The following is a 57,671-nucleotide window of genomic DNA, read 5'->3' on the forward strand; positions in this document are numbered from 1 at the left end:
CGCGCTTGGCGCCTTCGTCGCAGCTTCGGCGCGGCGGGGACGGGCGCGGCGCAACCGGAGCTACGCCATCGCGGCGGCGCTCGTCCTCGTCTTCGCCGGGCTCTCGGTCGCCGCAGGACTCCAGCGCAACGAGGCCGTGGTGCAGCGCGCCGTCGCCGAGGAGCAGCGGGCGACGGCCCAGGCGGAGACGCGGCGGGCGGAGAGCGAGACGCTCCGCGCCAACGACGGCGAACGCGACGCCAGGCAGGAGAAGGTCGAGGCGGATCGCCAGCGCGGCATCGCGACCGAGCAGTCGCGTCTGGCCCGGTTGCGTGAAGAGGAAGCCCGAAGCGGCAAGGCCGAGGCCGAGCGCCGGACGGTCGAAGCCGTTCAGGCCCGCGAGGCCGGCCTGACAGCCGAGTCGCTCACCCTCGCCAACCTGTCCCGGCGCCTGACCGACGAGGGCCGGGTCGACCTCGCCCAGGCGACGGCCCTGGAAGCCATGCCGCGCAGCCTCGATCCGCCCGACCGGCCCGTGGTCGGCCTCGCCTTCGAGGCGTTCAAGCGAGCGAGCCAGTTCGATCCGGTCCTGGCGCAATGGACGGCTCGCGACGGCCGCAATCCGATTTCGGTGCTGTTCACGCCCGGCGGACGCGAACTCGTGGTCGGCACCAGCAGCGGATACCTGCTGATCTACGATCTGGAGGAGCGCCGGATCCGGCACCGGGTCTTCATCGCCGCCGACCTCGTCACCGAGCTCGCCCTCAGCACCGACGGAACCCGCGTCGTCGCCTCCGGCAGCAAGCAACCGAAAGTCGTCGAGATCGCCACCGGCAGGGTCGTCTACACGCTGCCCGAAAGCGAGACGCGCTACTACAAGACGGCCGTCTTCACGGCCGACGGCCGCTTTCTCGTGGCCGGGGCCGCCAACAACACCATCACCGTGCTCGATGCGCAGACCGGCCAGCGCATCCGGACCATCAAGGGTCCGGATTTCGAGGCCGGCTACGAGCGATACCGCGCCCTCACCGGCAACACCGACGGCGCCGACCCCATCGTCACGGCCGTCCAGAGCGGGATCCATTCGCTCTCCGGCGGAGCGACGCTCGTGGCCGTCAGCCCGGATTCGACGCTGATCGCGAGCGCCGGGCCGGCGGATTCCATGTCCGCCGTCAGGCTCTACGACCTCGCCACCGGCCAGCCAGTCGCGGAGCTGCTCGGCCATCGCAAGCCGATGGGATTTCTCGCGGGCGTGACCGGGCTGACCTTCAGCCGGGACGGCAGCCTGCTCGTGTCCGGAAGCGACGACGGGACCGCCCGGATCTGGGACGTGCGGACGAAGACCGTCCGGCACGTCCTCAACGGCTGGTCGCCGGTCACCGCCGTCGACCTGAACGGAACCCGCCTGCTGACGGCGCACCAGGACGGGTCGGCCCGGCTGTGGAACATGGAGGACGGCTCGCAGATCGCCCTGCTCCACGGCCATGCGCACGCCATCACCTTCGCGCGGTTCAGCCCCGACGGCGACATCGTCGCGACCACATCGTGGGACAATTCCGCGAGGCTCTGGTCCGGGCACACGGGCGCACCGCTGGCGACCGTGCCGGGAAACGGTGTGTTCCACGAGGTCGCCTTCGCCGACGACGGCAAGCGGCTCGCGACCGTCTCGCGCGACGGGCAGGTGCGGCTTCTGCGATCGGAATCGCCGGGGAACGCGATCCTGCGACGGCCTGCCACCGATGGGCGAGCGATTGCGGGAACCTTACCCGAGCTGAGCGCCATCGATCCGGCCGTCCATCTCGGCTTCAGCCTGGACGGAACCCGAGTGGTCACGACGAGCCCCGAATACGACAAGCTCGCCCTGTGGGATCTCGAACGCCGCGCCTGGTTGGGCGACGTCGAGGGCAAGCGCTTCGCCCATCGCCGACCCGACACCACAGAGATCGCAACCTACAGGACACCGCTGAAGCCGGGATTTCCAGCCGTCGAAATGCAGCCGGACGGGTCCGGACGTTGGGTCCTGCCGCGCGATCCCGAGAACGAGGGTCCGTTCCGCCGGCGGAACGAGCGATCGATCTACGATTTCGACTGGGTCGTCCGCGGCGACGGAAAGCGCGCCATCGGCGTACCGGACTGGGTCGATCCGGACGTGAAGTCCGAGATGCTCGGCTCGCGTGACAAGCATCCGCTCAAGCTGATCGATACCGAATCGCGAAAGGGGCTCGCCGATCTCGTCGTCGACGGCTGGACGGGGAGCGCACGGTTCACCCGCGACGGTGCGAAAGTGATCGCGCGGCTGAACACGCCGAAAGAGTGGAGAAGCGACGACGGCCGCCGTTTCGCCGTCTGGGATGCGGGTACCGGAGCCTTCCTGGGCGCCTCACCGGACATCGACCGAGACACCGACCTGTTCGATCCGTCACTCGACGGGCGCTTCGTGGCCATTGCAAGACAAGGTCAGTTCTGGGTCACGGTGTTCGACACGACCCAAGGGTGGCGTCGCTGGGACACTTATCTCGACGACGAGATCACGGCCATCGGCCTGTCGAACGGCGGTGCCTTTCTCGCGGTCGGCACCCTGCACGGTCGCGTCGAGGTCATCGATACCCGCCGCGCCTTCACGACGGTCGCCTCGGCACAGCCCTCGCAGAAGGCCATCCGCAGGGTCGTCATCTCGGAAGACGACAGGCTGGTCGCCGCCGCCGACGAGATCGGTACCGTCACGGTGTCGAGCCGCGAGAACGGCACGCTGCTTTCGGAGGCCAGGCTGGCGAAGCCGCCGCGCGTCATGCGCTTCTCGCCGCAATCGGACAGGCTCGTGTCGCTTCTGGCCGACGGGTCGCTGCACGTCCTGACGGACGGCTTCGGCAAGTGGGACATCGGGACCGACGCGGACATCGTGGATTGGGGGCACGGCAATGGTGCGTCCTCCCTCTCGCCCCTCGATCGCATACGCCTGAACATCGCCTCGGACGGCCGCCGCCGGCCGGACGGTGCGATCCGGACACCCGTGCCTCCCGCTCCGCTTGCCCTGCCGCGGTCCGCCGCGCGCGTCGCCCGGTCTCCCGCGCTCGCGCGATGCGATCTCGCGGCCGGAGATCCGCTCGACCGCGACCGCCAGGCGGATGTCGCCTCGCGTCCGATCGCTGACCCCGCGGCGGCGCTGGGCGCCTGCGATGCGGCCCTCAACGAGGCGCCGACGGATCGGCTACTGCGATACCAGCGCGGCAGGGCGCTGCTGGCGCTCGGGCGGCGTGCGGAGGCCCTGCTCGCGTTCCGCGAAGCCGCGCAGGCCGGACACGCGGCGGCGATGTGGACCTTGAGCCGAAACCTCTCGGATACGGCGGAGGCGTTGCCGGAGATGGGTACGGCGGCGGACTGGCTTGCCCGCGCCGTCGCCGCAGGCGATACGAGCGCGCTCAGTTTGCGGGCTCGGGAACTCGCGGAGACCGCCGACAGCGATGCGGCCCTGACCGAGGCATTCCGCTACGGCTTCGCCGCCGTGAACGTGCGTCCCGCCACGATGGTCTTCCTCCTCGGCACCGACATCGAGACCGCGCGGGCCGTCACAGGGTGGCGCCGGCGTGCCCTGCGGCTCTACGAGATCGGTCTCGCCCTGGCGGAGACCGAGACGGAGGCTCCGCCCAGTCGCGAAGAGCCCTGGCGCGCGACCGCGATCGAGAACCTGCGCAACCACGTCCGCGTCATGCCGAAGACGGAGGTGATCGCGATGCGCAGGGACGCCGTGCGGTTCGTCCAGGCGGCGTTCCTGCAGGGCCGGACCGATCCGCCGAAGCCGTGATGCCGCCGCGCAGCAGGGACACGCGGCGGGACTCCCAAAGCAGCGATCCGGCTAAGGGAACAGGTGTTCCGCCTTGATCTGCAAGGCGGCGGCGCGCCGTCCGAGGGCGTAGTCGTCCGGGATGTTCGCGGGATCGTCCATCAGCTGGAGGCGGGCGACCTGCACCGGGTCGATGTCGACGCCGAGTTCGCGCTTGAGCCAGTCCTGCTCCAGCCGCACGTCGTAGCGCAGGAATCGGAACTGGTTGCCGAATTGCGGCACCTGCGGACCGAGGTCCCCGACCTCGGAATTGATCGGCCACGGTGTCGGGGACTGGCCGAGCCAGGTCATCATGGTGAGCGTCAGCAGTTCGGAATCCGCGATCTGAGCCGCCAGTGCCTTGACCGCGAGGCCGATCGCACCGGAGCGCCGGGCCTGGGCGGCGGACAATCGCGACCGGAACGAGCCGGTGCCGACCGACACGATCGTGAGGTTGTCCGGCCCCAGCCTCCAGTCGAGGCCGAAGCCCGGCAGGACGGCCATCATCAGGGCGGCGAGCGATGGGTTGTTGTGCGGGGTCAGGCTGCCGTCGAGGAAGAGGCCGCCCGGCGTTCCGTCGACGATGTCGATCAGCTCCGGGTCGAAATAATGCGGGGCCGCCGTGCTGGCGCGAACCACCTTGGCCAGCTTGAGGTGCCTGTTTCCGATGAACGATCCGTCTGCCGGCGTCTCCCAGAAGGCGGAACGGGGATTGTTGGCTAGGATCCAGGTGCTGCCGGTATCCATCCGCTTGATGATGATGCACAGGCCGGTCCGCAGATCGTCCGTCCCCAGGGTGCGATCCGCCATCACGGCGTCGAGTTCGGCCGCGAGGACCTTGGCGTCGAACTTCGCCTGGAGCCCCAGAATGCGGAATCGTGGCCGGCGGAAGATGCGCGGACCGATCCGTTCGTAGAGGGCACGCACGTCGGCCGCGCGATACCCCAGGGCAAGCGCTGACGCGATGATCGCGCCGGTGGACGTCCCTGCGATCAGGTCGAACCAGTCGCAGAGCCGGACCGGACGGCCTTCGGCACGCTCGATCACGGCTTCGATCTCTTCGAGAAACGCGATGGTGATGGCGCCCCGGACGCCACCGCCGTTCAGGGCGAGGATGCGCTTGGGACCCGACCCGAACAGGTGTGGGTCCCGCCCCGCATCCGGCGCCGGCCGGCCGACTACGCCCACATCGTCACGGCTCACCGGCGTCTCCTGCGCGAGTCTCGGCTGCGGGGTCGACGCAGCCGTCGGTCCGCTCGCGCAGGCGGGCGACATCCTCCGCTGCGAGCCCGGCCGGACCGGCGCTTCGCGTCGGCGGCGGTCCGAGGAATTGCAGCGTGACGTTCGGGATCGACACGGCGCGCAAGGCCAGCGGCCACGCGGCGGCCTCGGTCAGATCGAGGGCGAGGACGAGATGCTCGCCGCCCTCCGGAGCGAAGCGGTCGAGGATCGCGGCGGCGGCCTCGGGGGCTCGCGGGTCGACCCGGACCACGCGCTCCCGCCGGATCTCGCGGCCGACACGCGCCAGGATCGCGGGGATACGCGCGACCACGGTGCGGACCTGGTCCTGCACCGCCGATGGCAGATCCGCCCATTCCACCAGCGCCGGATGCCGGAAGCATAGGTCGTCGCGCTTCTTGCCGTACTGCCAACCGGCCAATCGCCGCTCGGCGAGCCAGCGCCCATGCTCGGCCGTGGCGATCGTCTCCAGATCCTGCTGGGAGAGGTCGTAACACCGCGGCTCCACGGCCGGGCACGAGCGCAGGCCTGCCGCCCGGAGCTTGAATTCGAGGTGGTCGGCGAACAGGCGGTTCGAGCGCCGGAACAGTTCGGGCAGCGCGATCCAGGGCTGCCGGCTCGGCCCGTCTCCGGGCTGGCCGTCCAGCGTATCGAGATAGGCCTCGTGGCTGGCGCGCGCCAGCACGTCGACATCGCCATCGGCGATGACGCCCGCGGCCAGGAGCTCGGACCGGTCGCCGAACGGCACCAGCCGATCGGGCAGCAGGTCGTTGCCCTGTGCGCGGGCGAGGATGTCGCCGAGCTTGCGCCGCTCGGCGGTACGGACGAAGACCGGGATGGCGAGACGGCCCTGGCGATCCAGCATCTCGCGCGCCTGCGTCGCGACGAACAAGGCCTCCTCATCGTCCGGGATGCAGACGAACACCGCTTCGATCCGGCGGGCCGAAAGCAGGTCCGACAGCTGCTTGCAGTTCTCGGGCTGATCCGGGGTCAGGTGTGCCTTGACCGGCTCGATCTCGGCGATCGCGTCGGCGCCCGGATGCAGCAGGCGGAACTTGGCCTCCGCCGCCTCCGCCGCCTTGTCGAGCACGGCGATCCGCAGGCGGCATCCGGGCAGGGCGAAGGCCGTGCGGAGCCCGTGCGCCACGACCGCGTGACCGACATCGCCGAAGCCGATCACGGCGATGTCGGACCGGGCCGGGCGGCCCGCTGCGAACGCCGCGAAGACGGGCCGCTGAAACAGCAGCCGCGCCGCGACCTCCGACCGGTTCAAAATCCGGAACTCGACCGCCGCCGAGCCGAGTCCGACGGCGTTCTGGCTGAGAAAGCGCTCGAACAGCCAATCCGCGCGCATTTCCGGCACGATCGCGAGCCTGCCGGCGCCGCGAAAGGTCGAGGCGGAGCGCTCCGCGGCAGCGAGCGCGATCTCGAGGTTGGCGGCATCGTTCCCCGTCGCGACCACGAGCGCTCTGGCCCGCGGCAGGCCGGCGATGCCCAGCACGGCCGCGGATCTGGCATCGCCCTGGATCGTCGGCGCGCCGGCATCCTCCACCGCAAGCGCGTTGACGGAGGAGGCGTCGAGATCGACGGTCACCACCCGCTCGCCGGCCTCGCGCAGGCCCTCGGCGATCGCGCGCCCCGTGCTCCCGAGGCCGCAGACGATGACATGGCCGCGGCTGCGCCGGGCGAAGGCGACCTTGATGTCGCGGCGCAGGCTCTGCAGGAAGAGTTTGGCAGCGGCGAGTACGGCCGCCAGGGGCATCAGCCACTGCGCGAAGACGAGCTGCCAGGGGTCCTTGCCGAAGCCGAAACTGCCGCGGCCGCGCACGAGATCGAACGATTTGCCGACCTGCTCCAGCGTGGACGGCCGCACGCACGGCTCGCCGACGCAATGCTGATCGAAGCCCCAAAAGGCGAGACCGAATGCGAGCGCGGCGAAGGGCGCGAGCGCGAGCCAGGAGCTGTTCCTGAACTGACTGCCGCCCCGGGTGCTCGACGCCTGAGCCATGCCACCTTCCGCAACCCGAAGAGAGGATGGACACCGTCCGCCCCGACGACGATCTCCGACCACGCCGTCACCCGGTTGGAGCAACCCACACGGTGAGGGCCGTCAGACCCGTGGTACGCCCGTGCCATTTACCGTAAACCGCACGGACCTGTACTCCGGTGCGACGGCTGTCCCAGGTTTATCGCGGTTCTTTCCTCCCACCACGGGCCGGGATAGCCGATGAGGAGGTAGAACCTGCCGCTTCACGACCACACCTCGTCAGCCGACGCGGCATCGGCGGTTCCGCCGCGCCCCGTCCTCGCCCTGCGCATCGGCGTCACCGGCGCCCGCGACCTCGACGAACGGCCGGCGGAGACGCAGGCCGAGATCCGGCGCCAGGTCCGATCGGTCCTGGAGGCCGTGCGGGATCAGGCCCGGTCCATCGACGGCGAGACCGGGGCGCGCGCCGTCTACGGGGCCGAGCGGGAGCGGCCGAGGCTACGGCTGCTGTCGCCCCTGGCCGAAGGTTCAGACCGCCTCGTGGCGGAGATCGCCCTGGAGCTCGGTTACGAGCTCGACGTCGCGCTGCCGTTTGCGCGCGCGGACTACGCGAAGGATTTCACGGACGGCGCGAGCCGCGCGGCCTTCGAGCGTTTTCTCGGCCCGGACACCGCACCGGCCGCCTACCTCGCCTTGGACGGCGGACGGGGCGACGACGAGGCCCGCAGCTACGAGGCGGTGGGCCGTCTCGTGGTGCGCAACTGCGACCTCCTGATCGCGGTCTGGGACGGGAGACCGGCGAAGGGCCGGGGCGGAACCGCCGACATCGTCCGGTTTTCCGCGCGGTTCGGGCCTCCGATCTGGTGGATCGACGCGACGGCGGCGGCACCGGTGCGGTTCATCCAAACTCCCGCGGACCTGCGCTCCCCGGACCGGGCGCCGCAGGCTGAGGCTGCCGCGAGCCTCCTGGCCGGGATGATCCGCTCGGTGCTGCTCCCGCCGCATTCCCGTCGCCACCAGCACAGCCTGATCGGCCGCACCCTGCACGCGCTGCACGGCAGAGGGCGTCGCAAGCCGCTCCGGCACGATGGGCATTCGGAACCGCAATCCGATCCGAACGCAGCGGGCACGGCCGGAGCCGACGATCCGCTCCACGCTTATCTCAATGACCGCCAACAACCGGAGAATCCGTTCTGGCGCCTGTACGGCTGGGGCTATCGTGCGATCGGTGGAGCGCGGACCGTACCTCGGCCGCCTCCGACGCCGGTTCCGCCGGGCCCGAGCGCCTATTGGGAAGCCCTGTACCGGCCTGCCGACCGCGCCTCGACGGATTACGGCAACCGCTACCGGTCGTCCTACCTGTGGATCTTCGTCCTGGCGACCTTGGCGGTGGCCAGTGCCGTCCTGGCCCTCGCCCACGAGCCGATCAAGCTCGCGGCGACCACGGTCGAGATCCTGCTGCTGCTCGCGATCCTCGGGCTGGTCGCGACGAACGAGCGCCGCAACTGGCACGGACGCTGGATCGCCTGCCGGCTCCTGGCGGAACTCTGCCGCAAGCAGGGCGCCCTCGCCGCTTTGGGCTGGAGCCTGCCGCCGCCGAACCTGAGCCGCAGCCTGTACGCCGCCGTTCCCGAGCATGCGGAGCACGCGCCGCCGGAGGCCTGGGTCGGCTGGTATTTCGGCGCCGCCCTGCGCGCGGCGCCGCTGCCGGCCGGCGACTTGCTTGGCGAACGCCTGGCGGCCATCCGCGAGTACCTGCGCGTCTCGCTGGTGCAAGAGCAGCAGCTCTATCATCTCGACCGCCGCATGCGCAGCCGGCGGGTGGGCCGGTGGCTCGTTCAGGCCGGCGAATACGCCTTCCTCGCGACGCTGATCCTGGTCGTCGCCAAGCTCGTGCTGGTCGCGGCATCCGCCGGGCACGGAACCGGCGATCACGCGCATGAACTTCACGGCCTTATCGTCCTCCTCGGCTCGCTCGCGGCCGTATTGCCCGCCGTCTCCGCGGCGTTCGTCGGCATCCGCGCCTATGCCGAGCTGGAGCTTCTGGAACAGCAATCGGCCCGCATGATTCGTGTGATGGACGCCGCTGGCGCCCGGATCGACGCCCTGAACCTCGCCCGGCCCCTCGCCTCGCAGGATCTTGCCGCCGAGGTATTCGAGGTTTCGTCGGAGATGCTTCAGGATGTCGGTGGCTGGGCCGACCTGTTCCGCGTCAAGGCCGTCGAGGCCGGATGAGGCTCGAAGAGCCGTCGATGTGTCCGTCCCCGTCCCGTCAGCCGCCGACACCCAGGGCGAGGCCGGCGAGCATCGCCAGCCCGAGCACCAGCACGAAGGCGGCCGCCGCGAGCTCCAGTCCGCCGACGGCGAGCATTCCGGTGGTGCCCCGCCCGCCTGCGAGCCGCAGAGCCAAGCCCTTGGCGAACACCGCGAGGCTCGCCAGGGCGCCGGTGGTGAGCGCGGTCCCGAGCGCCATGGCGAACGTCGCGGCGATGCCCGCTGCCAGCAGCCCCTGCGAGGCGGAAAACACGAGGATCAGCACGGCGCCGGCGCAGGGCCGCGTGCCGGCCGCCAGGACGACGCCGGCCCGCTCGCGCCAGGTCTCCAGCCGCACCACCGTGTCGGCATCGGTAAGGTGGACATGCCCGCAACCCGGCCCGCAGGCGGCGGCCTGATCCGACGTTGCGAGTGCGGCGAGCCGTCCGGCCTTGCGCCATGTCACGGCCGCGCCGACCAAGGCGACGAGGGCGAAGCTGACGGTCTCGATCAGCGTTCCGGCCCGCGTCATCCCGGCAGCGGTCGCGTTCAGCAGCAGCACGCCGATCCCGACGATCGTGATCGCGACCAGCGCCTGAAGCATCGCCGCGGCGAAGCTCAGCGCAAAACCCCGGCGCAGGGTCCGCTCGCCGGCGACGATGTAGCCCGCGATCACGGCCTTGCCGTGGCCCGGGCCGGCCGCGTGGAAGATGCCGTAGGCGAAGCCGAGCAGCGCTAGCGGTCCCCAATCGCCACCCTGCTTCAGCGCGGAGACCGCCCCCTGCAGGCTGCGCGAAAAACTCGCCTGCACTGCGAGCAGCCAGCCGCCGAGGCCGGTCGCCGCGGGCGCCGCCTCGCGAAAGCCGATGCCGAAGGGCGAGCGCGGCGGCGGCGCGGTCAGGCCCGGCGCGATCGACCAGGCGAGCAGCGCGAGGATGGCCGCAGCCGACGTCACCGCTGCAGCGGCCAGCGCCAACCGAAGGGCGAGGCGGCTGCGTGCGGTCTGCGCGGAGCCGAGGGCGACGCCTACGGACACGCGACCAGCGCCCGGTTCGCGTATTGCACGCCCAGCGTCGAGGCTGCGGTGAGCGCCTCGAAGAAGGCCTCCGTCATCGGCTGGCCGGCCTCCGCCGTCTTCGGCTCGGTGGTCTTGGGGCGGTTGATGGTGACGGCGCAACCGGTCGGCGCGCCCTTGAGGAGAACGGCGTCGGCGCTTTCGGCGAGGCCGAAGGACACGAAGTAGGTCGGATCGTAAACCTCGAGCGCCGCGACGCCGCGCCCCTGGGCGGCCGGCGTCTTGAGCGGCAGCAGGAAACTCAGGGTCAGCCTGTCGCCCTCCATCACCATGCGCGGCTCGCGCGGCTCGGCGAAGGCCTGCTCCCGGCCCGCGACCTTCAGCTTGGTGAAGTAGGCGAACTCGGCGAGGTTCGCGGTGTTTTCGGCCGCCAGCCCCTGCAGCTCCTCGGAGGACAGCTTGCCGTCCTTGTCGGTGTCGAGCCCCTGCGTGACGAAAGCCGTGTAGGCGGCATCGAACATCCAGCTATGGCGGACCCCGGCGACCTTGCCGGCCTCGTAGGCGATCTCGGCCTTCGAGACGACCCAGACATGCGGATGCGCCAGCGCCGGCCCGGCGAGCGCGATGCCGGCGACAAGGAAGGCGCAACGCAGGAAACAAGCGATCGGCATGCGGGTCACGGACACTCGCGGCTCGTGAGAGACGCATCGAAACGGGGTGCGCGCGAAGGTGCCGGGTGGGTGGGGCGAAAGCGAGGCGTGGCAGGCCGACCACCGATCCTCGACAGCCTTCCGATGCCTCACTACACGGGCACGGCTTCGCCCGTGCAGCATGGGCGGCCTGCCGATTCCGAAAAGTTCGCCTCCCATGCCTGACCTCCTCCTCGAACTCCTCTCGGAAGAAATCCCGGCGCGCATGCAGCGGCGCGCGGCCGAGGATCTGAAGAAGCTCGTCACCGACGCGCTGGTGGAACGGGGCTTTTTGTATGAAGGCGCCAAGGCCTTCGCGACGCCGCGCCGGCTGGCGCTGCACGTCGCCGGGCTGCCTCCGCGGGGCGAGGCCGTGCGCGAGGAGCGGCGGGGACCGAAGGTCGGCGCGCCGGAGGCCGCCGTGCAGGGCTTTCTGCGCGGGGCCGGCCTCACGAGCCTCGACCAAGCCACCACGATCACCGATCCGAAGAAGGGCGAATTCTACCTCGCCGTGATCGAGCGGGCCGGCCGCGAGACCCTCGACGTGCTGGCCGAGATCCTGCCCGCGATCATCAAGAGCTTCCCCTGGCCGAAATCGATGCGCTGGGGCGCAGCCTCGGCGCAGCCCGGCGCCCTGCGCTGGGTGCGCCCGCTGCAATCCATCGTCGCCACCTTCGGCCCCGAGACCGAGACGCCCGAGGTGGTGCCGTTCTCGGTCGACGGCATCGTCGCCGGCACCACGACCCGCGGCCACCGCTTCCTGGCGCCCGGCCCGATCGAAGTGCGCCGCTTCGACGACTACGTGCAGGCGCTGGAGCGGGCCAAGGTCGTGCTCGACGCCGACCGGCGCAAGGACATCATCCTGCACGACGCCCGCGACCTCGCCTTCGCCCGCGGGCTCGACCTCGTCGAGGACGAGGGGCTCTTGGACGAGGTCGCCGGCCTCGTCGAATGGCCGGTGGTGCTGATGGGCTCGTTCGACGAGGCCTTTCTGGACATCCCGGCCGAGGCTATCCGCGCCACCATCCGCGCCAACCAGAAGTGCTTCGTGCTGCGCAAAAGCGGCTCGGAGGCACTGGCCCCCGCCTTCGTCCTGGTCTCGAACCTCGTCGCCTCGGACGGCGGCGCGGCGATCACCGCCGGCAACGAGCGCGTGGTCCGCGCCCGGCTCTCGGATGCCAAGTTCTTCTGGGAGACGGACAAGGCCGCAGGCCTCGAAAGCCGGCTACCGAAGCTCGACCAGATCGTTTTCCACGAGAAACTGGGCACGCAGGGCGAGCGCGTGGCCCGGATCGCGGCGCTGGCCCGCGAACTCGCGCCGCTCGTCGGCGCCGACCCGGATCTCGCCGAGCGCGCGGCCCGGCTCGCCAAGGCCGATCTCGTCACCGAGATGGTCGGCGAGTTTCCCGAGCTGCAGGGCCTGATGGGCCGGAAATACGCCGCGCTCCAGGGCGAGCCCGAGAGCGTCGCCGCCGCGATCGAGGAGCACTACAAGCCGGTCGGCCCCTCCGACCGCGTGCCGACCGACCCGGTCTCGATCGCCGTGGCGCTGGCCGACAAGCTCGACACGCTGGTGGGGTTTTGGGCCATCGATGAGAAGCCGACGGGGAGCAAGGATCCGTATGCGCTGCGGCGGGCGGCGCTTGGGGTGATCCGCCTCGTAACCGAAAATGATATCAGAGCCCAACTACTTCGTTTGTTTGCGCTGTCTTTTGCAAGAAGCTATGCGGGAATACAGTTAAATCAGATATCAGAGGCATCGGATCGCGTTCAAGAGCTTCAGAAATCGCAGATAGATCCTATCGAAATCCAACGGCTACTCGATGTGATTAGTAAGGAAGTCACGCCAGAGGGCGCCAAGCGCTTTGCTGATAGCACCGGCCAGTTGGCCTGGGAGGTAGCTAATGCATTGCTGGCCTTCTTCGCCGACCGCCTCAAGGTATATCTCCGCGACCAGGGCGCCCGCCACGACCTGATCGACGCCGTCTTTGCGCTGCCCGGCCAGGACGATCTCCTGATGGTCGTCCGTCGTGTCGAGGCGCTCGGCCAGTTCCTCGGCACGGATGACGGCAAGAACCTGCTCGTGGGCGTCAAGCGCGCCTCGAACATTCTGCGCATCGAGGAGAAGAAAGACGGCCGCGCCTACGAGGCCGAGCCGGATGCCGCCCTCATCGCCGCCTCCGGCCAGCCGGAGGAGCAGGCGCTGGCCGAGGCCCTGACGGGCGCGCGGGCCGACGCCTCGGCCGCGGTCGCGGCGGAGGACTTTTCGGGAGCGATGCGGGCGCTGTCGCGGCTGCGGGCGCCGGTAGATGCCTTCTTCGAAAAAGTCACCGTCAACGCCGACGATCCGGCGGTGCGGGGCAACCGGCTGGCGCTGCTGAATGCGCTGCGTGCGGCCACGCGCGAAGTGGCGGATTTTTCGCGGATCGAGGGGTGACGCCGGCGCCCGACTGGCCATGACGGCAGGGCGCGTGCCCCCTCTCCCCGCACGCGGGGAGAGGGCCGAATGCACCTCGTCGTGCATTCGGCTAGCGGAGGCGAAGCTGAAGCGACGGTGAGGGGGCTTCGACGGATGAGGCTCCTCCGCAGAGGCCCCCTCACCTTCGGCTGCCGCCTCGCTTCATGCCCCGACAAGGGGGCATGAAGCCCTCTCCCCGCGTGCGGGGAGAGGGGGCGCGCGGCGCCGAAAGGCCTGGACGGAAAACGTTAGGCCGGCATCCCGGCCGTCTCGAACAGAAAATCGTCGGCCGCGGGAATCGTGACCGCCAGGCTGCTGGCGCCGTAGGAGGCCTTCGACAGGCGCCAGGGGCGCTCGGCGCGGGCGCGGATGGCCTCGGAAGGGCGCAGGCGCCGCATGGCGCCGTCCTCGGCGACCTCTTCGATGATCAGGAAGCCGTAGACCTGCAGGCGGGAGGCGATGAGCTTGGTGTCGCGGTCGTCGGCAGCGAGCACCAGGGTGCCGGTGGCGTAGACGGCGTCCATCAGGCTGCGCTGGTGGGCGCGTTCCCGGCCGCGAGCCCCGAGCGCTACGCTCTCTGCCGAGCGAGCCGCACCCGCCGCCAGCAGGCCGGCGGGCCTGCGGAAGGGGATGACGTTGTCCGTCGCTGCCGCACTACGCATACGCAACACCCTCGTCTCGAACACGGACCGGCGGGCACGCTCAGGGGCGCCCTTCCGGTGTTCGCGACGATGGTCCGAGTCGGCTTAATGCCCGCTTAGCCATGCCGGCCGGCGGGTGTCCCGGATCGTTCCGGGTTGGGATTTCAGCGCAAGGCCACCGCGAAGGCGCCCTCGGTCTTTCCCCTGATCTCGTCCTCGCTCACGCCCTCGGCGAGTTCGACCAGCGTCATCCCGCCATCGCCGTTCTTGTCGATGGTGAAGACGCCGAGATCGGTGATCACCATGTCGACGACCTGGGTGCCGGTGAGGGGCAGGTCGCAGGCCTTGAGGAGCTTGGGGCTCTCGGAACCGTCCTTGTTCCGGGCGACGTGCTCCATCACCACCACGACCTTCTTGACGCCGGCGACGAGGTCCATGGCGCCGCCCATGCCCTTCACCATCTTGCCGGGGATCATCCAGTTGGCGAGGTCGCCGTTCTCGGCGACCTGCATCGCGCCGAGGATCGACAGGTTGATGTGGCCGCCGCGGATCATCCCGAAGGAATCGGACGACGAGAAGTAGCTCGTCGTCGGCAGCGCCGTGATGGTCTGCTTGCCGGCGTTGATCAGGTCGGGGTCCTCCTCGCCCTCGTAGGGGAAGGGACCCATGCCGAGCATGCCGTTCTCCGACTGGAGCTGCACCGTCATGCCGTCGGGAATGTAGTTCGACACCAGCGTCGGGATGCCGATGCCGAGATTTACATAGAAGCCGTCCTGCAGCTCCTTGGCGGCGCGCTCCGCCATCTGGTCACGGGTCCAGGCCATCGTTTTGCTCCTTCCCCTGGGATCAGACCGCGCCGCCGCCGGCTGCGGCCGGGGCTGCATCCTTGCGCTTGCGCGTGGTGCGCTGCTCGATCTGCTTCTCGCGGACCGGCACGTGGATGATGCGCTTGATGAAGATGCCCGGCGTATGGATGAAATCCGCGTCGAGCTCGCCCGGCTGAACGAGGTGCTCGACCTGGGCGACCGTGACCTTGGCGGCGGTGGCCATCATCGGATTGAAGTTCCGCGCCGTCTTCCGGTAGATCAGGTTGCCCTCGGTATCGCCCTGGTAGGCGTGGACGATGGCGAGGTCGGCGAAGAGCCCGCGCTCCATCACGTAGTGGTGGCCGTCGAATTCCTTGGTTTCCTTGCCCTCGGCGACCTGCGTGCCGTAGCCGGTCTTGGTGTAGAAGGCCGGGATGCCGGCGCCGCCGGCGCGGATGCGCTCGGCGAGCGTGCCCTGCGGGTTGAACTCGATCTCGAGTTCGCCACCCAGGAACTGGCGGGCGAACTCCTTGTTCTCGCCGACATACGACGAGATCATCTTCCGGATCTGGCGGGTCTCGAGCAGCTTGCCGAGGCCGACGCCGTCGATGCCGGCATTGTTCGAGATGACGGTGAGGTCCTTGACGCCCGAGGCCACGATCGCGTCGATCAGCTCGTCGGGGATGCCGCAGAGGCCGAAGCCGCCGGCCATGATCGTCATGCCGTCGCGCAGCAGCCCGTCCAGGGCCGCCTTCGGATCCGGGTGCACCTTCTTCATCGAGTCCGTCCTCAGAAAACCGCCCGCCCGCCTGTCCGATGAGGTGCGTGCGGGCCTGATGTGCACCGCAGCGTGGGTCGTCGTCAAACCTGCGACGCAATTGGGCGCAACGAGGCACAATGCCCCGGCCGCCGGCGGCGCGCGGAGAGATTTTCTCTCCGACGATCGGCGGAGAGACAAGTCGCTCGGGACCGGTTAGGGATTTCGCTCGACAGCCGCCGACACGGGCGGCCCGCGAGCGCCTGGCCGATCTCTTAAACGGAACCCGGTTTCGCAATCGCGCGCCCCTCACGGAGTGCCATGACGCCGCGCCGCACCCTGACAGTCCTCGGCCCGGCCGGGGCGCTCTGCGCCATGATCTCCGGGCTCGTCTGCGGGTGCGTGCCCTGGTCCGTCGACGTGCCGAGCGCGGCCGCCTTCGTCGGCCGGGGTCTCGCCGAGAGCTACGGCATCGCGCTGACGACACGGGGCCGCTCCGAGGTCTCGCTGCTGCCCCTGCCCCGGATCGGCTTCTCCGACGTGCGGCTCAGCGCGGGCACCGCGGAAGGGCCGGTGCTCACGGAGGGCGGCAGCCTCACGGTACAGCTCAGCCTCGCTTCCCTGCTGCTCGGCCGGGCCGAGGTGGTCGCGCTCGGCCTCGACGGCGCGCAGGTCGCGCTGCCCGCGAGCGACGACGACACACGCTGGTCCGGCCCGCTGCAGCGGATCGCAGCGACGCTGTCCGGCGGGGACGTCTCGCATCCGCGCCGGATCACCCTGACCCACGCCACCGTCACCGGCCGCGACCCGCGCGACGGCCGCGCCGAGACGGCGCGCGACGTCGACCTCGCACTGTCCTGGCCGCTCTGGAGCGACAAGGCGGCCTTCGCCGGCGGCTTCACCTGGAACGGGACCACGGCGCGCTTCACCCTCGCGTCCCTGCGCCCCGGCGATCTCCTCGCCGGCCGCGAGACGCCCTTCCGCGCCGCCCTGACCTGGCCGGCGGGATCCCTCGCTGCGGACGGAAGCGGGGGCTTCAAGGACGGCCTGACGCTGGCGGGACAGGGCAGCCTCACGACCCGCTCGCTGCCCGAGACGCTTGCCTGGATCGGCAGCGATATCGGGCTCGCTCCGCTGATGGAGGCGTTCGCGATCGAAGGGAGCTTCGAAGCCTCGCGCGACGGACTGCGGCTGCCTTCCATGCGCGTCAGCGCCGGTAACACGGTGCTCGAAGGCGCCGGCTCGGCCGAGATGACCGGGCGCCGGCCCTCGATCCGCGCGACGCTCGATGCCCCGGACATCAACCTCGCCCCGGTCCTGGCCGGGATCCTGCGCGTCGCGGGCCTCGACGGGGACGAGGGCTGGGGCCGGCGCCCGCTGGCGCTCGGGCCGCTCACCGGCGGGGACCTCGACCTGCGCCTGTCGGGCGGCAGCGCCCGGATCGGCCCCATGGTGCTCGAAGACCTTGCCTCCAGCGTGATCGTACGCGCCGACGGCATCGACGTGACCCTCGGGCGGGCGAGCCTGCGCGGCGGCACCCTCAAGGGCCGTTTCGCCCTTGCCTCGCCGGCCGGATCGGCCTCCGACGCGATCGAGGTCAGGACACAGGGCTACTTCGACGGGGTCGACCTCGGCACCGTGCTGACCGATCTCGGCGAGGCGGGCTGGATGCTCGGCACGACGCGGGGCAGCTTCAGCGTCGAGGGCCGCGGACGCGATGCCGCCGGCCTCGTCCAGACGATCAACGGCCGCGCCACGCTCGGCGTCGACGGGGGCGCCATCGCCGGACTCGACCTCGCCGACGTGATCCATCGCGGCGGCGCGGTGGCACAGGGCGCGCTTGCCCGCCGCAACGGCCGCACCGCCTTCGAGCGGGCCGGCATCACCCTCGCGTTCAATGACGGCATCGGCGAGATCGAGGAGGGCGGCCTGACCGCCCGGAGCCTGACGGCGCGCCTGCGCGGCCGGATTTCTCTGCCCGAACGCAGCTTCCTCGCCCGCGCCGCCCTGCTGCCGCGCAAGGGCACCACGGACTCCGCCTCGCTCGGGGTGCCGACCGCGTTCGAGATCGCCGGTCCCTGGAACGCCGTCGCCGTCCGCGCCGGCACCCGCAGCGACGTCGCCGACCCCGCCGACGCCCTGGTGCGCGCGCCCGCCGCGATCGTGCCCGGCCTGCCGACGCAGGTACGCGCCTACGTGCCGTGAGGCTTGGGGCCGGCGAGCCTCTGTAACTTTCCGGCCATTCCAGGCGTAGGACAGGCCGGAGCGGTGGCCCTTGTCCGACGTCGCCGGCTTCCTGCCGGTGGCGACATGCGCCGGACGGTCGTTATCAGGTAGGCTGACGCGATGATCCGGCTATTCACAGCGTTTGCCCTCCTGCTCGGCGCCCTCGCCGGTGCGCAGGCGCTCGTCCCCAAGCAACCGAAGGACCTCGTCCAGGCGAGCCTCGTCGCCGAACCCTCCGCCGTGGCGCCGGGCTCCACGGCGGCCGTCGGCATCCGCATGGCGATGAAGCCGGGCTGGCACGTCTATTGGCGCAATCCGGGCGATTCCGGCCTGCCGCCGGAGATGGCCTGGGATCTTCCCCGAGGGGTCGGGGTCGGCCCGGTGCAATGGCCGGCCCCGGAGCGCCTGCCGGTCCAGACCCTGATGAACTACGGTTACGAGGGCGAGGTGGTGCTGCTCGTGCCCGTCAGCGTGCCGAAAGACTATTCCGGCACCTCCGTCCGGCTCGCCGGCAAGCTGTCGTACCTCGTCTGCGAAGAGATCTGCATTCCCGGCTCGGCCGATCTCGAATTGTCGCTCCCGGTCGCCGCCGCGGACGCGCCGCCCACGCCCGATCCGGCTTCGACCGAACTCTTCGCCAAGGCTCGTGCGGCCCTGCCCGAGCCCTCGCCCTGGCCGTCGCGCCTGTCGCGCCAGGGCGACACGGTCGTGCTGAGCCTCGACCGTACGGGCCTTGCGCCTGACGCGATCGGCGAGGCCGCGTTCTTTCCCTACGGCGAGACGGTGCTCGACAACGCCGCGAGCCAGACTCTCACGGTCGACGCGGCCGGCCTGCATCTCGCCCTGAAGCCGGGCGATGCCGCCAAGCCGCCGACCGACCTGCCCGGCGTGCTGACCTTCACCGAGAACGGCAGGCGCCGCGCCTTCGCCATCGGCGAGCCGCCGCCCGCCGCCGCGGCCCCGTCCGAGGCGGCACCAGCGACGGCACCGACGCCTGTGCCCGCAGAAGACGAAAGCCTGACTTTGTGGAGCGCAGCCGGCCTCGCACTGCTCGGCGGCCTCGTCCTCAATCTGATGCCCTGCGTGTTTCCGGTGCTCTCGATCAAGGTGCTGAGCCTCGTGAAGCAGGCGGGCCAATCCACGACCCGCGTGCGCATCCACGGCCTCGCCTACACTGCGGGCGTGCTCGCGAGCTTCCTCGCGCTCGCCGGCCTGCTGATGGCGCTGAAGGCCGGGGGCGCCACGATCGGCTGGGGATTTCAGTTGCAATCGCCGATCGTCGTGGCCGTGCTCGCCTACGGACTTCTCGCGATGGGGCTGAGCCTGTCGGGCGTGGTGCATCTCGGCGGCGGGATCGCGGGACTCGGCGACGGACTGACACGGCGCGCGGGCTACCAGGGCTCGTTCTTCACCGGCGTGCTCGCGACCCTCGTCGCCACGCCCTGCACGGCGCCGTTCATGGGTGCGGCGGTCGGCTACGCGCTCACGCAGCCGCCGGCGGTGAGCCTCATCGTGTTCGCGAGCCTCGGCCTCGGGCTGGCGTTGCCCTTCCTGGCGTTGACGCTGTTCCCGGGGGCTCTGCGCATCATGCCGCGTCCCGGCGCCTGGATGGACACGCTCAAGGGCGTTCTCGCCTTCCCGGTCTACGCCGCGGTCGCGTGGCTGATCTGGGTGCTGGCGCAGCAGGTCGGGCCGAACGGCCTGCTCGCCGGGCTCAGTGGGCTCGTTCTCGTCGGCTTCGCCGCCTGGGCCTGGGAGCGCGCACGGCTCGGCAGCGGCTGGGGAGGCACCCTCGCGCGCGCCACGGCGCTGGCCGCACTGATCGCGACGGCGGGCCTCGTGGCCGTGCTCGACGGCGATCGGGCCGTGGCCGGCAGCACGGCGACGGCGGAGGGCATCGAGCCGTTCACGCAGGCACGTCTCGACGCCCTGCGCGGCGAGGGCCGCACCGTGTTCGTCGACATGACGGCGGCCTGGTGCATCACCTGCCAGATCAACGAGCGCACGGCGCTGTCGCGCGACGGCGTCAAGGCGGCGTTCCGCGCCAACGGCGTGGTCGTCCTGCGGGGCGACTGGACCAACCAGAACCCCGAGATCACCACGCTCCTGGAGCGCTACGGGCGCAGCGGCGTACCGCTCTACCTGCTCTACCGCGGCAAGGCGGAAGCGAGCGTGCTCCCTCAGATCCTGACCGAGGGCGTTGTGCTGGCGGCCATCGAAAAGCGCGCGGGGCTGGCGCAGCGATGAGGCGACGGCCGGCGTCGTTGACGCTCGTCTGTTGCGCCCTCAGATGGCATCGATACCCGAGGGTGTTTTTGATCTCGGATCCACCATCGTCATTGTGAGCGCAGCGAAGCAATGACGGAGATCGGTCGTCTCAGGCGGTCAGCGCCAGGGCCAGTTGCGGCCGTGACGTCACGCTCGGAGCGCCGACGTCCACCGTCTGGCGTTCGCGGGCGATGAAGGATGCCGGCATCATCGCCTGCATGTCGGCCTCGACCTGACGCAGTTGTGCGTCGGTATGGCCGGGGTGGAGATGGATGATGGCCAACGCCTTGGCGTTGGCGGCCTTGGCCAGTTCGACGCCCTTCTGCCAGGTCGAGTGGCCCCAGCCGGCGCAACGGCAATATTCGCCCTCGGTGAACATGCCGTCGTAGACGATCAGGTCGGCGTCCTGCACGAAGGCGAGGAGCGCCGGGTCCGGCCAGGGATCGGTGTGCTCGATGTCGCTGATCACGCAGAGGCGCTTGCCGGCATGCTCGAAACGGTAGCCGACAGAACCCTGCGGATGGTTGAGCAGGATCGTCCCGACGCGGGAGCCGTCGGCGAAGACCAGCGGCTCGCCGGCCTTGAAGCCGTGATGCTTCAGGCTGCAGGGCAGCACGTCGAGGCTGACAGGAAACAGCGGCGGCGAGAACAGGCGGTCCAGCGCCTCTGTGGCGCAGGCGCCGTCGAGGTTGCCGCAATAGGTGTGGATGGTGCGGGTCTCGTCGAACACGGCGGGCTTGAAGAACGGCAGGCCGGCGGTGTGGTCGAGATGCAGGTGGCTGAACAGCAGGTCGATCTCCTGCGGCAGCCCCTCGGTGTTGCTGCGCCCGAAGGGACCGATGCCCGAGCCGGCATCGAGCACGAAGAGGCGGTCGCCGCAGCGGATCTCCAGGCACGGCGTATTGCCGCCGAACTCGACGTATTCCGGTCCGCTGACCGGCGTGGAGCCGCGCACGCCCCAGAAGCGCAGGGTGAGCGCGTCGTCCGATACGGGACTCGTCGTGTTCATGCGCTTGTACCAGTCGCTCCGGCCGTTTCCGGCGAGCGCTTTCCGTCGCGTCGACATGGGTTCGATTGCGGCCACGGGAGCCGATGCCTCTGTAAAATGCTTACAGGGAAGAGATAGGCGGCGGCTATTCCGCTCCGTGTGCGGGCACGCACACGCCACCGTGAAGGCGGCAAAGGGAATCCAGCCCCTGTCACCTTTGCGCAACGACGTCGACGAGGGGCCGCGCCCCAGCTAGGTCCGGTGGCGTGATGCTGCCGTCACGCGCGCCGCGCAGGATTAGCGGAAGCCGCGTTGCTTCATTCGACGCGATCTCGAACACGAAGCGCGGGGCAGGCGCCTCGTAGGACGGGATGAAGTCCCGCGTCCGGACGCTCGCGAACGGCGTACCCGAGGCGATCGCGGCGGTCCAGACGGCGTCCGGCAGCGGCGCGATCGGCGGCGTCTTGCGCCGGGCCGGGATCAGCACGACTTCCTGCCCCGCATAGGCCAGGGCCTCCGGCCGGCTGACCTCGCCGACCGGCACGCCCCGGCTGATCAGCGCCGCCCAGAAGGGATGCTGGCCGCCATCCGAGTAGGTCGTGCGGATAGCGGCGGCCCCGTCCTCGACGAGGCCCGCGACATGCACGGCCTCTTCCTTCACGCGGGCCGTCGCCAGCGCCTCCTGGTCCCTGTCCTTCAGCGGCACGAAGGCGTAGCGGCCGGCCGTGACGGTCGCTACCGGCTCTTGGCCCGTGGCCTCGAAGCGGTCGGAGCCCTCCTTGAGCTGGCGCCAGAAGGCGATGTTCGGGTCGCTGCGGTAGCGCGCCATGTTCGCGGCGCTCATCCGGAACGGAAAGGACTGGAACTGGAACGCCGCCTGACCTCCGGCAAAGGCCTCGCGCGCCACGGCGAAGAGTTCGCCGGCCACCGTGTCGGTCATGGCGAAGCAGCCCATGGACGAGCAGATGCCGTGCACCATCACCGCCGAGCCGGTATAGCCGTGGGCCTTGTCGTAGGCGTTCGGGTAGCCGACGTCGAAGGACAGGTAGTAATGCGAGTTCGGGTTCATCTGGCTCTTGGCCACGGTGTAGAACCCCTCCGGCGTCTGGCGGTCGCCGGTCTTGGTCTTCGGCCCGAGCTGACCCGACCAGCGGCAGATCGGATACGTCTTGATGAAGACGAAACGGCCGTTGCCAGCCCGCTTCCAGACCTCGATCTCGGAGTCTTTCTTGTAGGCCCGCAGCAAGATCGGCGCCTCGGGGCTGCTGCCCCTGGCCTTGATCAGCGCGAGCGTCGCGGGCGGGATCGGAGCGGAGGCCTTGTCCGCCTGCGCCGTGGCCGGGCCGCCGCCGAGGCAGGCCGCGAGGGCGAGGAGGCGGAGGACCGGCCGAAGACGCAGGAGCATCCGGTTTGCGGGACGCATGCGCCGCCCCGGACCACGCCGCGGTGTCGCGGAATCCGCGGCTTGGTCCGGGTCAGCGATGCCGCATGGTGTTCTCGGGAAACCGGATTCCACTGGTCCGCATCATGCTCTGGAGGACGACGACGCGAATCGCGCGGGTCTCACGAGGATACGGCGACGCCCGTTACGAATGGTCTCGCTTTGCGGCCGATTTGAGGGACTTGCCCGGGGTCGAGGCAACGGTCCCCGGACGGCCCGCTACAGCCCGGCGAGCACCGCCTCGACCCGGTCGAAATACGCGCTCCAGCTCGGAGCCTCGTACCCGGCGAGCCGTGCGGCGAGGTCGGCCCGCAGGGCGGAGGCCGGAGCCGCCAGGGCTTCGATCGCCGTCATCCAGCCGAGCGCGTCGTTCGGGTCGACGAACCGCGCGAAGGCGCCCGCGATCTCGCGCAGCACCGGGATGTCGGAGGCGACGACCGGCAGGCCGCTCGCCGCGGCCTCCAGCACCGGCAGGCCGTACCCTTCCGCGAAGGAGGGCATCAGCAGGGCCGTGGCGCCGCGCATCAGGGCCGCGAGCCCCGGCGTCGTCAGGCCGGCCGCCTCCACGACATGGCCGCGGAGGCCGGGGCAGCGGTCGAGCATGGCGATCGCGCTCTCCGCCTCCCAGCCGCGCCGGCCGACGATCACCAGCCGCGGAGTCCCGGGACCGAGCCGATCCGACAGCCGGCGCCAGACGTTCAGCAGCATCAGGTGGTTCTTGCGCGGCTCGATGGTGCCGCAGGCGAGGAAGGTGGGCCGCCCGCTCGGCGCCAGACCGCCCGCGCCCTTCGAAAACAAGGGCTCGATGCCGAGCGGCGCCGCCGTGATCGGCCGTTCCGGCAGGCCCCGCGAAGCGAAGTGGCGGCCGAGGCGGTCGCCGACATCCGCCGTGTCGACGAGGATGTGGGCGGCGTGGCCCGCCACGGTCTCGAGGCGGACGGCGTGGCGGTGTGCCTCCCCGGGCCGGCAATACTCGGGATAGGCGATGGGGATCAGGTCGTGGATCGTGAAGACGGCTCGGATATCGGGACGCGCGGACAGCCAGCGGAAGCGCTCGGGCCGTTCGAGGCGGAGCTGCGACACGTGCAGGTAGACGGTCCCGGCGGGAAGCGCGTCGAGGCGGCTGCCGCGCGGCGCGCGCAGCCAAGTCTCGCGCTCCAGGCGGCGCAGGACGGCCTCGGCGCGTCCGCGCGTACGGGAGGCGTCCGCCGAGGGTGGGACGGCGTCGGTCAGCCTGCGATAGACGGGGTCGGCTTCGGCCGTGGCATCCTCGACCCAGCCCTGCGCGACGCGCTCGGCAAGGCGAAGCGCCGATTCGCGATCCAGCACGCGAGGGCCGAGGCTCGTCGAGACCAGGCCGAAGGCCCGGCCGCCGGCGCGGAGAAAATGACGCGCATAGGCGAGTTCGACCCGGTCTATCCCCGTCGGGCTCATATGCCCGAGCCGCGTCGCGAGGCGCGTGAGGTCGACGGCAACGGGACGAGACAACATGGCGAACCGGTCGGGGAAAGGGCGCTGTGCCCGACTTCCCCGTTCGTTTCAACGCTTGCAGGCCCCAAGGCCCTCCTCCGACGCTCATCCCAGAAAGTCACGGAGCGCGGCGAGAACCGCCTCCGGCCTCTCCTCCTGCAGGGTATGGCCGCAATCGAGGGCGTGACCGCGCACGTCCGTGGCCTTCTCCCGCCAGGTCTCCAGCACGTCGTAGGTCTGGCCGACGGTGCCCCGGGCGCCCCAGAGCGCCAGCAGCGGTGCCGCGACCCGGCGGTCGCCGTCGGCCGCGTCGTGCTCCAGGTCGATCCCCGCGGCGGCGCGGTAGTCCTCGCAGATGGCATGGACGGCGCCCTCGCTCGTGTAGCAGCGCAGGTATTCGGCGAAGAGCTCCGGCGGGGTGGAACCGGGGGTCCGCGATTGGCCTTCGAGATGGGTGCGCAGGAAGAATTCCGGATCGGCCGCGATCAGCCGCTCGGGCAGCGGCGCCGGCTGGATCAGGAAGAACCACCAGAAATAGCGCGTGGCGAAGGCCCTGTCGGTGCGCGCATACATCGTCGCGGTCGGCGCGATGTCGAAGACCGCCAGGCGCTCGACGGCGTCCGGCCAGTCGAGCGCCATGCGGTGCGCGACACGTCCGCCGCGATCGTGCCCGACGACGGCGAATCGCGTGTGGCCGAGCGCGCGCATCACCGCCACGGCGTCGGCCGCCATGGCGCGCTTGGCATAATTTGCATGATGCTCGCCGCCGGCCGGTTTGCTGGAATCGCCGTAGCCGCGCAGGTCCAGCGCGACGACGCTGCGATGCTCGGCGAGCTGCGGGGCGATCCGGCCCCAGGTCGCATGGGTCTGGGGATGGCCGTGCAGCAGCAGGAGCGGCGGACCCGAGCCGCTGGTCGCCGCGCGGATGCGGATGCCGGCCGCGTCGACGTCGTGCAGCTGGAAGCCGCGCAGGAACGGGTCGGATCCGGCCATGGGCAAGCGCCTCGTCAGCGGGTCACGCGGGTCGTTCCGGCGATCGCCGCGATCTCCTGCCGGATCGCCTTGAGCAGCTCGCCCTCGAAGAGCAGCGCCGAGCCGTAATGGAACTCGATGTCGAAGGGCCGGCGCGAATTCATCGAGAGCGAAGCGCTCTGCATCGCCAGCATTCGGCCGGTGGCGTCGAACAGGCCCGATCCGGAGCCGCCGAAACCATCGTTGCAATCGTGGCGGACGCGGCGGATCTCGTCTTCGCTCGGTGGATCGATCTGCCGAACGAAGCAGGTCTCCAGGCTGCTCGGGCCGCGATAGTTCTCGTGGCCGCCCGGCGAGACCATCACGACCGGTCGGTCCCCGGTGCCGGTGGGCAGGTCGGATGCGTCCGGCACAGGCTGAGGCGGCACGCCGGCCACCGGATCGGCGAGCCGCAGGATCGCCCAGTCGTCGGTGATGTGGAGCGAGCGGGCGTCCGGCGGCGTGCCGAGATGCAGGCTGCCCGATTCGAAGACGTGGTTGCGGCCGCCGATCTGGAAGAAGCAATCGGAGACGTCGCGGGTCGTCTCCATGCGCCGGTTGCGAAAGTTGTGGGCATTGAGGACGACGAGCGACGGATCGCCGATGAGCCAGGCGGCCGCGGCCTTTTGCGGCACCCCGTCCGGCCGCCGGCAATACAGCACGCCGGCCCCGAGATAACGCTGGTTGTCGGCCCCGGTCATGTCGCGCCGGCCGTCATGCGGATAGAGCGCGGCCAGCGCGATCCCGCATCCCAGGACAGCCGGCGCGCCGAGCCCGGCGAAGACGTGCAGCGCCACCGACCCGCGCAGCCGACGGTGCTTCATGGTGCGGCGCGAGACGGCGGATCCGAGATGAATCCAAGTCTTGCTCACCACATCCGCGCGAACCGACGCAACGCAACGTAAAATCTCGCGGATGCGAAGACGTCGCGATCCGCTCAGACCTTGCCCGCGCCCCGGCCGTGGCAGCATCAGCCCACTCCACCAAGACGGCCCGAACGCCCCGCGGGGCCATCACACCAAGTCGTGCGACGGGTCGGTCCGAGCGTCAAGCGCACAGGGTCTGCACAAGGGGCATTACGCATTGCTCTACTGGCACATGCCAGTTGTTCCCGGCCACAAATGTCGAAGTGTCTAAAGACTTTTGTCCACGCTGCTGCCTAGAAATGACAGGACGAGAGGCAGTAATAAATCTCTCATAAGACGAGGCTATTCTTAGTTAAGTCTTATAGATCAAGCCGTAACGGCGAAGGTCGATTGAGGTGTGCTTCCGCTCCGTGAGGGAAATAGCCACGCATGGCCGCGAGGTCGAAAGACGCGGCGGACAGGCTAGGAGACGCAGGATGAGCAGACTCTTAAGTTCGGTTTCTCTGTTGGCGGTGGTGGCGTTCGCGCCCATCGCCGCGTCGAGCATCGCGGCTGCGGCCGACGACAAGCTCGTCACGCTGTCGAAGAGTGACGAAAACTGGGTGATGCCCGGCAAGAACTACGACTCGAACAACTATAGCGAGTTGAAGCAGGTCAACAAAAGCAACGTGAAGCAGCTCCGCCCGGCATGGACCTTCTCCACCGGCCTGCTGAACGGCCACGAGGGTGCACCGCTCGTCGTCGACGGGAAGATGTACATCCACACCTCGTTCCCGAACTACACGTTCGCCCTCGGTCTCGACGATCCGGGCAAGATCCTCTGGCAGGACAAGCCGAAGCAGAACCCGGCCGCCCGCGCCGTGGCCTGCTGCGACCTCGTCAATCGCGGCCTCGCCTACTGGCCGGGCGACGGCAAGGTGCCGGGCCTGATCCTCAAGACCCAGCTCGACGGCCACGTCGCCGCACTCAACGCCGAAACTGGCGAGACGGTCTGGAAGATCGAGAACTCGGACATCAAGGTCGGCTCGACCCTGACGATCGCCCCCTACGTCGTGAAGGACAAGGTGATCATCGGCTCCTCGGGCGCCGAGCTCGGCGTGCGCGGCTACCTCACCGCCTACGACGTGAAGACCGGCGCTCAGGTCTGGCGCGCCTACGCGACGGGTCCGGACAAGGACCTGCTGCTGGCCTCCGACTTCAACATCAAGAACCCCCATTACGGCCAGAAGGACCTCGGCACGGCGACGTGGGAGGGCGATGCCTGGAAGATCGGCGGCGGCACCAACTGGGGCTGGTACGCCTACGATCCCGGCACCAACCTGATCTACTTCGGCACCGGCAACCCGGCGCCGTGGAACGAGACCATGCGTCCCGGCGACAACAAGTGGACGATGACCATCTTCGGTCGCGACGCCGATACGGGTGAAGCCAAGTTCGGCTACCAGAAGACCCCGCACGACGAGTGGGACTACGCCGGCGTCAACGTGATGATGCTGTCCGAGCAGAAGGACAAGGACGGGAAGATGAGGAAGCTCCTCACCCACCCGGACCGCAACGGCATCGTCTACACCCTCGACCGGACCGACGGCTCGCTGGTCTCGGCGAACAAGATCGACGACACCGTCAACGTGTTCAAGTCCGTCGACCTGAAGACGGGCACCCCGGTCCGCGATCCCGAATACGGCACCCGCATGGACCACTTGGCCAAGGACATCTGTCCCTCGGCGATGGGCTATCACAACCAGGGTCACGACTCCTACGACCCGAAGCGTGAAGCCTTCTTCATGGGCATCAACCACATCTGCATGGACTGGGAGCCCTTCATGCTTCCGTACCGCGCAGGTCAGTTCTTCGTCGGTGCGACGCTGAACATGTATCCCGGCCCGAAAGGTGACCGCCAGAACTACGAAGGACTCGGCCAGATCAAAAGCTACAACGCGATCACGGGCAAGTTCAACTGGGAGAAGATGGAGCGGTTCGCCGTGTGGGGCGGAACGACAGCGACCGCCGGCGATCTCGTCCTGTACGGAACGCTGGACGGCTACATCAAGGCCCGCGACTCCGACAACGGCGACCTTCTCTGGAAGTTCAAGCTGCCGTCGGGCGCCATCGGCTACCCGATGACCTACACCCACAAGGGCACGCAGTACGTCGCCATCAACTACGGCGTCGGCGGCTGGCCGGGTGTCGGCCTGGTGTTCGACCTTCAGGATCCGACCGCCGGTCTCGGCGCAGTCGGCGCCTTCAAGAAGCTCGCCAACTACACCCAGATGGGCGGCGGCGTGGTCGTGTTCTCGCTGGACGGCAAGGGTCCCTACGACGACCCGAACGTCGGTGAGTTCGTCTCCAAGTAAGCCGGCCTGAGACGATGGGGCTCCGCGGGTTCATCGAGACCCTGCGGAGCCTCCCACGCGGAACGGCATCAACGACGGTTTTTTAGGGGAACGCCACCCCCGGCCGCACGCCCCAACCGCACAGACGATCAACGAGGAAACGGGTTCAAGACCATGCGGTTCGTCACCGGACGACATCTCGCGGCGATTTCCGCTGCTGCCCTTCTCGCCCTCGCATCTGGTCCCGCCTCTCGCGCGTCCGGAGAATCCGAGGCGCAGGTTCCGCCCTCCGAGAGCACGGCGGCCCCGGCCAAGGCCGCGGATTCCGCGCCGGCCGATCTCTCGATCCTGCGCATCTGCGCCTCCGAGAAGCAGCCGCCTCTCTCGATGAAGGACGGTTCGGGCCTCGAGAACAGGATCGCAGCCGCCGTCGCGGAGGCCATGGGCCGCAAGCCGCAATTCGTCTGGAACTCCAAGGCCGCCATCTACCTCGTGCGCGACGGCCTGGAGAAGAAGCTCTGCGACGTCGTCGTCGGCCTCGATAGCGACGATCCGCGCGTGCTGACCACGAAGCCCTACTATCGCAGCGGCTACGTCTTCATCACCCGCGCCGACAAGGACCTCGACATCAAATCCTGGGCCGATCCGCGACTTAAAACCGTCGATCACATGGTCGTCGGCTTCGGCACGCCGAGCGAGGCGATGCTCAAGGACATCGGCCGCTACGAGGAGGACATGGCCTACCTCTACTCGCTCGTGAATTTTCGCGCGGCACGCAATCAATATACCCAAATCGACTCGGGCCGGATGATCACTGAGGTCGCAACCAACAAGGCCGACGTCGCCGTCGCCTTCGCGCCGGATGTCGGCCGCTACGTCAAGGAATCGTCCACGCCCCTGCGCATGACGCTGGTGCCGGACGACACCGTCCGCAGCGACGGCCAGAAGATGCCGCAGAGCTTCGACCAGTCGATGGGCGTGCGGAAGGGTGACGAGGCCCTGCGCGATGCGCTCGATGCCGGCATCGCAAAGGCCAAGCCGCGGATCGAGGCGATCCTCAAGGAGGAAGGCGTGCCGACCACGCCGGCCTCGAACTGAGCAGTCATCCCGGCGCGGCAGCTATCCTCGAAACGTTCCGATCCCGAGCGACGGAACGACTGCGCCTCGACGCAATCGAAACACGGAAAGACGATGAACAAGTCAGTGAAGCCCGTTGTCTCCAAACTCCTCGGATCGGTTCTATTGGCGGCCTGCGGAACCGGCGCGATGGCACAGCCCCAGGCTGGCCCATCGACGACTGGCGTCGAGTTTCGAAACACGATCACCGGCGAGATCATGAACCTCGACGAGGGCAAGCCGGGCGGCCGCGATACCGAGGCGGTCAAGGTCTTCAAGCAGACCGGAGAGAACAAGTATCTTAGCGACAAGTCCTGCCTGCGGAACGGCGAGAACCTTTACTTGACGTCCTGCTCGGGCTGCCATGGGCATCTCGCCGAAGGCAAGGTCGGGCCGGGTCTCAACGACAACTACTGGACCTACCCCGCGAACACCACCGATGTCGGCCTGTTCTCGACGATCTGGGGTGGCGCCAACGGCATGATGGGTCCGCACAACGAGGACCTCAATCCCGACGAGGCGCTCCAGGTCATCACTTGGATCCGGCATCTCTACACGGGGCCGAAGCAGGACGCCGTCTGGCTCAACGACGAGCAGAAGAAAGCTTACAAGCCCTACAAGGAGGGCGAACACTTTTCGAAGGACGAGAAAGGCCAGTGCAAGCCGCTGGAATGATCGTTCTCGACGAGGCCGTCGGGCAGATCAGGCGCGACGAATAAGCGGTCTTCGAACCGCAACCAGGGAAGAGACGGAGGAATGATCATGCGGACATTCGTTTACGCTGCAGCGCTCGTGGTCGGTTCGGCGCTGGCCCTGCCGGCGGTCGCCTATGACGGCCAGAAGTGCAAGGCGGCCGGCAATTGCTGGGAGCCGAAGCCCGGCTTCCCCGACAAGGTCGCTGGCTCGAAGTACGACCCCAAGCACGACCCGAAGGAGGTCAGCAAGCAGGCCGAATCCATCAAGCAGATGGAAGAGCGCAACCGCCAGCGCATCGAGAATGCCAAGAAGACCGGCAAGTTCGAATACGACATCGCCAAGTTCTCGCAGGCGAACTGAGAGCGCGGAGAGCCGAACGAGTCTTTGGTTTCCCCGGCGCCAGAACGTGGCGCCTTCCCTCCCTCTTGTGGGGAGGGATCGAGGGTGGGGGTGGTTCCGCTTGCCTCGGTCGGAGGCAGGCGGAACCACCCCCACCTCCAACTCCTCCCCACAAGGGGGAGGAGAGTGCCCGAGCGCGTCGATCAATGAGGCGCGGTCCGGCGCGAGAGCCTTGATCAGAGGCCAAGAAGATCCAAGGCAACGACACGATGAACACCATTCGCCACGGCGACGCGATGCTCACCGATTGGCGCGACACCGCCGCCCGGTTCCAGCGCGAGGTCGGCAAGGCCGTCGTCGGCCAGGAGCGGGCCGTCCGCCTCGTCACCATCGCGATCTTTTCCCGCGGACACGTGCTGCTCGAAGGCGATGTCGGCGTCGGCAAGACCACCCTGCTGCGGGCCGTCGCACGCGCCCTCGGGGGCGCCTACGAGCGCGTCGAGGGCACCGTCGACATGATGCCCTCCGACCTGATCTATCACACCTACCTCGCCGATGACGGCCGTCCGCGCGTCGAGCCCGGCCCGGTCCTGCGCAAGGCAGAAGACCTGTCGGTCTTCTTCTTCAACGAGATCAACCGCGCCCGGCCGCAGGTCCACGCGCTGCTGCTGCGCCTGATGGCCGAGCGCAGCCTCACGGCCTTCAACCGCGAGTACCGTTTCCCCGACCTTCAGGTCTTCGCCGACCGCAACCGCGTCGAGCGGGAAGAAACCTTCGAGCTGCCCGCCGCCGCCCGCGACCGCTTCCTGATGGAAATCGGGATGGAGGCGCCGCGCGATGCCCAGGCCCGCCGCGACCTCGTCTTCGATCCGCGCTTCCACGACACCGACGCCCTGGTCTCAGGCCTCAAGCCCGGCATCATCGACCATGCCGCCGTGTCCGGAATCGCCAACGCGATCCAGCATTCGATCAAGGCATCCCCCGAGATCGAGGCCTATGTCGTCGCGCTCTGGGAGGCGCTGGTGCGGCCGGCCGAGGCGGGCATCCGCCTGCCCGGGATCGACATGGCGGCGCTGATCAAGGGCGGCGCCTCGCCCCGGGGCTTGGCTTTCCTCGTTCGCGCCGCGCGCGTCCGGGCTTGGCTGGAAGGCCGCGAGTTCCTCGTGCCGGAGGACATCCGCGACGTCTTTCCCGAGGTGATGGCCCACCGCGTCTTCCTCGAGCCAGTCTACGAGATGCGGCGCGAGACCATCGTGCCGGGGCTGATCCGCGCTGTGTTCGAGACGGTGCCGGCCCCGTGAGCGGCACCGGAGAAGTCGTCTATCTTCCGCGCTGGCGGCCGGGCGGCAGCCGCGTCGGCGCCCATCGCGGACGCGATGCCGGGGGGCTCGGCACGTTTCGCGATCAGGTGCCGTTCCTGCGCCTGCCGGATGCACGCCGCATCGACATCCGCGCGACGCTGCGCGATCCGTTCGAGGGCACCTATGTCCGCCGCTTCGAGACGCGGACCGCGATCGAGGTCTGGGCGCTCGTCGACCTCTCCGCCTCCATGCGCTTCCGTGGCGAGGCCGACCGGATGGCGCTGGTCGCCGACCTCTGCACAGGCCTCGCCGCCTCGGCGACGCGCATCGGCGATTCCTTCGGGCTGATCGGCTGCGACGACGCCGTTCGCGAGGATCTTTTTTTGCCGGCCACCCGGCGGCAGGGCATTGCCGTCGAGCGCGTCCACCGCCTCGCGACGATCCGCTGCGAAGGCACCGGCGCGCGCGGTCTGACCGACGCCCCGCGCCGGCTCGCGGGCCGCCCAAAGCTCGTCTTCGTGGTCTCGGATTTCCGCTGGCCCGAAACGCTCATCGATCAGGTATTCTCGGGTCTCGCCCTGCACGACGTCGTGCCGGTGCTGCTCGCCGACGCGGCGGAGGACGAGGCGCTGCCCGCCTTCGGCCTGATGGAGTTCGACGACCTCGAAGGCGGCGGACGCCGGACCGTGTTCATGCGCCCGAGCCTGCGCCGGCGCTGGCACGCCCGCGAGCGGGAACGGCTCGACACGCTCCGCAGCATCGCCTCGACCTATGGCCGCCCGCCCTTCCGGCTCGAAGCCCGCTTCGATGCCGAGGCGCTGAGCCGCCACCTGATGACGACCTGAGGCGATCATGCGCCGCCTCGCCCTCCTTCTCCTCGCCCTGATAGCGCTGCCCGGCTCCTTGCAGGCGCAGGTGCGCTCGGTCGAGGTGCGCACGCTGCGGCCCTTCGGCTACTTCGTCGGCGACCTCGTGCGGGTTCAGGTCGACATCATGGTCGACGACGGCTTCACGGTGCAGGCCGCCTCGTTGCCGCAGCCCGGCCCGATCACATATTGGCTCGACCTGCGCGACATCGCCGTCGAGGAGACCGCCGAGGACGATGCGCGGCGCATCCGCCTGCACCTCACCTACCAATCGTTCTATGCGGCCCTCGACGCCCGCACCCTGGAGATTCCCGGCTTCGCGCTCACCGTCGCGAGCGACCGCAAGGACGGCGTCACCTCTGCGAAGGCGCAGGTGCCGGCCTGGTCGATCAACGTCTCGCCCCTGCGCGAAATCCAGCCGCCCCCGCGCGAGGACCCCACGGAATACATGCGCCCGGACGGACGCACCGCGCCGCTCGAGGTGGCGCCGTCATTGCGCTGGGCAGGTGTTTTTGCGGGGCTCGCCCTGCTGGCTCTGGCGGTTCTGGCCCGCGACCGCGCCTGGGGGCCGTTCGGCAGGCGCCGGGGCCGTGCCTTCGCCGGCGTGCAGCGCAATCTCCGCACCCTCGTGCGCCGGCCCGATCACGAGGCCGCCTATCGCGAGGCCTTGATCGCGCTCCATCGCGGGCTCGACGAGACCGACGGTCGCCGCGTGCTCGCCGACGACCTGCCGGCCTTCCTCGACCGGCACCCGGCCTATCGCCAGCAGGAGAGCGGGCTCGCCCGCTTCTTCACCGCCTCCCGCCTCGCCTTCTTCGGCGGCGAGACCTCGGCCGCGCGCAGCCAGTGGTCACTCGGTGACGCTGAAGCCATCGCGAAAGAGCTCGCTGCGGCCGAGCGGATGGCGGGGGGCTGAACGATGAGCGTCTTCGCCCGCTTCGGCACCACGCTGCCCCTGGTGCTGTGGCTTCTGCCGCTCGCGCTCCTGCCGCTCGTCGCATCGACCCAGCGCCGCACGGCCGTCTCGGCCATCGCCGCCGCGCCGGCCGATGCCCTCTCGCGGGTGATCGGCTGGGGGCTGACGCTCGCCGGCATCGTCGCGATCGGCGGACTCGTCCTGGCGCTCGCCGGCCCCTACCGCTCCGGCGAGACCGTCACCCGCACCGGCATCGGCGCGCAGGTCTCGATGCTGATCGACCGCTCGGGCTCGATGAACGAGACCTTCGCCGGCAGGCAGCCCTCCGGCGCCGAGGAATCGAAGGCGGCGGCCTCGCGTCGCCTCCTCGCCGATTTCGTCGGCAGCCGTGCGCACGACCAGTTTGCGGTGACCGCCTTCTCGACGGCCCCAATGCTCGTGGTGCCGATGACCGACCGGCACGACGCCGTCCGCGCCGCCATCGCGGCCATCGACCGGCCCGGTCTCGACTACACCAACGTCGCGCGTGGATTGGCCATGTCGCTGTCGCAGTTCGGAGCGGAGGCAGCCTCGATTTCTCGGGCGGTCCTGCTGGTCTCGGACGGCGCCGCCGTGATCGACCCGAAGGTCCAGGGCACACTGCGCGCCGAGTTCGCGAAGATCAGGCCCAACCTCTACTGGCTCTTTCTGCGCACCAAGGGCTCGCCCTCGATCCGCGACAAGCCCGCCGGCGAGGACACGCCCCAGGCCGCCCCCGAGCGCCATCTCGACCTGTTCTTCAAGAGCCTCGGCACGCCCTACCGCGCCTTCGAGGCCGAGGGGCCGGAGGCCGTCGGCGAGGCGATCCGCCAGATCGAGAGCCTGGAACGCGACCCGATCCCCTACACCGAGCAGTGCCCGCGCCGGGACCTGACTCCCTTCGCCTGCGCGCTCGCGGCTGTCGGGTTGCTGGTGCTGCTCGCGGGCAAGCTTTTGGAGGTCGATCTGGGACGAGCTTCGCGCCCGGCCCGCCGCCATTCGGACGACGCGCGGCCGGCCTCCGAGAGGCTTGCGGCATGATCCGGCCTCCCGAGGAGCCGCATGGGGTACGCGCCGCGTCGATCTGCTTGTCCGGAGATCGCATGACACCTCTCGCGACCGGCATTCCCCGCACCGCGCGATTGGCTTCCAGGCGCCAGAGTTTGACCGGCGCCCTGCGTTGCGCCCGGCCTGCGCTCCTCCTCGCCCTGCCGATCCTGCTCGCGGTTGCCGCTCTCTCGTTCGCCGGCCTGGCCTGGCGGACGTGGCAGGCGAACCGGACCATCGCCGAGCTCGCGCAGAACCGGGACGTCGCCGTCGGCACCGAGGCGCCCTCCACCGTGCTGCTCGCCCGCATCCAGGTCCTGTCGCGCCGCGACCGCCTGGAGGAGGCCGAGGGCCTCGTCGAGGCGCTCGACCGGCGCGGGCAGCCGGATCTCGCCGCGCGGGCGCGCTACGCGATGGCGAATGCCCGGCTGCGGCAGGCCTTCGGACACCTCTCGCGCAACGACATCGACCCCGCCGGGCCGCTGGTGATCCTGGCGCGGCAGGACTACCGCCGCGCCCTTCAAGCCAAACCTGATTTCTGGGATGCGAAGTTCAACCTCGACGTCGCCTCGCGCCTGATCCGCGACTTCCCGGATTTCGACCGCAAGCACGGCGACGACCTGAAGGCGGAGCCCAAAAAGATCTGGACGGACATTCCCGGCCAGCCGCGGGGGGCGCCGTGAGAGCCTTCCTCGCCCGCAATCTTCGCGATCGGCGGTTTCAGGCGCTGGCGCTGGCAACGGCGCTCGTCTTCGCGACCTCCGTCGTGGGCAGCGTGCCGCTCACGCGCGACGGCGTGGAGGTGCTGGCCGTGGTGGACATCACCGGCAGCATGAACGTGCGCGACTACAAGCACGCGGATGGAGCCCCGGTGAGCCGGCTCGAGACGGCCAAGGCCGCGCTGCGCGAACTGGTGAACCGGCTCCCCTGCGGTTCGCGGCTGGCGCTGGGCGTCTTCACCGAGCGGCGGCCGTTCCTGCTGTTCACGCCGATCGAGGTCTGTCGCGATTTCTCGCCCCTCGACGGCGCCCTGGGGTCGCTCGACTGGCGCATGGCCTGGGAGGGCGACAGCCGCGTCTCGGCCGGGCTGTTTCGCTCGATCGAAATGGCGGCGAGCCTCGGTACCGATCTGATCTTCATCAGCGATGGGCAGGAGGCCCCGCCGCTCCCGAGCGGCGGCGGCGCGGGCTTCGAGGGCAAGGCCGGGGCCGTACGCGGGCTGATCGTCGGGGCGGGCGGCACCGCGCTGTCGCAGATCCCGAAATTCGACGATCGCGGGCGCGAGACCGGCTTCTACGGCGAGACCGACGTGCAGCAGGAGAACCGCTTCGGTCCTCCGCCCCAGGATGCCGAGAAGCGTCCGGGCTACGATGCCCGCAACGCCCCCTTCGGCGGCACCGCCGCGAAAGGCACCGAGCACCTGTCCTCGGTGCGCGAGACGTACCTCAGGAAACTCGCGGGCGAGACCGGCCTCGCCTACGCGCATCTCGACGGGGCCGGCGGCCTGCTGCGGCCGATGCTGGACGCCGGCACGCCCCGCCCGCTCCCCGGCAGCCTCGATCTCCGCCCCCTCCTCTGCAGCGCCGCCCTGGCGCTGCTCCTCGCCGTCTTCGCCGTGCAGCCGCTTCGCGCGCTGGCGCGGCGGGGCGGCGCTCGTCCCCTGCGATGGAAGAAGGCCTGACACATGCGGTTTGTGACTCCGACGATCGTCTTCGCCCTGACCGCCACGTCCGCGCTCGCCCACGGCCCGACGCCGCAGAAGGTCGACCAGTCGATCACGATCAAGGCCAAGCCCGACGCGGTCTGGAAGGTCGTCGGCGACTTTTCCGGCATCAAGGCCTGGCATCCGGCCTTGGAGAAGAGCGAGGGCGACAAGGGGAGCAAGGACGGGGGCACTCGCACGCTGACCTTCAAGAACGGCGGCGTGCTCAAGGAGAGCCTCGACGAATACAAGGCCGAGGGCTTCACCTATTCCTACCGATCCGGCGATGCCGACCTGAAGGCGCTGCCGGTCTCGTCATACTCGGCGACGCTCACGGTGAGCCCGGACGGCGAAGGCTCGAAGGTCGAATGGATCGGCCGCTTCTACCGCGGCGACACCGGCAACGAGCCTCCCGAAAACCTATCCGACGAGGCCGGCAAGACCGCGATGAACGCCTTCTTCGGCGATGGCCTCAAGGGCCTCAAGGGCAAGGTCGAGGGCGCCGCCACGCAATGATTCTTTTGGGAGCAGCGACGAGTGGGGTTGGCGTACCGCGACGCTCTTCCCTCCTCCTTGCGGGGCGGGATCGAGGGCGGGGGTGCCTCCGCTTGCCTCTGTCGGAGCCCGGTGGAGCCATCTCCAACTCTTCCCCGCAAGGGGGAGGAGAGGTGCGCGAACTGTTCGAGGGCAAGTCGGGAGTGGTCGGCGAAGACTGGACTGATGGGTTCGTCACCCATCTCCGTCATTCCGGGGCCGCGAAGCGGAACCCGGAACCCACGACTGGGCGCAGTGTGTCGGGTAGGTTCCGGGTTCTCGCCTTCGGCGAGCCCCGGAATGACGGGGCGGGATCGTGGCCGACCGTCGTGATGCGATCCGCCTGGCTCGCCACCGCACTCTTGGTCGCCGCAACACCGGTCTCCCCCGCCTCCATCTTCGTCGCGAGCCAGGGAGCAAGCCAGCTCGCCCGGATCGATACGGGCACGAACACCGTCACCGCGACCACGCAGGTCCAGACCGGCCCGGCAGCGGTGGCGGCGGACGCGCGGGGCCGGCTCTATCTCTCGCACCCCGATGCGAGCGCGATCACCATCGTCGAGGGCGAGACGGCCCGAGTGCTGAAGCGCCTAACCTACAAGGGCCAAGCCTTCGGCATCGCCGCCGACCCGCTGGGCCGCTTCGTCTATGTCGGCGATTGGACCACGGGGCGCGTCAGCCGCCTCTCGGCGGAGACCGGCGCCGTCGAGGGCGTCGTCGCGGTGGGCAAGGACCCGGCCAATCTCGTGCTCGACCGGGCCGGACGGATCTGGGTCGCCGATCGCGAGAGCCATCAGGTCAGCGTGATCGACGCCGCCCGCATGGAGCGGGTCGCCACGATCGCCGCCGGCGAGGCACCGTTCGCGCTGTGTCTCAGCCCGAGCCAGAACCGGCTCTACGTCGCCAACGTGCGCAGCAACGATCTCACGGTGATCGACACGGCGGCCCTCAAGGTGGTCGCCACCGTGCCCGTGGGCGCCATGCCCTACGGCGTGGCGACGAGTGCGGACGGCGCGCGTATCCTCGTCTCGAACCAGCATGCCGGCACGGTCACGATCCTCGACGCGAACAGCCTGACGCTGACGGACACGATCACGGTCGGGCGTTATCCGGAAGGAATCGTCGTCGCCGACGCGCGCGCCTACGTCGCAAACTGGTTCTCCGACGACGTCTCGGTGATCGATCTGGCGACGTTGCGCGAGACCGGCCGCATCAAGGTCGGCGCGGGTCCGCGCAATCTCGGGATCGGGCAGACCGGCGAGGCCGGACGATGAGACCGCTCCTCTCCCTCGCGATGCTCGCCCTCGCGCTCGGCGGCTGCGGCGGTGGCGACGAAGCCGAAACCAAGTCTGAGGATCAGGCGGTCGTCGCGACGCAGTCGGACGCCGAAATCCCGGCCTGGCTGTCGCCGACCGATCCGATGGACACCGGCCGCTGGCTCGCGAGCCGCGAGGCCGGACGGCCGGTGCCGAACGACGACGCGGCGAGTGCGCAGATGCGCCGCAGCCTCGGCCGTGCGCAGTCCTTCTTCATCGAGGACCCGCGCATGATCGCCAACCGTACGGTACAGCTCGGCCAGATGCTCGGCGAGGCAGGCCAGAAAGAAGGCTACCAGGCGTTGATCGAAGGTCTCACCCGCGTCGCGCAGGGCGCCAAGGGGCGTCAGCTCTACGGCGAGATGTGCCAGCACTATTACAACAACCGGCATCGAGGCGACGACCGGGCCACGGCCCTGGCACAGCTCACCGAACGCTACGGTTCGCAGCGCGAAGGAGAGGCCAAGCCATGATGGCCATCGAGCGCGGCACGCGTCCCCGGGGGGACATCCGCGGCGACCCCACGGCGCCGACGAGCGTGCTCGTCGTCGACGACCATCCCGTCGTGCTGAGCGGATTCCGCCGCGTCCTCGAGGACCTCGCGGACGATCTCGGCCTCGAGAAGGTCCACGAGGCGACGGACATCGTCTCGGGCTACCGCAGCTTCCACAAGCTCCGCCCGGGCGTGGTGGTCGCCGATCTCAGCTTTCAAGACCGCGATCTGTCGGGCCTCTCGCTGATCCGGCGGATGCGCGCACTCCAGCCGGACGTGCGCGTCCTCGCCTTCAGCATGCACGACGATCCCGTGGTGGTCTCGCGGGCGCTCGAATGCGGGGCGCTCGGCTACGTCCTGAAGGATGCCCCGACGGCGACGGTCATCGAGGCGTTCACGATGGTGCGGGCCGGCCGCGGCTATCTCGAACACCGGCTGGCGACCAGTGTCGCCATGCTCACCATGCGCGGTCACGGGCCACCGCTCGGCACGCTGAACGCGCGGGAGTTGCAGATCCTCTCGCTACTCAGCAAGGGCAAGTCCTACCGCGTCATCGCCGACAACCTGTCGGTGAGCTACCGGACCGTGATCAGCGCCTGCTCCAGCATGCGCCAGAAGCTCGGCGTCCAGACGCTGGCGGAATTGGTCCATGTCGCGGTGAGCCGGAACAAGCTCGATCTGGGGGGGTGAGGACCACGCGGCCAACGGCGATGCTGTGGGGCTGAAAGCATCACGCTTTTGGCATCCCCTACGCTCCTGATGCTGAGGTGCAGCACCGTTCCGGTAAGGAAACAGGCACCGCTCGTCATCGCGAGTGCAGGGAAGTGATGACGGCGCGAAGGAGACTATGGATTCAGGATCGCCAGCGCTTGCTCGTGCAGCCGCCGGTCGCCCGCAGCGATCACCCGGCCCCCTCCGGTCGCCGAGCCGCCGTCCCAGGCGGTGATCACGCCGCCAGCGCCCTCGACGATCGGGATCAGGGCGACGATGTCGTAGGACTGCAGGCCGGCCTCCACAACGAGGTCGATCTGGCCGGCGGCGAGCATGCAATAGGCGTAGCAATCGGCGCCGTAGCGCGACATCTTCACGCCCGCCTCGACCGTCTGGAAGCGCTCGCGCTCCTCGCCCTCGGCGAACAGCCGCGGATCGGTGGTCGCCAGGATCGCGTCGCCGAGCTTTTCGCAGCGGCGGGTGCGGAGCCTGCGCTCGCCCTTCGCGGTGCGGATGGTGGCGCTGCGGCCATCGCCCAGGAAACGCTCGCCGAGATAGGGCTGGTGCATCAACCCCCGCACGGCCGTGCCGTTGCGGGTCAGACCGATCAGCGTGCCCCAGGTCGGCAGGCCGGCGATGAAGGCACGGGTGCCGTCGATCGGGTCGAGTACCCAGACGCACTCGGCGTCGGTCTGCTCCGAGCCGAATTCCTCGCCGAGGATGCCGTGGGTCGGAAGAGTCGCGCGGATCATCCGGCGCATGGTGGCCTCGGCCGCGCGATCGGCCTCGGTGACCGGATCGAAGCCGCGGCCGGAGCCGCTGGCCTTGTCGTCCATGCCGAAATGCGCGCGGAAGAACGGCAGGATCGCCGCGCCCGACTGCGTGGCGAGGTCCTCCATGAAGCGGGCGAGATCGACGACGCTCATCGGACGCTCATCATCGCAGGCTCGAATTCCCTAGAACGCACGCCGCCGAAGTGGATACCGGTTCGGCCTAAGAGTGTGCGGCAAAACAAGAGCTTGGAGCCGTGCTCGATTGCAAGGCGATCGGGTACGGCTCCCGGCGGCTCCGGTTCGGCGATGCCGGATCGGATGGCTTCAGGCGACAGGACGAAGGCTTCTCCCGCGCCGTAGGTCAAGTCGCCGCAGCGATTTTTCAGGCCGCCGCGAAGCGCTTCGCATCGTGCTGGATGCGCGCCACCATCGCCCGGACGCCGTTGGAGCGCTTCGAGGTGACGTGTGCGCCGAAATCGAGCCGGCGAAAGATATCGAGTCCGTCGGTGGTCGCAGCATCCTGGGGCGACTTGCCGTCATAGAGCGAGACCATCAGGGCGACGAAGCCGCGGACGATGCTGGAATCGCTGTCGCCGCGCAGCGATAGACGCGGCTCGGGAGCGGCCGGATCGAGGGCGACGTCGAGCCAGACCTGGCTTTCGCAGCCATGCACCCGGTTCTCCTCGGTCTGCTTGGCTTCGGGCAGGGCATCCATCTCGCGGCCGAGTTCGATGATGTAGCCGTAGCGGTGTTCCCAATCCTCGATCAGTTCGAAGTTCTCGATGATGTCGTCGATGGGGGGCAGCATGGGACGGGTGGACTCGTCGAACGGGATCGGATCGTGCCGATATAGGCTCATGCCGCACGCGAAGCGACCGGACGCGGCTGCGCCGGATCAGCCGGGTCCGTGCGCCCGCGCCTCGGGCAATTGCAGATCGAGGGGGCTGGCGCGGGTGGCGTCGCCGCTCACCGCGATCTCGGCCTGGGCCGCGTAGGCCGCGATCAGACGCGGTCCGAGCTTCGGCACCCCGGGCCGCCCGGCGGCGGCGGCCTCGCCGGAGCCGGAGACGATCGACAGACGCACGGGCTCGCCGACGCCGGCGACGATCTCGATGCCGATGCCGCAGCTCACCGATTCCGCGGTGGCATCGAGGCATTCGGCTACGACCTCGGCCACGATCATGCCGAGGGCATTCGCCGTGCGCGGCTCGACGAGGCTGGTGCCCGAACCGCCGACGGTGACGCCGATGCGGCCGGCCCGGCGCAACTGGCCGAGGCCCGAGGCGAGGCGATGCAGGTAGTCGCGCAGGTCGATCGAGGCGATGTGCGGCGCCTCGTGCAGGTGCTGTTGAACGAGCGCGATGGCGCGCACGCGCTGGCCAAGGGCATCGAAGCTGCCGCGACAGGGCTCGGGCGCGGCCCGGCCATAGAGGCCGATCAGGCTCACCATCACCTGAAGGTTGTTGCGGACCCGATGATAGATCTCGGCGAGCAACGTCTCCTTCTCGACGAGGGCGGCCTCGGCGTGATCCTCGGCGTTCTTGCGGTCGGTGATGTCGAAGCAGGAGCCGAGATAGCCGGTGAAGACGCCGTCTTCCACGAGCGGCCGAGCCGTATCGAGCAGCCAGCGATAGGCACCGTCGTTTCGGCGCAGGCGGAACTCGACCGTGAAGGGCTCGCGGGCATGGAAGGCTTCGGCAACGATCTTGGCGTGGCGCTCGAAATCGTCCGGGTGCAGCCCACGACGCCAGCCTTCGCCGAGTTCTTCCTCGAGCGGGCGCCCGGTAAATTGCAGCCAGCATTCGTTGTGATGAAGCGCCCGACCCTCATGGTCCGAGCGCCACATCATCAGGGGCACGTAATCGGCGAACCGCCGGAAATCGTCGCAGACGGCACGCGGGGCCGCCTCCGGTCTCGTGCCTGTCGATGGTGTGTCCGAAACCATTCCGCCGTTCGATCTCAAAGGATTGCCCGGCCCGCCTTGTTCGCATCGGACTCGCGGCGGTCAACGTGCCTCTCGGGGGGGCGTTCCGACTGAAAATGCGATGCTATGTAATATTGTAGACACGACACTGGACAACCCGACGCCCGGGAGCCGGGCAGCGGCGATCCGCACCGGCCGATCCAGTGGCCCGCTCAGCGGATTTCCTCGTGCCAGGTGCGGCCGTCGCGTTCGATCAGGGCGATGGCGGCAGTCGGCCCCCAGCTCCCGGCGGCGTAAGGGCGCGGCGGCTCGGGGCGGTCTGCCCAGGCCTTGAGCAGCCTGTCGGCCCATTCCCAGGCCGCCTCGACCTCGTCGCGGCGCATGAACAGGGTCGCGTTTCCGCGTACCACGTCCATCAGCAGCCGCTCGTAGGAATCCGGATAACGCTGCTTGAAAGTCTCTTCGAAGGAGATGTCGAGGTTGGTCGGGCGCAGCCGCATGCCGCCGGGACCCGGATCCTTCGTCATCACTTCGAGCTTCATGCCCTCCTCGGGCTGCAGCCGGATGACGAGCCGGTTCGGCTCGCGCCCGAACGCCTCGTCGGGGAAGATTGAGAAGGGCGAGGCGCGGAACTGCACCACGATCTCCGAATGTTTGCTCGGCAGGCGCTTGCCCGTGCGCAGGTAGAACGGCACGCCGGCCCAGCGGGCCGAGCGCACCTCGAGCTTCAGAGCGACGAAGGTCTCGGTGCGGCTGGTGGCATCGGTGCCGAGGTCGGTCTGGTAGCTCGGGACGCTCTTCCCCGCTACGACGCCCGCTGCGTATTGGCCGCGCACGGTGACCGCCTGCACGTCGGCCGGGGTGATGGGTTTCAGGGCGCGCAGCACCTTCAGCTTCTCGTCGCGCACCGAATTAGCGTCGAGGGAGAGCGGGCTCTCCATCGCCGTGAGGCAGAGCAACTGCAGGATGTGGTTCTGCACCATGTCGCGCAGGGCGCCGGAGGTGTCGTAATAGCCGCCGCGCCCCTCGACGCCAACGGTCTCGCCCACGGTGATCTGGACGTGGTCGATCACGTCCGCGTTCCAGAGCCGTTCGAAGATCGTGTTGGCGAAGCGGAGCGCCAGCAGGTTCTGCACCGTCTCCTTGCCGAGATAGTGGTCGATCCGGAAGATCTGGCTCTCGGGGAAGACCGCGCCGACGCCGTCGTTGATGGCCTGGGCGGATTTCAGGTCCTTGCCGATCGGCTTCTCGAGCACGACGCGGGTCTTCTCGCCGACGAGCCCGCAGCGTTCGATGTTCCGGCAGATGGCGCCGTAGAGGTCGGGCGAGGTGGCGAGGTAGAATGGCCGGATCTGGTCCGGCCGCTCGTCGAGCAGCGCCTTCAGCTCGTCCCAGCCGTCGCTGCCGAGGGCGTCGACCGCCACGTACTGAACGTGGTCGACGAAGCTCGTGAGCGAGGCCTCGTCGAGGTGATGCGACGGGATGAATTCCCGCAGGGCCTCGCGGGCGCGATCACGGAACGCCTCGGTCGACAACTCCGTGCGCGAGGCGCCGATGATGCGGCTGCTGCCGGGAATCTGGCCATCGCGAAACCGGTAGTAGAGCGCCGGGAGGAGCTTGCGCCGTGTCAGATCGCCGGTGGCGCCGAACACCACGTAGTCGAAGGAGGCGACGGGAATGATGGTGGCCAAAGGCTAAGCTCCCGGGGGCTTGCGGCGTCGCGGCGATCCGGAAGGCTTCGGGCCGCGATGCGCGACCCTAGCCTCCGGGCCATGGCCTCCGCAACGTTCGTGCCCCATCCGCGTCCCGCCGGCCTCGGAGGGAAAAGCGGGCGGCAGCGGGCCGGGAAGGACGCCTGACTGGTGTAAAACCCTGACCCGCTGGACGTTCGGCGCCGCAAGCGGCACCGGAGCGACGCTGGCCTTGTAGACCGCCCGCCGCCGGGAGACACCCCGGATCGCTACGGATGGCCGTCACGGGCCCTCGCGTGCCGATCCGCACCCGGACGCGCGGCGGATGAGGGGAATGGTAACCATCCACGCGCATCGTCGCCGCACGACCCAATCGAGGCCGGCGATGTTGTTGCGTCATCACACCTACAACCGTGCGACGGCGCTCGCGCCGATGACGGTGCTTCTGCTGATGGGCGTCGCCGTCGCCGAGCCCGTGCCGGACACGCGGCCGGCGCCCGCGCCGCTGCCGCTCTCGGTGCAGCCCTCCACGCAGGAGCAGGCGCCGCCCGCCCCGCCGCAGGCCGCCCAGAGCGTCCCGGCTCCCGTCATCAAGAAAACGCGAGAACTGCCGGCGACGGTCTACGCCAAGGTCTCGGAAGACCCAACGCCGACGCTGGCGCCCGCGACCTTCCTGGCCACCATGCGCATGGCCGAGCACTACAAGGCGCTGGCCGAGGCCGGCGGCTGGAGCCCCGTCCCGGCCGGCACCAGCCTGAAGCCGGGCGACCGCAACCCGGCCGTCGCGGCGCTTCGCGGCCATCTCGTCATGACCGGCGACCTCGCGGCGAACGCCACGCATTCCGACCTCTACGACGAGCCGTTGGTCAACGCGGTCAAAGCCTTCCAGGCCCGCCACGGCCTGCCGGAATCGGGCCTGGTGCAGCGGCTCACCGTCGCCGCGCTGAACGTCCCGGCCAGCGTGCGGCAGCGCCAGCTCGCGGCCTCGGCCGAGCGGCTGATCGGCTCGAAATTTCCGTTCGGCGAGCGCTACGTCGTCGTGAACATCCCGTCCGCCACCGTCGAAGCGGTGGAGAACGGTGGGGTGGCGCGCCGCTACGTCGCCGTCGTCGGCAAGCCCGACAAGGCGACGCCCTCGGTCGAGACCCGAGTCACCGACGTCAACCTCAACCCGACCTGGACCCTGCCCGTCTCGGTGATCAAGAACGAGATCATCCCGACGATGCGCAAGAACCCGGGGTATCTCGCCAAGAACCACATCCGCATGCTCGGCCCCGGCGGCGTCGAGGTCGATTCCACGACCTTCGACTGGAGCGGCGAGAAGGCGGTCAACTACATGCTGCGGCAGGATTCCGGCTTCGACAACTCGCTCGGCCAGGTCCGCATCGACATGCCGAACAAGTATGCCGTCTACATGCACGACACGCCGTCGAAGTCGCTTTTCGCCGGCAACGTCCGCTTCCACTCGCACGGCTGCGTACGCGTCGGGCAGGTCAAGGAATTCGCGGCCTGGCTGCTGCAGGGCACCGAAGGGCCGAACGGCGCCGGCTCGACCTGGGGCCCGATCGAGATCGAGAGCGGCATCGCCACCGGCGAGAAGCGCGACATCAAGCTCGTGAAGCCGGTGCCGGTCACCTTCGTCTATCTCACCGGCTACGCCACCCCCGACGGCCGCGCGCATTTTCGCGACGACATCTACGGCCTCGACACGCCCGGAACGCCGGCCCCGTCGGCCGCCACCGACGTCGTGACCACCGGCTCGATCACGCCGCGCCCGGTCATCAAGCCGGCCCGAGCCGGACAGGCCGTGCCGACGACCGCCGACCTCGTGCCGGCGGCGCCCCCCGTGACGCGCGCCAAGCCGCCCGCTCCGGCACCGAAGCCGGAAGCGGCTCGCCGGACTCCGAGCGAGCGGCCGCCCGCGCGCGAACGCGAGTTTCTACCGCCGGGGCTCGTCGGCCCGCGGGGTTGAGGACGTCGAGGGTTCGGGTCTTCGGAACGTCCTGAGACGGTCCGCCGCCACGATCGAAACCGCCACGCTTGCGTTTGGCGCGGCGAGATTCCACGTGTCTCGCCGTTGCCCGCGGCCGACGGCCGCTTCCACACGCCACGTGCGAGAGCCTGCCGCCAGAGCCGGCCCGGCGCGGCGTCGCCCAAGGACGAACCCCTTTCATGACGATGCTGTCCCGCTTTCTGCGCCCAAGCGCGCTCGCCCTGTCGCTCATGCTGCCCGGCGCCGCGCTGGCGCAGGAGACCAGCGCCACGCCGTCGGCGCCGTCTGCCGCCGCGCCGGCTGCGAAACTCTCGCCCGACACCGTGGTCGCCAAGGTCAACGGCAACCCGATCACCCAGGGCGATCTCAACATCGCCGGCGAAGACCCGGCCCTGTCGCTGCCCGGCGTCGACGAGGCCGGCAAGAAGGGCCTGCTCGTCGATTACATGATCGATCTGCGCGTCGGCGCACAGGCGGCCGACGCGGCAAAGGTCGGCGACTCGCCGGAGTTCAAGCGCAAGCTCGCCTACTTCCGGGACAAGCTCCTGCTCGACGACTACCTCGAGCAGGAGGCCAAGAAGGCGGTGACGCCGGACGCGGCCAAGGCGCTCTACGACCAGACCGTCAAGGCGATGAAGCCGGAGGAGGAAGTGCACGCCCGGCACATCCTCGTCGACAACGAGGCCGACGCCAAGAAGATCGCCGCGCGCGTGAAGGGCGGCGAGGACTTCGCCAAAATCGCCGGAGAAACCTCGAAGGATCCCGGCTCGAAGGCCGAGGGTGGCGATCTCGGCTGGTTCACCAAGGAGCGCATGGTCGCCCCCTTCGCCGAGGCCGCCTTCAAGATGAGCCCGGGCCAAGTCTCAGACCCGATCAAGACCCAATTCGGCTGGCACGTGATCAAGCTCGAGGAGAAGCGTACCAAGCCGGTGCCGAGCTTCGACGAGATGAAGGAGCAGGTCGACCAGTACCTGACCCGCAAGGCCCAGCAGGACGTCATCCTGAAGCTGCGCGAGGCGGCGAAGGTCGAGCGCACGGACGCGGCACCGACCGCGCCGCCTCCCGTGGTGCCGCCGGCGGACGCTTCGAAGAACTGATCGAAGGGACGACCGGATCGCCTACCCGCAGGCGATCTGGTCGCAACGCCGCATCGCCGCGATCATGCGGGCGAGCGCCTTCGGGCCGGGATGGCCCAGAAGCCCGATATTGCCGAGGACGTAGGAGGGCGTGGCGGTCAGGCCGAGATTGGCCGCGACGTGCATCTGGGCGGTCAGCGCCTGCCGGATCTCCTCGCTGTCGCCGATGGTCTCCAGCTCGGCGCGGGACACGCCGGCTTTGGCGGCGATGTCGAGGGCCTTGAGGCCGTCGATCTTGCCCGGCGTGCCGAGCAGTTGCCCGTAGACCTTGAAGGCCGCTGCCGAGCCGAGCTTGCGCTGCACGCCGAGCGCAACCTTGGCGGCCTGGGCCGACATCGGCGAGAGGATCGGGTTGTTGACGAGGCCGATCCGCAGCGACGGGTCGCTCGCGGCGAGCGCCGAGATGTCTGCGGCGGCCTGCCGGCAATACGGGCAGTTGTAGTCGAAGAACTCGTAGAGCACGACCTCGGCGTCGCGCGGGCCGATATAGGTGATGCCCTTCAGCTCGGCGATCTGGCCTGTGATCTCGCCCGGCAGGCGCATGTTGGCGATCGGCCGGCCGTCGTCGTTGTCGACCTTGAAGGTCTGGCCGTAGCTCTGGGCCAGCGCCGGTCCGGCAAGGGCGACAGCGGCTGAGGCGGCGAGGAAGCGGCGGCGGTCGAGGCTCATGGACGGTCCTGTGAGCCGAGACGATGGCTGAAGTTCGGCCTTTTGTCCGTGGACTTCCCCCGTGACCGGCTGAAGTCGTCCGCCGCATCAGCGGCGGCGCGCAGTCGCGCTTGCCAGCGGCCGGCCGCCGGGAGAGCCGCATCTCCTGATCAGTGGTGCCAGGCCGCCGGTGCCGACTGTCGATCAGGCCGCCCGAGGCTCACGGCTCTGCCGCCACCAGACCCAGGCGCAGAGCAGCGCGACGGGGATGCCGATCACCGAGGTGCCGACGAAGAACCAGGCGAAGCCGAGCGCCTTGACCGCGACGCCCGAGGTCATCGCCAGCAGGTTGCCCGGCAGGGCCACGAGCGAGGTCATCAGCGCGAACTGGCTCGCCGCATGGAGGTCCGAGGTCAGCGTCGACATGTAGGTGATCAGCACGATCGAGGCGAAGGCATAGGCGAAGGACTCGATCCCGACCGCGACCACGAAGGTCCAGTAGGCGCCGCCGTCGTGGTCGCCGTAGAGCGCGAGATAGGCCAGCGCGAGGTGCGCGGCGGAGCCGAACACCGTGCCGAACAGCAGCGTCGGCATGATGCCGATACGCGGGATCATCCAGCCGCCGAGGAAGGTCGCGCCGATGGCGAGCCAGAAACCGTAGACCTTCACCACCGTCGCGATGTCGGCATCCGAATAGTGCAGTGTCACGAAGAGAGGGTTCGCCATCGCGGTCGAGACGTAACCGGGCATGCGGAAGCCCGCGATCAGGATCAGGATCGGCAGCGCCATCGGCCCGAGCCGGTGGAGCAGGTCCTTGATCGGCGCCCAGATCGTCGCTGCGAAATTCATCGGCGCGCGGGCGGCATCCTCGTCGACCGCCGGCTCGGGCGCGAGCCACGCCGCGATCACGCTCGGCAGCATCAGCGCCGCCATCACGAGATAGGCGGCCTTCCAGCCATGTTCGCCCGCGACGATGAGCGCGCCCGCGCCGGCCACCAGCGAGCCGACGCGCCAGCCGATCTCCGACCAGGACGACATCAGCGGTAGCTCCGCCTTCGACACCACGGCGATCCGCCATCCGTCGACGGTGATGTCCTGCGTCGCCCCGGCGACGCCGAGCGCCAGGGAGAACGCGATCGTCCAGCCGAGCCAGTTTTCGGGATTGCCGAACGCGATCCCCGCCAACGCCCCCGCGACGCCGATCTGCGACAGCAGGATCCAGCCCCGCCGCCGCCCGAGCCAGGCGCCCAGCAGGGGCGCGTCGTAACGCTCCAGGAACGGCGCCCACAGGAACTTGAGCTTGTAGGGAAAGGTCAACCCGAACAGCCAGCCGATCGTCTCGATCGGCACCCCGGCCCGCGTCAGCCAGACCGATTGCGTCGCGTAGATCAGCGGGAAGGCCATCCCCGAGCCGACCCCGAGAAACAGGCCCGCTGCGATCCGGCGATCCCGGAACAGCGGTGCCAGGAAGGACGTGCGCCGAGGTGCGGCTTCGATCGCGGGAGCCTGCATGCCGGTTCGGGCCTCGCATCCATTCGAGCGAGCTCTTGGATGAGGGTTCGACGCTACGGTCAAGCCCCACAGATCGGTCGCCGAGAGCGAGCTTCGTCATTCCGGGGCGCCGAAGGCGAACCCGGAATCCATGTCGGGGCTCAACGCCTCGATTCACCGACGCATCACGGGTGGATTCCGGGTTCCGCTGCGCGGCCCCGGAATGACGGGCAGAGGGAATACCGCAACCTCGTCGGCGCGCGCCCTCACACCTGCTCCAGCGTCGTCGCGGCCGTATCGATCGCCGCCGCGACGGCATTGATCTGGGCCTCGTCGAGCGGGCCGCGCGACAGGCGCAGGCGGAGCGCCAGCTTCAGATTCTCCATGGCCCGCACGATCTGCGGGGCTGGGCCGCCGCCGTGCCGGCGGCCGGATTCGTCCATGCGTTCCATCAGCGCCTCGAGCGTCGGGCGGTGGGCGTCGAGATAGGCGCGGCCCTCGTCGGTGATGGTGTGCAGCTTCTTGGCGCCGTCCCCGTCGCTGACGGTCACGTGGCCGAGGTCCTGCAGCATGGTGAGGGTCGGATAGATCGTGCCCGGGCTCGGGCTGTAGGCGCCGCCGACGCGCTCCTCGATCGCCTTGATGATCTCGTAGCCGTAGCAGGGTTTTTCCGCGATCAGGTTGAGGACGACGAGGCGCAGGTCGCCATGGCCGAAGAAGCGGCCGGGACCGCCGTGCCGGCCGGGACCGCGGTGACGGGGCGGGCCGCCGAAGGGTCGGTCGTCGTCGCGCTCGTGGCGGGCGAAGTACCAATCCTGACGGGGGTCTTGGAAGCGGGGATGCATGATGGATTCCGATCGTGTTTCGATATGTCGATTATTTAGATATATCGAAACACGATCGGAACGCAAGAGGCTGCGGCTGTGACCGCGTTCGGCCGCGTTTCGACACGAAAAACCCGGCTCGCGTGTTGCGAGCCGGGTTCGGGATCGGCCAACCGTTGGGAGCTTCAGGCCGCTTGCGAGGTCTCGGAGCGCTCCTTGGCGAGCTTGGTCACACCGACCTGATCGACCTTGCCGCTGCCGAGCATCGGCAGCTTGTCGAGGATCACCACCTCGGCCGGAACGCCGAGTTCGGGCGCGCCCTTCGACTTGGCGAAGGCTTGGTAGGCCGGCCGCGTCGCACCCTTGGCCTCGGTGAACAGGATCAGCCGCTCGCCCTTGCGGGCATCGGGCACCGCGGCGACGGCGCTCGGGGCTTCGGGCCAGAGTTCGGCGGCGAGGGTCTCGACGGTGGCGAGCGAGATCATCTCGCCGGCGATCTTGGCGAAGCGCTTGGCCCGGCCCTTGATCGCGACGAAGCCCTCCGCGTCGATCGCGACGATGTCGCCGGTGTCGTGCCAGCCACCAGGGGGCGGTTCGAGCACGCCGGGTTTCTCGGCGCGATAGTAACCGAGCATGACGTTCGGCCCCTTCACCGATAGCCGGCCGCCCTCTTCGATGCCGGGCACGCTTTCCAGGCGATGCTCGATGCCGGGCAGGAGGCGGCCGACGGTGCCGAAGCGGTTGAACATCGGCGTGTTGAGCGCCACCACCGGCCCGCATTCGGAGACGCCGTAGCCCTCCAGGATGCGCAGCCCAAACTTCTCCGACCAGGTCTTGCGGGTCGAATCCTTCACCTTCTCGGCGCCGGCCACGACGTAGCGCAGCGAGCGCAGGTCGTAGGGGTGGGCGGCCTTGGCGTAGCCGGTGAGGAAGGTGTCGGTGCCGAACAGGAAGGTGGCGTTCGAGCCGTAGATGAGCTCGGGCACGATCCGGTAGTGCAGCGGCGACGGGTAGAGGTAGACCGGCACGCCGGAGACCAGCGGCAGCACCAGCCCCGCCGTCAGCCCGAAGGCGTGGAAGACCGGCAGCACGTTGAAGACTTTGTCGCGGCGGCCGAAATCGATCCGGGCGGCCGCCTGGGCGGTGTTCGCCAGCATGTTGCGGTGGGCCAGCACCACGCCCTTCGGCGTTCCCTCGGAGCCGGAGGTGAAGAGGATCGCGACCGGGTCGGAGCCCGTGCGCTTCACCAGCGGCTTGCGGGGGGCGACGAGGCCCCTGAGCTTGTCGCCGGTGGAGACCGTGGCGCGCACGTCCTCGAGGTAGACGAGCTTCACCTTGCCTTCGAGGCCCTCGATCAGGCTGCCCAGCCGGCCCTTCTCGATGAAGGCGCGGGATGTGACGATGGTGTCGACCTGCGCCGCCTTGCAGGCCGAGAGCACGCTGGCCGGGCCGGCGGAGAAGTTGATCATCGCCGGCACGCGGCCGGCGCTGGCCAGCGCGAAGAACGTCACCGCGGCGCCGTTGGCATTCGGCAGCATCAGGCCGACGGTGCCGCCCTCGGGGGCCAGCGGCATCAGCTTGCGGCCGAGGATGTTGGCGCCCATCACGAGGCGCGCATAGGTCATCGTGCCGGTGACGGGGTCTTCCAGCGCCGTGCGGTGCCAGCCGTGGCGGTCGCCCGCCTCGATCAGGGCCGCCATCACCGAGCGGTCGATGTCGGTCGTCTCGAACATCAGGTCCGACATGATGTCGTAGAGGGCGGCGCCGGCAGCGCGGCGGCGGTTCTTGCCCTTGAGTTCCGGATCGACCGCCAGCTTCACCGGCTCCATGATCGTCACGGTGATCTTCGGCCACCAGCGGCGGCGCACCTGCTCGCGGGAGAGGCGCGAGAAGACGGTCTGCTCCGGGCCGTCGATCTTCACCGGCACGACCATCGCACCGGACTTGTCGGCGATCAGGCCGGCGCCGTCATAGACCTTCATCAGGCTGCCGGTGACCGTCAGACGGCCTTCGGGAAAGATGATCAGCGTCTCGCCGTTCTTCACGGCGTTGATCAGGGTGCGGGTGGCGAGCGGCCGCGTCGGGTCGAGCGGCATCGCCTTGGTGATCTTCAGGAACGGCTTCACCCACCAGCGCTGCGCGATGCCGTGATCGATGGCGAAGACCGGCTCCTGGTCGAGCAGCGACAGGGCCAGCGGCGCATCGAGGAACGAGACGTGGTTGAGGGCGATGATCGCGTTCGGGCCGGCCTTCTCGACGTTCTCCAGGCCCTTCACCTCCAGGCGGTAGAAGGCGCGAAAGAAGATCGAGAGGAAGTCGCGGAACGGGCTCGTGGGCATGATCTTGAAGACGATTACGCCGACGACGAGGTTCAGCACCGCGATCAGGGCGAAGAGCTGCCCCATCGACAGGCCGGCCGCCTGGAGCGCGGCCAGCGCCAGGGTGCCGCCGACCATGAAGGCCGCGGTGATCACGTTGACGGCGCCGATGACCCGGGCGCGCTTCTCCTTCGGCGTCCAGGCCTGCACGGCGGCGAAGGACGGCACGATGTAGAGGCCGCCGGCGATGGCGAGGCCGGCGAAGTCGATCAGCAGGCGCAGGCCGGTCGGGTCGCCGAGGAAGGCGAGCGCGCCGATCGGTTCGCCGATTGCGGGTACGGCGTGGGAGACCGTCCAGGCGAGGTCGAGGCCGAATGCGCCCATCAGGAGCGCGCCGACCGGCGTCGGCAGCAGCACGATGCGCCCGCTCGCCAGCCACGAGGCCAGGGCCGAGCCCACCGCGATGCCGATCGAGAACACGGCGAGCAGGGTCGTGGCGACGATCTCGGTGCCGTTGAGCGTCTGGCGCACCAGCACCGGCAGCAGCGAGAGTACCACCACGCCGACGAGCCAGAACCAGCTGACGATGATCGAGCCGCGCCAGAGCCGCGTGTCGGACCACAGGTCGCGCAGCAGCTCGATCGTGGAGCGGGCGATGTTGGCGTCGATCTTGAGGGTCGGATCGCCCTCGCCGGTGCGCGGGATCTGGCGCGCCGCGATCCAGCACAGCACCGCGAACGTCATCAGGCCGGCACCGAGCGCCAGGGCATGGCCGCCCATCGCCATGGCGAGGCCGGCGGTGATGGTGCCGAGCAGGATCGCCAGGAAGGTCGCGGCCTCGACTAGCGCGTTGCCGGCAGTGAGTTCCTCCCGCTTCAGGTGGTCGGGCAGGATGCCGTATTTGATCGGGCCGAACAGGGCCGCGATGATGCCGAAGGTGCCGAGCGAGGCGAACAGCAGCGGCACCGATTGCAGCCAGAACCCGAGCACGGAGAGCAGCGCCGCGAAGATCTCCGCGAACTTCAGGCGCTTGGCCAGGACCGCCTTGTCGTAGCGGTCGGCGAGCTGGCCGCCGAGGCCGGAGAGGACGAAGAACGGGCCGATGAAGACCGCGCTCGCCAGCGTCACCAGAATACCGCCATGGCCCGGATCGGTACCGGTCTCGCCGACCTTGAACAGGATCAGCAACGCCAGCGCGTTCTTGAGGAAGTTGTCGTTGAAGGCCGAGAAGAACTGGCACCAGAAAAGCGGCGCGAACCGCCGTGTCGTCATCAGGGAAGCGAACATGGACCTCTCTCCCGGCTAGCCCATGACTGCCCGGCGAGACCTTGGGCGTCAAATCCAGCCTGTCCGACCATCCCCGTGATCGGGCCATCGGATAGTTTGCACGGTGTTCAAAATACGCGGTTCGTCGCGGTCGGCAACTTGATTTTGCACGCCGTGCAATCTACCTCGCCCGGTGCGTGCGTGACCGCACGCGGTTCGGCCGTCAGGCAGGATGCGCCGGCAGGTCCTAAGGTTCTGTTGTTTCGCGGTTCTTCCGTACCGGGAGCGACAAGGAGACGGTATGGCGCAGGGCAAGCGGGCGGCGGGGCCGCGGGGCGAGCACGACCGCGAAGGTTTTATCGAGATGGTCGCACGGGCGGCCGAGAGCCTCGTGCGCAACGAGGGCTTTCGTGGGCTCGGGATGCGGCGGCTCGCGGCCGCGATCGGCTACGCCCCGAACTCGATCTACAACGCGGTCGGCGACCTCGATCAGGTGATCCTGCGGGTCAACGCCCGCACGCTCCGCCGCCTCTCGGCCATGTTGCAGGGCGCGACCGACCCGGCCCTGTCGCCCAGAGACAACGCGCTGGCGCTGGCCGACGCCTACCTCGTCTTCGTCGCCGCCGATCCCCGGGTCTGGAGCCTGGTCTTCGAGCATGTCGCCGCCCCCGAAGTACCCTTCCCCGACTGGTACGCCGAGGCCCTGGCCGACGCGACCGGCCTCGTCGACACGGTGCTGCAGCCGCTCCTGCCCGACCCCATCGAGCGCCGGCAGGCCGTCGCTACCCTCTGGGCCGGCCTGCACGGCATCGCCTCGCTCTCGACCTCGAACAAGCTCGCGGTGCTGGTGCCCGATTCGCCGCGGGTGCTGGCGCGAATGCTGGTGGGGCGGTTCTTGGGGGAGGGTTCGGGCGCAGCGTGACGCGAGAGGCGGCGTTCGGCGGCCCCGCGCCCGGCAACCACCCTCGTCCTCATTCCAAGGTGCTGCCCAAGGTGCTGCGCAGCAGCCTCGAAGGACCGTTGAGCGCCGACCCAGCCCGTTGGAGATGCGCGGATAGGATCAGGGGTGCTTCAAGGCCTCCGCTTCGCTGCGGCGCCTCGGCATGAGGGTCGGGAGGATCACACCGCCTCGACCGCCTGCAACTGCCGATACGCGCGCCCATGCGCGCAATAGCCCTCGACGATCTGCGCCATCATCGCACGCTTAGCCGTGTCGAGGGGCGCGAGAATGCGGGCGGGGCGGCCGCCCCAGAGGTGGCCGCTGTCGAGGAGCTGGCCCGGATCGGTGGTGGCGCCCCCGGCAAGAAGCACGTCGTCGGCGACGACCGTGCCCGGAGCGATCACGCAGCCGATGCCGATGAGGCTGCGGGCACCGATCCGGCAATCGGCCATGCGCACGTTGTGGGCGATCGTGGTGTCCCGCCCGAGCACCACGCCCTCGCCGCGGGTCCGGATCACCGTGTTGTCCTGGATGTTGGTGTCGGCCCCGACCACGATCGGCCCGACCGCCGCTTCGAGCGCGCAGGAGAACAGCACGCTCGACCCGGCGCCGAGCATGATCCGGCCCGACAGCCGGGCCGTGCGGGCGACGAACACCGTCTCGTCGGTCTCCGGCGCGTCGCCCTCCATCGGCGCGGGCGTCGTCGCCGCAGCCTCGCGCAGGCGTTCGGCGCGCTCGGCGAGTTCTTCCTGCGTGATCGGGCGCTGACGCTTCGCCGGGCTGCCGGCATAGACGTGGCCGGCCTCCAGCTTGGAGCGCGGAAACACCGTGGCCCCTGCCTCGATCAGCACGCCGTCCCCGACGACCGAGCCGTCGAGCACGATCGCATCGTCCTCGATCACCACGTCCGAGCCGACGGTGCAGGCATGGACCACGGCGTTGCGGCCCACCGTCACCCGGTCGCCGACGACGGTCGCCAGCGTGTCTGTGGCGATGTGGACCGTCGAGCGGGTTCCGAGCCAGAAGCGGTCGCCGATGGTGACGGTCTGGCCGTCGGCGCGGATCACGCTGTCGTCGCCGAGCCAGGACTGCGCCCCGATCGCCGCCGTGCCGATCACCGTGCTGCCCGTGCCGCACCAGACCGGACGGGCGGAGAAGACCGGCAGCACGCCGTCATGGGGAAGGATCAGGTCGGGAGTCACGCGGGCGTCCTTCAGGTGGGGGCCGGGCGCATGGCGCTGCAGGCCGCGCGAGGACATATAGGCGCATGGCCGGGAGCGGTATCCCGGAGTCGGATTTCGAGGACAGCATGAGCCGCGTCAGCATCCGGCCGGAGCCTTTCGACGTCGCTGCCGAACTCGCGGCGGTCGAGGCCTCGACGAACGGCCGCGCCGGCGCCGTCGTCAGTTTCACGGGACTGTGCCGGGACGAGGAGGGCCGGCTCGCGGCGCTCGAGCTCGAGCATTATCCCGGCATGGCCGAGGCCGAGATCACGCGCGTGGTCGCGGAGGCCGAGGCGCGCTGGCCGATCCAGGGCGTCCGGGTCATCCACCGCCACGGCCTGATCCGGCCCGGCGAGGGCATCGTCCTCGTCGTCACCGCCTCCGCGCACCGCCGGGCGGCCTTCGAGGCGGCGAGCTTCCTGATGGACTACCTCAAGGCGCGCGCCCCGTTCTGGAAGCGCGAGCACCTCGCCGACGGCAGCACCGGCGGCTGGGTCGAGGCGACCGAACACGATGCCAGGGCAGCAGAGAGTTGGGGGCGCGAGGCCTCGCAGGGATGATGGACGCCGCCGCGATTTGCGTCCATGCCCCCTAGTCGCTGGCGTGACCGGCGGAAAACGTACGTAGAAACATGGCGATCCAGGAATTCGGCGCGAAGACGGGCGACACGCCTGCCGACGGCCAGGTCGGCCCCTGGCGCGGGACACGCCCCCTGGTCGGCTCCGGCATCACCGTGGTGGCTTTCGTGGTGGTGCTGGCGCTCTGCTGGCTCGCCTCGGCGACGCTGCTGCTGATCTTCGCCGGCGTCCTGCTCGGCGTCTTCCTCGATGGGCTCACGCGCGGCCTCAAGTACGTCCTGCCGATCCCGCGCGCCCTGCGGCTGCTGATCGCGACCCTCGCGGTCGCCGGGTTCCTCGTCGGCATGAGTGCGGTCGGCGGGGCCACCATCGCGCAGCAGGGGCGCGAGCTCGGCCAGACCATCCAGAACCAGTCGGGCACGATCCGCGACTGGCTCAAGGATCACGGCGTCAGCCTCGACAAGCTCGAGGCCCTGCAGGGGACGGGCGAGGCCGGGCAACCGAAGCCCAAGGGCGACGATGAGCCGAAGGGCGGCCTCGGCAGCTTCGCCTCCGGTGCGCTCAAGAGCCCCGGCTCGCTGCTATCGGATGCCAGCAGCTTTCTCGGACCGGCGGCGGCCGTCCTGCTCGAACTGTTCAACGCCCTCGGCAACGGCCTCGTGATCGTCTTCCTCGGCGTCTCGGTAGCGGCCGATCCCGGCAGCTATCGCAACGGCGTCGTCCGCTTCCTGCCGCCGCACCGGCGCGAACGCGGCGGGCAGGTGCTCGACGGCATGGGCGAGACCCTGCGGCACTGGCTGTTCGGCCAGCTCATCACCATGACGGTGATCTTCCTCTGCACCTGGGGCGGACTCGCCTTCCTCGGCATCGGCGGCTCGCTGATCCTCGGCCTGCAGGCGGGGCTGCTGGCCTTCATCCCCACCGTCGGCCCGCTCCTGGCCGGGGTGGTCATCCTGCTCGCGAGCCTGGCGTCGGGCATCAACGCACTGCTCGGCGCGCTCGGCGTCTATCTCGCGGTCCAGACCCTGGAGAGCTACGGACTCACCCCGTTCATCCAGAAGCGGGCGCTGGACATCCCGCCCGCCACGATCTTTGCGGGACAGCTCCTGCTCGGCGTGCTGTTCGGCCTCTGGGGCATCGCGCTCGCGCTGCCGCTGATGGCGGTGATTAAGGTGCTGCTGGAGCAGCTCTACATCGAAGAGACCCTGGGCGAGCCGGCGGAGGTTTGAGACGGCCTCGGACTGCTTCCATGTGAAGCGCGTCAGGTCGAGCGCATCCCCTCGCCCCGCTTGCGGGGAGAGGGCCGTGCCCCTTGCCGGGGCACGGCGAGGCGGCAGCCGAAGGTGAGGGGGCGGCATCGGAAGAGGCTCAGACTCGCCCCCCCTTACCTCCGCTTCGGCTTCGCCTCCGCTTGCCACGGACCCGACACGGGATCCGTGGCCCTCATCCCCGCGTGCGGGGCGAGGGCGGGCGCCAGCTCACACCGCCTTCTGCAGCGGCACCACGTTGTGCAGCGTCTTGTCGGCCGTATCGAAGAACCGGCGGACGTTGCGGGCGGCCTGAC

At 69.4% G+C, this 57,671-nt stretch carries 45 protein-coding genes and 1 pseudogene (1 of these 46 running past the window's edge); 24 read left to right on the plus strand and 22 right to left on the minus strand.

All coding sequences use genetic code 11. The features are described 5' to 3' along the window. Window positions 1-3,781, plus strand: a pseudogene (locus MHA02_RS18005) (hypothetical protein); the annotation flags it as partial. A gap of 51 nt (window positions 3,782-3,832) precedes the next feature. Here MHA02_RS18005 and MHA02_RS18010 read toward each other — a convergent pair. Together MHA02_RS18010 and MHA02_RS18015 are read right to left on the minus strand one after the other, a co-directional pair. Further along, on the minus strand, window positions 3,833-5,002 hold the full coding sequence (locus MHA02_RS18010; RefSeq protein WP_170249340.1) for a patatin-like phospholipase family protein: 1,170 nt from the start codon (window positions 5,000-5,002) through the stop codon (window positions 3,833-3,835). Continuing rightward, entirely contained in the window at window positions 4,992-7,046 is a 2,055-nt protein-coding gene (locus MHA02_RS18015; RefSeq protein ID WP_147081272.1) for an NAD-binding protein, read from the minus strand. The genes MHA02_RS18010 and MHA02_RS18015 overlap by 11 nt, the downstream gene beginning before the upstream one ends. Window positions 7,047-7,445: 399 nt before the next feature. Here MHA02_RS18015 and MHA02_RS18020 point away from each other — a divergent pair, with 399 nt between their 5' ends. Next, window positions 7,446-9,260 carry a hypothetical protein gene (locus MHA02_RS18020; RefSeq protein ID WP_147081274.1) on the plus strand — a complete coding sequence of 605 codons (1,815 nt, stop codon included), beginning with the start codon at window positions 7,446-7,448 and terminating at the stop codon, window positions 9,258-9,260. A gap of 37 nt (window positions 9,261-9,297) precedes the next feature. Here MHA02_RS18020 and MHA02_RS18025 read toward each other — a convergent pair whose 3' ends face one another. After that, complete coding sequence (locus tag MHA02_RS18025; RefSeq protein ID WP_147081276.1) at window positions 9,298-10,314, minus strand: nickel/cobalt transporter; 1,017 nt, start codon at window positions 10,312-10,314, stop codon at window positions 9,298-9,300. Beyond that, window positions 10,305-10,964 carry a DUF1007 family protein gene (locus MHA02_RS18030; RefSeq protein ID WP_147081277.1) on the minus strand — a complete coding sequence of 220 codons (660 nt, stop codon included), beginning with the start codon at window positions 10,962-10,964 and terminating at the stop codon, window positions 10,305-10,307. The genes MHA02_RS18025 and MHA02_RS18030 overlap by 10 nt, the downstream gene beginning before the upstream one ends. Window positions 10,965-11,208: 244 nt before the next feature. On the opposite strand from MHA02_RS18030, the gene glyS reads away from it, so the two are divergent. After that, the gene (gene glyS / locus MHA02_RS18035; protein WP_373866688.1) at window positions 11,209-13,419 is read left to right on the plus strand and encodes a glycine--tRNA ligase subunit beta; all 2,211 of its coding nucleotides are present in this window, start codon (window positions 11,209-11,211) and stop codon (window positions 13,417-13,419) included. Between the two features lie 269 nt (window positions 13,420-13,688). On the opposite strand, the gene MHA02_RS18040 is transcribed toward glyS, so the two are convergent. From MHA02_RS18040 to MHA02_RS18050, 3 genes are all read right to left on the minus strand, one after another. After that, entirely contained in the window at window positions 13,689-14,102 is a 414-nt protein-coding gene (locus tag MHA02_RS18040; RefSeq protein WP_147081281.1) for a hypothetical protein, read from the minus strand. Between the two features lie 143 nt (window positions 14,103-14,245). After that, window positions 14,246-14,905, minus strand: a complete 660-nt coding sequence (locus tag MHA02_RS18045; RefSeq protein WP_147081284.1) for a 3-oxoacid CoA-transferase subunit B — start codon at window positions 14,903-14,905, stop codon at window positions 14,246-14,248. 22 nt (window positions 14,906-14,927) lie between these two features. Then, complete coding sequence (locus tag MHA02_RS18050; RefSeq protein WP_147081286.1) at window positions 14,928-15,665, minus strand: CoA transferase subunit A; 738 nt, start codon at window positions 15,663-15,665, stop codon at window positions 14,928-14,930. A gap of 300 nt (window positions 15,666-15,965) precedes the next feature. Here MHA02_RS18050 and MHA02_RS18055 point away from each other — a divergent pair, with 300 nt between their 5' ends. Continuing rightward, window positions 15,966-17,849, plus strand: a complete 1,884-nt coding sequence (locus MHA02_RS18055) for an AsmA family protein (RefSeq protein WP_147081288.1) — start codon at window positions 15,966-15,968, stop codon at window positions 17,847-17,849. Window positions 17,850-17,990: 141 nt separating this feature from the next. Further along, window positions 17,991-20,117: a protein-disulfide reductase DsbD family protein gene (locus tag MHA02_RS18060; protein ID WP_147081290.1), complete on the plus strand. Its 2,127-nt coding sequence runs from the start codon at window positions 17,991-17,993 to the stop codon at window positions 20,115-20,117. A 130-nt stretch (window positions 20,118-20,247) separates the two neighbouring features. On the opposite strand, the gene MHA02_RS18065 is transcribed toward MHA02_RS18060, so the two are convergent. The 5 genes from MHA02_RS18065 to MHA02_RS18085 all read right to left on the minus strand — a co-directional run bounded on the left by MHA02_RS18065 (window position 20,248) and on the right by MHA02_RS18085 (window position 25,920). Beyond that, window positions 20,248-21,147 (minus strand): MBL fold metallo-hydrolase, encoded by a 900-nt coding sequence (locus MHA02_RS18065; RefSeq protein ID WP_147081396.1) that lies wholly within the window; start codon window positions 21,145-21,147, stop codon window positions 20,248-20,250. A gap of 190 nt (window positions 21,148-21,337) precedes the next feature. Continuing rightward, window positions 21,338-22,531 carry a L,D-transpeptidase family protein gene (locus MHA02_RS18070; protein WP_147081292.1) on the minus strand — a complete coding sequence of 398 codons (1,194 nt, stop codon included), beginning with the start codon at window positions 22,529-22,531 and terminating at the stop codon, window positions 21,338-21,340. Window positions 22,532-22,786: 255 nt separating this feature from the next. Beyond that, window positions 22,787-24,058 carry a glycosyltransferase family 4 protein gene (locus MHA02_RS18075; RefSeq protein WP_147081293.1) on the minus strand — a complete coding sequence of 424 codons (1,272 nt, stop codon included), beginning with the start codon at window positions 24,056-24,058 and terminating at the stop codon, window positions 22,787-22,789. Window positions 24,059-24,142: 84 nt separating this feature from the next. Further along, window positions 24,143-25,030 carry an alpha/beta fold hydrolase gene (locus tag MHA02_RS18080; RefSeq protein WP_147081295.1) on the minus strand — a complete coding sequence of 296 codons (888 nt, stop codon included), beginning with the start codon at window positions 25,028-25,030 and terminating at the stop codon, window positions 24,143-24,145. A 14-nt stretch (window positions 25,031-25,044) separates the two neighbouring features. After that, window positions 25,045-25,920, minus strand: coding sequence for a trypsin-like peptidase domain-containing protein (locus MHA02_RS18085; protein WP_373318407.1), 876 nt, complete (start codon window positions 25,918-25,920; stop codon window positions 25,045-25,047). A gap of 470 nt (window positions 25,921-26,390) precedes the next feature. On the opposite strand from MHA02_RS18085, the gene MHA02_RS18090 reads away from it, so the two are divergent. The 14 genes from MHA02_RS18090 (at window position 26,391) to MHA02_RS18160 (ending at window position 39,281) form a co-directional block, all read left to right on the plus strand. Beyond that, a complete protein-coding gene (locus MHA02_RS18090; RefSeq protein WP_147081297.1) occupies window positions 26,391-28,268 on the plus strand; it encodes a methanol/ethanol family PQQ-dependent dehydrogenase in 1,878 nt (625 codons plus the stop codon). A 153-nt stretch (window positions 28,269-28,421) separates the two neighbouring features. Continuing rightward, window positions 28,422-29,345: a methanol oxidation system protein MoxJ gene (gene moxJ, locus MHA02_RS18095; RefSeq protein ID WP_147081299.1), complete on the plus strand. Its 924-nt coding sequence runs from the start codon at window positions 28,422-28,424 to the stop codon at window positions 29,343-29,345. Between the two features lie 168 nt (window positions 29,346-29,513). Next, the gene (gene moxG, locus MHA02_RS18100; protein WP_373318406.1) at window positions 29,514-30,038 is read left to right on the plus strand and encodes a cytochrome c(L), periplasmic; all 525 of its coding nucleotides are present in this window, start codon (window positions 29,514-29,516) and stop codon (window positions 30,036-30,038) included. 87 nt (window positions 30,039-30,125) lie between these two features. After that, complete coding sequence (locus MHA02_RS18105) at window positions 30,126-30,419, plus strand: methanol dehydrogenase [cytochrome c] subunit (protein WP_147081303.1); 294 nt, start codon at window positions 30,126-30,128, stop codon at window positions 30,417-30,419. A 248-nt stretch (window positions 30,420-30,667) separates the two neighbouring features. Continuing rightward, on the plus strand, window positions 30,668-31,699 hold the full coding sequence (locus MHA02_RS18110; RefSeq protein ID WP_147081305.1) for an AAA family ATPase: 1,032 nt from the start codon (window positions 30,668-30,670) through the stop codon (window positions 31,697-31,699). Continuing rightward, on the plus strand, window positions 31,696-32,544 hold the full coding sequence (locus MHA02_RS18115) for a DUF58 domain-containing protein (RefSeq protein WP_147081307.1): 849 nt from the start codon (window positions 31,696-31,698) through the stop codon (window positions 32,542-32,544). The genes MHA02_RS18110 and MHA02_RS18115 overlap by 4 nt, the downstream gene beginning before the upstream one ends. 7 nt (window positions 32,545-32,551) lie before the next feature. Next, window positions 32,552-33,481: a nonribosomal peptide synthetase MxaA gene (locus tag MHA02_RS18120; protein WP_147081309.1), complete on the plus strand. Its 930-nt coding sequence runs from the start codon at window positions 32,552-32,554 to the stop codon at window positions 33,479-33,481. Window positions 33,482-33,484: 3 nt separating this feature from the next. Next, window positions 33,485-34,540 (plus strand): vWA domain-containing protein, encoded by a 1,056-nt coding sequence (locus MHA02_RS18125; RefSeq protein ID WP_147081311.1) that lies wholly within the window; start codon window positions 33,485-33,487, stop codon window positions 34,538-34,540. A gap of 62 nt (window positions 34,541-34,602) precedes the next feature. Next, window positions 34,603-35,229, plus strand: coding sequence for an MxaK protein (locus MHA02_RS18130; protein WP_238180534.1), 627 nt, complete (start codon window positions 34,603-34,605; stop codon window positions 35,227-35,229). Further along, window positions 35,226-36,227 (plus strand): vWA domain-containing protein, encoded by a 1,002-nt coding sequence (locus MHA02_RS18135; protein ID WP_147081313.1) that lies wholly within the window; start codon window positions 35,226-35,228, stop codon window positions 36,225-36,227. Before MHA02_RS18130 ends, MHA02_RS18135 begins: the two co-directional genes overlap by 4 nt. Before the next feature lie 3 nt (window positions 36,228-36,230). After that, window positions 36,231-36,764 (plus strand): SRPBCC family protein, encoded by a 534-nt coding sequence (locus MHA02_RS18140; RefSeq protein ID WP_147081315.1) that lies wholly within the window; start codon window positions 36,231-36,233, stop codon window positions 36,762-36,764. Between the two features lie 350 nt (window positions 36,765-37,114). Further along, complete coding sequence (locus MHA02_RS18150; RefSeq protein WP_147081319.1) at window positions 37,115-38,056, plus strand: YncE family protein; 942 nt, start codon at window positions 37,115-37,117, stop codon at window positions 38,054-38,056. Next, window positions 38,053-38,571 carry a hypothetical protein gene (locus tag MHA02_RS18155; RefSeq protein ID WP_147081320.1) on the plus strand — a complete coding sequence of 173 codons (519 nt, stop codon included), beginning with the start codon at window positions 38,053-38,055 and terminating at the stop codon, window positions 38,569-38,571. The genes MHA02_RS18150 and MHA02_RS18155 overlap by 4 nt, the downstream gene beginning before the upstream one ends. Then, the gene (locus MHA02_RS18160; protein WP_147081401.1) at window positions 38,571-39,281 is read left to right on the plus strand and encodes a response regulator transcription factor; all 711 of its coding nucleotides are present in this window, start codon (window positions 38,571-38,573) and stop codon (window positions 39,279-39,281) included. Before MHA02_RS18155 ends, MHA02_RS18160 begins: the two co-directional genes overlap by 1 nt. 155 nt (window positions 39,282-39,436) lie before the next feature. Here the strand turns inward: MHA02_RS18160 and hisN are convergent, their stop codons facing one another. From hisN to zwf, 4 genes are all read right to left on the minus strand, one after another. Then, window positions 39,437-40,228 carry a histidinol-phosphatase gene (gene hisN, locus MHA02_RS18165; RefSeq protein WP_147081322.1) on the minus strand — a complete coding sequence of 264 codons (792 nt, stop codon included), beginning with the start codon at window positions 40,226-40,228 and terminating at the stop codon, window positions 39,437-39,439. A 229-nt stretch (window positions 40,229-40,457) separates the two neighbouring features. Then, window positions 40,458-40,883, minus strand: coding sequence for a SufE family protein (locus MHA02_RS18170; protein ID WP_147081324.1), 426 nt, complete (start codon window positions 40,881-40,883; stop codon window positions 40,458-40,460). 87 nt (window positions 40,884-40,970) lie between these two features. Beyond that, entirely contained in the window at window positions 40,971-42,020 is a 1,050-nt protein-coding gene (locus MHA02_RS18175; protein WP_147081326.1) for a sensor histidine kinase, read from the minus strand. 191 nt (window positions 42,021-42,211) lie between these two features. Further along, window positions 42,212-43,690, minus strand: coding sequence for a glucose-6-phosphate dehydrogenase (zwf, locus tag MHA02_RS18180; RefSeq protein ID WP_147081328.1), 1,479 nt, complete (start codon window positions 43,688-43,690; stop codon window positions 42,212-42,214). Between the two features lie 433 nt (window positions 43,691-44,123). On the opposite strand from zwf, the gene MHA02_RS18185 reads away from it, so the two are divergent. Both MHA02_RS18185 and MHA02_RS18190 read left to right on the plus strand, forming a co-directional pair. After that, on the plus strand, window positions 44,124-45,662 hold the full coding sequence (locus MHA02_RS18185; RefSeq protein ID WP_373318409.1) for a L,D-transpeptidase family protein: 1,539 nt from the start codon (window positions 44,124-44,126) through the stop codon (window positions 45,660-45,662). A gap of 200 nt (window positions 45,663-45,862) precedes the next feature. Next, window positions 45,863-46,780: a peptidylprolyl isomerase gene (locus MHA02_RS18190; RefSeq protein WP_147081332.1), complete on the plus strand. Its 918-nt coding sequence runs from the start codon at window positions 45,863-45,865 to the stop codon at window positions 46,778-46,780. A 21-nt stretch (window positions 46,781-46,801) separates the two neighbouring features. Here the strand turns inward: MHA02_RS18190 and MHA02_RS18195 are convergent, their stop codons facing one another. From MHA02_RS18195 to MHA02_RS18210, 4 genes are all read right to left on the minus strand, one after another. After that, entirely contained in the window at window positions 46,802-47,488 is a 687-nt protein-coding gene (locus MHA02_RS18195; RefSeq protein WP_147081334.1) for a DsbA family protein, read from the minus strand. Window positions 47,489-47,671: 183 nt separating this feature from the next. After that, window positions 47,672-48,979, minus strand: coding sequence for an AmpG family muropeptide MFS transporter (locus tag MHA02_RS18200; RefSeq protein ID WP_147081336.1), 1,308 nt, complete (start codon window positions 48,977-48,979; stop codon window positions 47,672-47,674). Between the two features lie 245 nt (window positions 48,980-49,224). Further along, on the minus strand, window positions 49,225-49,803 hold the full coding sequence (locus MHA02_RS18205) for a PadR family transcriptional regulator (protein ID WP_147081338.1): 579 nt from the start codon (window positions 49,801-49,803) through the stop codon (window positions 49,225-49,227). A 164-nt stretch (window positions 49,804-49,967) separates the two neighbouring features. Beyond that, window positions 49,968-53,387 carry an acyl-[ACP]--phospholipid O-acyltransferase gene (locus tag MHA02_RS18210; RefSeq protein WP_147081340.1) on the minus strand — a complete coding sequence of 1,140 codons (3,420 nt, stop codon included), beginning with the start codon at window positions 53,385-53,387 and terminating at the stop codon, window positions 49,968-49,970. Between the two features lie 280 nt (window positions 53,388-53,667). Between MHA02_RS18210 and MHA02_RS18215 the strand changes: the two genes are divergently transcribed. Further along, the gene (locus MHA02_RS18215; protein ID WP_147081342.1) at window positions 53,668-54,288 is read left to right on the plus strand and encodes a TetR/AcrR family transcriptional regulator; all 621 of its coding nucleotides are present in this window, start codon (window positions 53,668-53,670) and stop codon (window positions 54,286-54,288) included. Window positions 54,289-54,485: 197 nt separating this feature from the next. Here MHA02_RS18215 and MHA02_RS18220 read toward each other — a convergent pair whose 3' ends face one another. Then, on the minus strand, window positions 54,486-55,508 hold the full coding sequence (locus MHA02_RS18220; RefSeq protein ID WP_147081403.1) for a gamma carbonic anhydrase family protein: 1,023 nt from the start codon (window positions 55,506-55,508) through the stop codon (window positions 54,486-54,488). Window positions 55,509-55,615: 107 nt separating this feature from the next. On the opposite strand from MHA02_RS18220, the gene MHA02_RS18225 reads away from it, so the two are divergent. Next, window positions 55,616-56,089 carry a molybdenum cofactor biosynthesis protein MoaE gene (locus MHA02_RS18225; RefSeq protein ID WP_147081405.1) on the plus strand — a complete coding sequence of 158 codons (474 nt, stop codon included), beginning with the start codon at window positions 55,616-55,618 and terminating at the stop codon, window positions 56,087-56,089. Window positions 56,090-56,160: 71 nt separating this feature from the next. Then, window positions 56,161-57,336, plus strand: coding sequence for an AI-2E family transporter (locus tag MHA02_RS18230; protein ID WP_147081344.1), 1,176 nt, complete (start codon window positions 56,161-56,163; stop codon window positions 57,334-57,336). A 249-nt stretch (window positions 57,337-57,585) separates the two neighbouring features. On the opposite strand, the gene MHA02_RS18235 is transcribed toward MHA02_RS18230, so the two are convergent. Next, window positions 57,586-57,671: the end of an LL-diaminopimelate aminotransferase gene (locus tag MHA02_RS18235; RefSeq protein ID WP_147081407.1), read on the minus strand. Its footprint extends 1,135 nt past the window's final position; only the last 86 of its 1,221 coding nucleotides appear in the window; its start codon lies off the right edge, out of view; its stop codon occupies window positions 57,586-57,588.

The sequence above is a fragment of the Methylobacterium haplocladii genome (assembly GCF_007992175.1).
Classification (GTDB): Bacteria; Pseudomonadota; Alphaproteobacteria; order Rhizobiales; family Beijerinckiaceae; genus Methylobacterium; species Methylobacterium haplocladii.

Coding starts and splice junctions, on each gene's coding strand:
- MHA02_RS18015 (WP_147081272.1), bottom strand. CDS start 7,046: ATGGCTCAGGCGTCGAGCACCCGGGGCGGCAGTCAGTTCAGGAACAGC.
- MHA02_RS18030 (WP_147081277.1), bottom strand. CDS start 10,964: ATGCCGATCGCTTGTTTCCTGCGTTGCGCCTTCCTTGTCGCCGGCATC.
- glyS (WP_373866688.1), top strand. CDS start 11,209: ATGCAGCGGCGCGCGGCCGAGGATCTGAAGAAGCTCGTCACCGACGCG.
- MHA02_RS18040 (WP_147081281.1), bottom strand. CDS start 14,102: ATGCGTAGTGCGGCAGCGACGGACAACGTCATCCCCTTCCGCAGGCCC.
- MHA02_RS18045 (WP_147081284.1), bottom strand. CDS start 14,905: ATGGCCTGGACCCGTGACCAGATGGCGGAGCGCGCCGCCAAGGAGCTG.
- MHA02_RS18050 (WP_147081286.1), bottom strand. CDS start 15,665: ATGAAGAAGGTGCACCCGGATCCGAAGGCGGCCCTGGACGGGCTGCTG.
- MHA02_RS18055 (WP_147081288.1), top strand. CDS start 15,966: ATGACGCCGCGCCGCACCCTGACAGTCCTCGGCCCGGCCGGGGCGCTC.
- MHA02_RS18060 (WP_147081290.1), top strand. CDS start 17,991: ATGATCCGGCTATTCACAGCGTTTGCCCTCCTGCTCGGCGCCCTCGCC.
- MHA02_RS18065 (WP_147081396.1), bottom strand. CDS start 21,147: ATGAACACGACGAGTCCCGTATCGGACGACGCGCTCACCCTGCGCTTC.
- MHA02_RS18070 (WP_147081292.1), bottom strand. CDS start 22,531: ATGCTCCTGCGTCTTCGGCCGGTCCTCCGCCTCCTCGCCCTCGCGGCC.
- MHA02_RS18075 (WP_147081293.1), bottom strand. CDS start 24,058: ATGTTGTCTCGTCCCGTTGCCGTCGACCTCACGCGCCTCGCGACGCGG.
- MHA02_RS18080 (WP_147081295.1), bottom strand. CDS start 25,030: ATGGCCGGATCCGACCCGTTCCTGCGCGGCTTCCAGCTGCACGACGTC.
- MHA02_RS18090 (WP_147081297.1), top strand. CDS start 26,391: ATGAGCAGACTCTTAAGTTCGGTTTCTCTGTTGGCGGTGGTGGCGTTC.
- moxJ (WP_147081299.1), top strand. CDS start 28,422: ATGCGGTTCGTCACCGGACGACATCTCGCGGCGATTTCCGCTGCTGCC.
- moxG (WP_373318406.1), top strand. CDS start 29,514: ATGGCACAGCCCCAGGCTGGCCCATCGACGACTGGCGTCGAGTTTCGA.
- MHA02_RS18105 (WP_147081303.1), top strand. CDS start 30,126: ATGCGGACATTCGTTTACGCTGCAGCGCTCGTGGTCGGTTCGGCGCTG.
- MHA02_RS18110 (WP_147081305.1), top strand. CDS start 30,668: ATGAACACCATTCGCCACGGCGACGCGATGCTCACCGATTGGCGCGAC.
- MHA02_RS18120 (WP_147081309.1), top strand. CDS start 32,552: ATGCGCCGCCTCGCCCTCCTTCTCCTCGCCCTGATAGCGCTGCCCGGC.
- MHA02_RS18125 (WP_147081311.1), top strand. CDS start 33,485: ATGAGCGTCTTCGCCCGCTTCGGCACCACGCTGCCCCTGGTGCTGTGG.
- MHA02_RS18130 (WP_238180534.1), top strand. CDS start 34,603: ATGACACCTCTCGCGACCGGCATTCCCCGCACCGCGCGATTGGCTTCC.
- MHA02_RS18140 (WP_147081315.1), top strand. CDS start 36,231: ATGCGGTTTGTGACTCCGACGATCGTCTTCGCCCTGACCGCCACGTCC.
- MHA02_RS18150 (WP_147081319.1), top strand. CDS start 37,115: ATGCGATCCGCCTGGCTCGCCACCGCACTCTTGGTCGCCGCAACACCG.
- MHA02_RS18155 (WP_147081320.1), top strand. CDS start 38,053: ATGAGACCGCTCCTCTCCCTCGCGATGCTCGCCCTCGCGCTCGGCGGC.
- MHA02_RS18160 (WP_147081401.1), top strand. CDS start 38,571: ATGGCCATCGAGCGCGGCACGCGTCCCCGGGGGGACATCCGCGGCGAC.
- hisN (WP_147081322.1), bottom strand. CDS start 40,228: ATGAGCGTCGTCGATCTCGCCCGCTTCATGGAGGACCTCGCCACGCAG.
- MHA02_RS18170 (WP_147081324.1), bottom strand. CDS start 40,883: ATGCTGCCCCCCATCGACGACATCATCGAGAACTTCGAACTGATCGAG.
- MHA02_RS18175 (WP_147081326.1), bottom strand. CDS start 42,020: ATGGTTTCGGACACACCATCGACAGGCACGAGACCGGAGGCGGCCCCG.
- MHA02_RS18185 (WP_373318409.1), top strand. CDS start 44,124: ATGACGGTGCTTCTGCTGATGGGCGTCGCCGTCGCCGAGCCCGTGCCG.
- MHA02_RS18190 (WP_147081332.1), top strand. CDS start 45,863: ATGACGATGCTGTCCCGCTTTCTGCGCCCAAGCGCGCTCGCCCTGTCG.
- MHA02_RS18195 (WP_147081334.1), bottom strand. CDS start 47,488: ATGAGCCTCGACCGCCGCCGCTTCCTCGCCGCCTCAGCCGCTGTCGCC.
- MHA02_RS18200 (WP_147081336.1), bottom strand. CDS start 48,979: ATGCAGGCTCCCGCGATCGAAGCCGCACCTCGGCGCACGTCCTTCCTG.
- MHA02_RS18205 (WP_147081338.1), bottom strand. CDS start 49,803: ATGCATCCCCGCTTCCAAGACCCCCGTCAGGATTGGTACTTCGCCCGC.
- MHA02_RS18210 (WP_147081340.1), bottom strand. CDS start 53,387: ATGTTCGCTTCCCTGATGACGACACGGCGGTTCGCGCCGCTTTTCTGG.
- MHA02_RS18215 (WP_147081342.1), top strand. CDS start 53,668: ATGGCGCAGGGCAAGCGGGCGGCGGGGCCGCGGGGCGAGCACGACCGC.
- MHA02_RS18225 (WP_147081405.1), top strand. CDS start 55,616: ATGAGCCGCGTCAGCATCCGGCCGGAGCCTTTCGACGTCGCTGCCGAA.
- MHA02_RS18230 (WP_147081344.1), top strand. CDS start 56,161: ATGGCGATCCAGGAATTCGGCGCGAAGACGGGCGACACGCCTGCCGAC.